Source organism: Lewinellaceae bacterium (assembly GCA_020636105.1).
Lineage (GTDB): Bacteria > Bacteroidota > Bacteroidia > Chitinophagales > Saprospiraceae > BCD1.
In genome coordinates, this window is record JACJYL010000001.1 from 1 (window position 1) to 57,671 (window position 57,671).

General features: G+C 42.6%; 40 protein-coding genes, 1 tRNA gene and 1 CRISPR repeat array (1 of these 42 running past the window's edge). Of the genes, 21 read left to right on the plus strand and 20 right to left on the minus strand.

Annotated elements, in window-relative coordinates; genetic code table 11:
• Positions 1 to 35 precede the first annotated feature (35 nt).
• Positions 36 to 1,258: direct repeats of the CRISPR family, unit length 30 nt; unit sequence GTTTCAATTCCAAAATGGTACGATTAAAGC.
• 211 nt (positions 1,259 to 1,469) lie between these two features.
• The 3 genes from cas2 to cas4 are packed head-to-tail and all read right to left on the minus strand — an operon-like array spanning position 1,470 to position 3,263.
• The gene (gene cas2 / locus H6571_00005; protein ID MCB9322098.1) at positions 1,470 to 1,733 is read right to left on the minus strand and encodes a CRISPR-associated endonuclease Cas2; all 264 of its coding nucleotides are present in this window, start codon (positions 1,731 to 1,733) and stop codon (positions 1,470 to 1,472) included.
• Between the two features lie 10 nt (positions 1,734 to 1,743).
• Positions 1,744 to 2,751, minus strand: a complete 1,008-nt coding sequence (cas1b, locus tag H6571_00010) for a type I-B CRISPR-associated endonuclease Cas1 (protein MCB9322099.1) — start codon at positions 2,749 to 2,751, stop codon at positions 1,744 to 1,746.
• A 5-nt stretch (positions 2,752 to 2,756) separates the two neighbouring features.
• Positions 2,757 to 3,263 (minus strand): CRISPR-associated protein Cas4, encoded by a 507-nt coding sequence (gene cas4, locus H6571_00015; GenBank protein MCB9322100.1) that lies wholly within the window; start codon positions 3,261 to 3,263, stop codon positions 2,757 to 2,759.
• A 39-nt stretch (positions 3,264 to 3,302) separates the two neighbouring features.
• On the opposite strand from cas4, the gene H6571_00020 reads away from it, so the two are divergent.
• The gene (locus H6571_00020; protein MCB9322101.1) at positions 3,303 to 3,902 is read left to right on the plus strand and encodes a Uma2 family endonuclease; all 600 of its coding nucleotides are present in this window, start codon (positions 3,303 to 3,305) and stop codon (positions 3,900 to 3,902) included.
• A gap of 11 nt (positions 3,903 to 3,913) precedes the next feature.
• Here H6571_00020 and H6571_00025 read toward each other — a convergent pair whose 3' ends face one another.
• The 7 genes from H6571_00025 to H6571_00055 all read right to left on the minus strand — a co-directional run bounded on the left by H6571_00025 (position 3,914) and on the right by H6571_00055 (position 12,547).
• Positions 3,914 to 5,311, minus strand: coding sequence for a hypothetical protein (locus tag H6571_00025; GenBank protein MCB9322102.1), 1,398 nt, complete (start codon positions 5,309 to 5,311; stop codon positions 3,914 to 3,916).
• Positions 5,312 to 5,394: 83 nt separating this feature from the next.
• Positions 5,395 to 6,480 (minus strand): CRISPR-associated protein Cas7, encoded by a 1,086-nt coding sequence (locus H6571_00030; GenBank protein ID MCB9322103.1) that lies wholly within the window; start codon positions 6,478 to 6,480, stop codon positions 5,395 to 5,397.
• A 21-nt stretch (positions 6,481 to 6,501) separates the two neighbouring features.
• Positions 6,502 to 7,917, minus strand: coding sequence for a hypothetical protein (locus H6571_00035; protein ID MCB9322104.1), 1,416 nt, complete (start codon positions 7,915 to 7,917; stop codon positions 6,502 to 6,504).
• A 1-nt stretch (position 7,918) separates the two neighbouring features.
• Complete coding sequence (cas3, locus tag H6571_00040; GenBank protein MCB9322105.1) at positions 7,919 to 10,102, minus strand: CRISPR-associated helicase Cas3'; 2,184 nt, start codon at positions 10,100 to 10,102, stop codon at positions 7,919 to 7,921.
• Between the two features lie 5 nt (positions 10,103 to 10,107).
• On the minus strand, positions 10,108 to 10,686 hold the full coding sequence (locus H6571_00045; protein ID MCB9322106.1) for a hypothetical protein: 579 nt from the start codon (positions 10,684 to 10,686) through the stop codon (positions 10,108 to 10,110).
• Between the two features lie 76 nt (positions 10,687 to 10,762).
• Entirely contained in the window at positions 10,763 to 11,545 is a 783-nt protein-coding gene (gene cas6 / locus H6571_00050; protein MCB9322107.1) for a CRISPR-associated endoribonuclease Cas6, read from the minus strand.
• Between the two features lie 81 nt (positions 11,546 to 11,626).
• Positions 11,627 to 12,547 carry a WYL domain-containing protein gene (locus H6571_00055; GenBank protein MCB9322108.1) on the minus strand — a complete coding sequence of 307 codons (921 nt, stop codon included), beginning with the start codon at positions 12,545 to 12,547 and terminating at the stop codon, positions 11,627 to 11,629.
• A 437-nt stretch (positions 12,548 to 12,984) separates the two neighbouring features.
• Here H6571_00055 and H6571_00060 point away from each other — a divergent pair, with 437 nt between their 5' ends.
• From H6571_00060 to H6571_00085, 6 genes are all read left to right on the plus strand, one after another.
• A complete protein-coding gene (locus H6571_00060; GenBank protein ID MCB9322109.1) occupies positions 12,985 to 13,557 on the plus strand; it encodes a VTT domain-containing protein in 573 nt (190 codons plus the stop codon).
• 96 nt (positions 13,558 to 13,653) lie between these two features.
• Positions 13,654 to 15,249 (plus strand): amidase, encoded by a 1,596-nt coding sequence (locus tag H6571_00065; protein ID MCB9322110.1) that lies wholly within the window; start codon positions 13,654 to 13,656, stop codon positions 15,247 to 15,249.
• A 256-nt stretch (positions 15,250 to 15,505) separates the two neighbouring features.
• Positions 15,506 to 16,801: a choice-of-anchor L domain-containing protein gene (locus tag H6571_00070; protein ID MCB9322111.1), complete on the plus strand. Its 1,296-nt coding sequence runs from the start codon at positions 15,506 to 15,508 to the stop codon at positions 16,799 to 16,801.
• Positions 16,802 to 17,095: 294 nt separating this feature from the next.
• Positions 17,096 to 17,656 (plus strand): sigma-70 family RNA polymerase sigma factor, encoded by a 561-nt coding sequence (locus H6571_00075; protein ID MCB9322112.1) that lies wholly within the window; start codon positions 17,096 to 17,098, stop codon positions 17,654 to 17,656.
• 243 nt (positions 17,657 to 17,899) lie between these two features.
• Complete coding sequence (locus H6571_00080) at positions 17,900 to 19,528, plus strand: hypothetical protein (protein MCB9322113.1); 1,629 nt, start codon at positions 17,900 to 17,902, stop codon at positions 19,526 to 19,528.
• 153 nt (positions 19,529 to 19,681) lie between these two features.
• A complete protein-coding gene (locus H6571_00085) occupies positions 19,682 to 25,672 on the plus strand; it encodes a T9SS type A sorting domain-containing protein (GenBank protein ID MCB9322114.1) in 5,991 nt (1,996 codons plus the stop codon).
• 211 nt (positions 25,673 to 25,883) lie between these two features.
• On the opposite strand, the gene H6571_00090 is transcribed toward H6571_00085, so the two are convergent.
• Positions 25,884 to 26,711, minus strand: a complete 828-nt coding sequence (locus H6571_00090; protein MCB9322115.1) for a hypothetical protein — start codon at positions 26,709 to 26,711, stop codon at positions 25,884 to 25,886.
• 317 nt (positions 26,712 to 27,028) lie between these two features.
• Between H6571_00090 and H6571_00095 the strand changes: the two genes are divergently transcribed.
• The 3 genes from H6571_00095 (at position 27,029) to H6571_00105 (ending at position 31,996) form a co-directional block, all read left to right on the plus strand.
• A complete protein-coding gene (locus H6571_00095) occupies positions 27,029 to 28,834 on the plus strand; it encodes an ATP-binding cassette domain-containing protein (GenBank protein ID MCB9322116.1) in 1,806 nt (601 codons plus the stop codon).
• 239 nt (positions 28,835 to 29,073) lie between these two features.
• Complete coding sequence (gene topA, locus H6571_00100) at positions 29,074 to 31,671, plus strand: type I DNA topoisomerase (protein ID MCB9322117.1); 2,598 nt, start codon at positions 29,074 to 29,076, stop codon at positions 31,669 to 31,671.
• Between the two features lie 10 nt (positions 31,672 to 31,681).
• A complete protein-coding gene (locus tag H6571_00105; GenBank protein MCB9322118.1) occupies positions 31,682 to 31,996 on the plus strand; it encodes a DUF3467 domain-containing protein in 315 nt (104 codons plus the stop codon).
• Positions 31,997 to 32,121: 125 nt separating this feature from the next.
• Here the strand turns inward: H6571_00105 and H6571_00110 are convergent, their stop codons facing one another.
• Together H6571_00110 and H6571_00115 are read right to left on the minus strand one after the other, a co-directional pair.
• Complete coding sequence (locus H6571_00110) at positions 32,122 to 32,568, minus strand: FKBP-type peptidyl-prolyl cis-trans isomerase (GenBank protein MCB9322119.1); 447 nt, start codon at positions 32,566 to 32,568, stop codon at positions 32,122 to 32,124.
• 207 nt (positions 32,569 to 32,775) lie between these two features.
• Positions 32,776 to 33,822 carry an NAD(P)-dependent glycerol-3-phosphate dehydrogenase gene (locus H6571_00115; GenBank protein MCB9322120.1) on the minus strand — a complete coding sequence of 349 codons (1,047 nt, stop codon included), beginning with the start codon at positions 33,820 to 33,822 and terminating at the stop codon, positions 32,776 to 32,778.
• Between the two features lie 240 nt (positions 33,823 to 34,062).
• Here H6571_00115 and H6571_00120 point away from each other — a divergent pair.
• Positions 34,063 to 34,134 (plus strand) — tRNA-Arg (locus H6571_00120).
• A gap of 118 nt (positions 34,135 to 34,252) precedes the next feature.
• Here the strand turns inward: H6571_00120 and H6571_00125 are convergent.
• The 6 genes from H6571_00125 to H6571_00150 all read right to left on the minus strand — a co-directional run bounded on the left by H6571_00125 (position 34,253) and on the right by H6571_00150 (position 43,515).
• Positions 34,253 to 36,028, minus strand: coding sequence for an efflux RND transporter periplasmic adaptor subunit (locus H6571_00125; protein ID MCB9322121.1), 1,776 nt, complete (start codon positions 36,026 to 36,028; stop codon positions 34,253 to 34,255).
• Between the two features lie 121 nt (positions 36,029 to 36,149).
• The gene (locus H6571_00130; GenBank protein MCB9322122.1) at positions 36,150 to 37,424 is read right to left on the minus strand and encodes a TolC family protein; all 1,275 of its coding nucleotides are present in this window, start codon (positions 37,422 to 37,424) and stop codon (positions 36,150 to 36,152) included.
• Positions 37,421 to 37,798 (minus strand): four helix bundle protein, encoded by a 378-nt coding sequence (locus tag H6571_00135; GenBank protein MCB9322123.1) that lies wholly within the window; start codon positions 37,796 to 37,798, stop codon positions 37,421 to 37,423. The genes H6571_00130 and H6571_00135 overlap by 4 nt, the downstream gene beginning before the upstream one ends.
• Positions 37,799 to 38,099: 301 nt before the next feature.
• Positions 38,100 to 41,765 (minus strand): efflux RND transporter permease subunit, encoded by a 3,666-nt coding sequence (locus tag H6571_00140; protein MCB9322124.1) that lies wholly within the window; start codon positions 41,763 to 41,765, stop codon positions 38,100 to 38,102.
• A gap of 194 nt (positions 41,766 to 41,959) precedes the next feature.
• Positions 41,960 to 42,424, minus strand: a complete 465-nt coding sequence (locus H6571_00145) for a hypothetical protein (protein ID MCB9322125.1) — start codon at positions 42,422 to 42,424, stop codon at positions 41,960 to 41,962.
• Between the two features lie 299 nt (positions 42,425 to 42,723).
• Complete coding sequence (locus H6571_00150; protein MCB9322126.1) at positions 42,724 to 43,515, minus strand: SDR family oxidoreductase; 792 nt, start codon at positions 43,513 to 43,515, stop codon at positions 42,724 to 42,726.
• Positions 43,516 to 43,659: 144 nt separating this feature from the next.
• On the opposite strand from H6571_00150, the gene H6571_00155 reads away from it, so the two are divergent.
• The 10 genes from H6571_00155 (at position 43,660) to H6571_00200 (ending at position 57,359) form a co-directional block, all read left to right on the plus strand.
• Positions 43,660 to 44,157, plus strand: a complete 498-nt coding sequence (locus tag H6571_00155) for a histidine phosphatase family protein (GenBank protein MCB9322127.1) — start codon at positions 43,660 to 43,662, stop codon at positions 44,155 to 44,157.
• A gap of 15 nt (positions 44,158 to 44,172) precedes the next feature.
• Positions 44,173 to 44,589 (plus strand): DUF4296 domain-containing protein, encoded by a 417-nt coding sequence (locus H6571_00160; GenBank protein MCB9322128.1) that lies wholly within the window; start codon positions 44,173 to 44,175, stop codon positions 44,587 to 44,589.
• Between the two features lie 245 nt (positions 44,590 to 44,834).
• The gene (locus tag H6571_00165) at positions 44,835 to 48,017 is read left to right on the plus strand and encodes a SusC/RagA family TonB-linked outer membrane protein (protein ID MCB9322129.1); all 3,183 of its coding nucleotides are present in this window, start codon (positions 44,835 to 44,837) and stop codon (positions 48,015 to 48,017) included.
• 22 nt (positions 48,018 to 48,039) lie between these two features.
• The gene (locus tag H6571_00170) at positions 48,040 to 49,419 is read left to right on the plus strand and encodes a SusD/RagB family nutrient-binding outer membrane lipoprotein (protein ID MCB9322130.1); all 1,380 of its coding nucleotides are present in this window, start codon (positions 48,040 to 48,042) and stop codon (positions 49,417 to 49,419) included.
• Positions 49,420 to 49,478: 59 nt separating this feature from the next.
• On the plus strand, positions 49,479 to 50,186 hold the full coding sequence (locus H6571_00175) for a hypothetical protein (protein ID MCB9322131.1): 708 nt from the start codon (positions 49,479 to 49,481) through the stop codon (positions 50,184 to 50,186).
• A 6-nt stretch (positions 50,187 to 50,192) separates the two neighbouring features.
• Complete coding sequence (locus H6571_00180) at positions 50,193 to 51,005, plus strand: hypothetical protein (protein ID MCB9322132.1); 813 nt, start codon at positions 50,193 to 50,195, stop codon at positions 51,003 to 51,005.
• 178 nt (positions 51,006 to 51,183) lie between these two features.
• Positions 51,184 to 52,851 (plus strand): aryl-sulfate sulfotransferase, encoded by a 1,668-nt coding sequence (locus tag H6571_00185; protein ID MCB9322133.1) that lies wholly within the window; start codon positions 51,184 to 51,186, stop codon positions 52,849 to 52,851.
• A 30-nt stretch (positions 52,852 to 52,881) separates the two neighbouring features.
• Complete coding sequence (gene mutS / locus H6571_00190; protein ID MCB9322134.1) at positions 52,882 to 55,551, plus strand: DNA mismatch repair protein MutS; 2,670 nt, start codon at positions 52,882 to 52,884, stop codon at positions 55,549 to 55,551.
• Between the two features lie 110 nt (positions 55,552 to 55,661).
• Positions 55,662 to 56,759 (plus strand): endonuclease/exonuclease/phosphatase family protein, encoded by a 1,098-nt coding sequence (locus H6571_00195; protein ID MCB9322135.1) that lies wholly within the window; start codon positions 55,662 to 55,664, stop codon positions 56,757 to 56,759.
• A gap of 93 nt (positions 56,760 to 56,852) precedes the next feature.
• The gene (locus tag H6571_00200) at positions 56,853 to 57,359 is read left to right on the plus strand and encodes a DUF3575 domain-containing protein (protein ID MCB9322136.1); all 507 of its coding nucleotides are present in this window, start codon (positions 56,853 to 56,855) and stop codon (positions 57,357 to 57,359) included.
• Positions 57,360 to 57,405: 46 nt separating this feature from the next.
• Here H6571_00200 and H6571_00205 read toward each other — a convergent pair whose 3' ends face one another.
• Positions 57,406 to 57,671 carry the 3' portion of a DUF423 domain-containing protein gene (locus H6571_00205; protein ID MCB9322137.1) on the minus strand. 136 nt of this gene lie beyond the right edge of the window, so only the last 266 of its 402 coding nucleotides appear in the window; its start codon lies off the right edge, out of view; it ends in the stop codon at positions 57,406 to 57,408.

A 57,671-nucleotide genomic window follows, 5' to 3' on the forward strand; every position in this document is an offset into this window, starting at 1 on the left:
ACTCCCTGGAGGTGGTAACCTCTACTTTACCACCAGTTTCAATTCCAAAATGGTACGATTAAAGCCGTATTTAGCCCTCCCCTCCTCGTAGGCTATTTTTAGTTTCAATTCCAAAATGGTACGATTAAAGCCGTCGTCGGTCCCGTCAGAAAAAGCCGCGGGTATCCCGTTTCAATTCCAAAATGGTACGATTAAAGCTTGTTTAGGGTCTGCCATTATTGTAGGTTAAATTGGTTTCAATTCCAAAATGGTACGATTAAAGCGGTGCTGGCTAACTTGTTAAAGGACAAAGTAAGACGTTTCAATTCCAAAATGGTACGATTAAAGCTATGTCGGGCTCCAGCCTCCGCACCCGCAAGTTAATGGTTTCAATTCCAAAATGGTACGATTAAAGCGAGCAAGTCACGACATGGCAAAGGGAGGTACTTACCAGTTTCAATTCCAAAATGGTACGATTAAAGCGCGGGTAAAGTGTTTACTATAGCCGAGACAAAAACAGTTTCAATTCCAAAATGGTACGATTAAAGCTTGAGTTCAAGACTTTTATTCCTCATAACGTCGGAAGTTTCAATTCCAAAATGGTACGATTAAAGCCTCATCATCTGCGGAGTAGGTGGTGAGTTCAAAAATGTTTCAATTCCAAAATGGTACGATTAAAGCTGGCACCGGAAAGTATTTATTTAGGCTCCGTAAAGTGTTTCAATTCCAAAATGGTACGATTAAAGCTTAGACGCAAACGGCAAACGGGTAGAGGACGACCAGTTTCAATTCCAAAATGGTACGATTAAAGCTTTATCGACCAGGCCTACGCGCTCATCCTCCTCCCGGGTTTCAATTCCAAAATGGTACGATTAAAGCCAACAAATTACAACGAAAGCACCAGCGGGTTATTTCGTTTCAATTCCAAAATGGTACGATTAAAGCCAAAAGGCCGATATTTATTTAATCGGTCGGGATAACGGTTTCAATTCCAAAATGGTACGATTAAAGCTAGTAGGCGGGCAGCTACAGGCTAACCCCGTATCCGGGTTTCAATTCCAAAATGGTACGATTAAAGCGAATTTTTGTTTTATATTGAATTTGTTCAGCTCATTCGTTTCAATTCCAAAATGGTACGATTAAAGCTTAATGGACCTTTGGAGCCAGATTTACCTCCTGGACCGGTTTCAATTCCAAAATGGTACGATTAAAGCGATACGAGAACGAATACTCCCATTTTTATTTTTTTGTTTCAATTCCAAAATGGTACGATTAAAGCCCGTTGAGAAGCCTGACAAATATAACTGATTTTCAAAGTTTTACAAAATTAGGGGGCGTTATTTTTTGACAAAAAAGGCGTCGATGGCCATTAGTATAAATTGGGGCAGAGACCGACGATGTGATAATTTCCTCATTTACAGGATTTTGAAATTATACCTGGGGGGAGTCAATCCTTTTCCGTTCCTTTTTCTTTGTTACCGACGACCTCCCTAAAGGAAAATGTCTGCATTATTTCGCTCCATGCCAATGACCTGTTTGTCTAACCAGCGGCTGTTTCTGCTGCTGAAAATAATAAGGCTGTCGTGGGTTTCGTCCATGATTTGCCTGGCTTCGAAAATTAGTGCCTTGAGTTTGATCTCAGATATTTCCCCCTCAAAGACTGAATTCTGTATCCAGTTGAGGTATTGCCGGCAGAGTTTTAGCATTTTGACTACCCGCTTTTCTCCTATATCGTAAACGAGGATTACATACATGTTTTGTATTTTACCAGTAAATTTTAAAAGCTTGATATTGATCCTCCATCCTCAAAATGTATTTAGCCAGTTTGTAACATTCCAGCCTGACGAGCCTTTTATAACTGACCTTCCGGTTCAGACTGCGATGTTTGATCGTTTCTTTGAGTCGTTCCTCAAATGCCTGAATGAAAATTTTTTTACCATTTTCTTTTAAAAAGCAGGCGTTGAATTTTTGTTCAAAATGAGAGGCATTCAATTCCCTTTTGTTGAGTAACCTAAAAATGGTCCTGTCTACCAAAAGCGGTTTGAAAACCTCAGCAAGATCGAGGGCCAGAGAAAACCGCCGGGCACCGGGTTCATGTAAGAAACTGATGGTAGGATTTAACTGGGTATGATAAATTTGGTCCAGGCACAAGGTGTAACACATCATATTGCCAAACGAAATCAGGGCATTGATTTCATTTTCCGGGGGCTGTTTACTCCGTCCGTTCATCTCAAACAGCGTGATGATCTCATTAAAGGCATCATAATAAACCTGGCGGCAATTGCCTTCCAGGCCCATCAATTCATTGACCGATCCTATCTGGATCATTTCCCTGCGGTACCCTTCAATGGTTTGAATATGACTTTGAACTTCCTTGCCCCGGTTGAGGTAGTATTTCAGGTTTTTTAGCATATTAAAAGTGGCTCCCGCAAGGATCTGTTGAGCGATATAAAGGCGATTGTTAGCCTTCAGGTAAGCCCTGGTTTGTTCTACCTGCATTTTTCCGGCAAGCAGGTATTCTTTGGGTTGAAAAGAGCCGGTGTAGTGCTCGTAATAATCAAAAAAATGAACGGAAATTTGCCTTCTGCCCAGGAAATTGTACAGGGCACTGTTGGTGTCAACGCTTCCAAAAATGAAAAGGGATTCGATATTTTCAACAGGCAGATATTTTGCCTGGGCTTCTTTTCCCCATTCATCTACCCCTACGAACTTAAGGGTATTGTCTTTGCGGCTCATCCGGCCGGGATTAAACAGGTAGTATGTTTTTTTCATTTAACTTAGGTTTCTTCCACAAAACAAAATTCATAATAGGCACATTTTGAACAGATACCTTTTTTTACCAGAGGCGGGCAGTCGGGTTGATGGACAATTCGGCTTACTTCAGATTCCCATTGTGGAATAATTTTCCGATCGGCATCGGTTAGCATAACTTCTTCCGTCGACCTCATTTTAGGATACTCCAACAGCCCACGTTCCACTTCAATCCCATTGCGTTCCAATACAAAAAGGTAATATTTGAGCTGAGCAATATGAACCTCCTCCTTTTTGGGTGATTTTTTAACTTCCCGCACCACCCGTCGTTGTGCATCATAATGGTCGATTTTGATGCCTTCTATGGCAATCTCCTGCCACTTCGCCGCCCGCTGCGGATAGCTGTGTTCATGGATCATTCTGCCTTCCGCCACCAGGTCAGAATGATGTTCCATATTCAGACCATTGGCAAAAAGCCACAATTTGCGGGGACAAAGGTGGAGGTAGGATATTTGTGTACCGGTGGTGTGCATGGATGCTTAAAATTTTATATTTTTGTAAAAACAAATTGAATGATTACGGATATTAATCAACTTGACCTTTCGAAACGATATACCTATTCAGATTACCTGACCTGGCAGTTTAGCGAAATGGTTGAATTGATCCGTGGCAAGGTATTTAAGAGGTCTCCAGCCCCCAGCCGATTGCATCAGGAAATATCAAGTCGATTGCTTAAATTTATTTTCCCCCTTTTGGGTGAAAACAAATGCCGCATTTTTCATGCTCCTTTTGATGTTCGGTTACCCTTGCCTCCGACCAAACAAAATCAGCATCAGATAGATACGGTGGTACAACCGGATATATGTGTTATTTGCGATGATTCAAAACTGGATGACCAGGGCTGTAATGGCGCTCCGGATTGGATCATCGAAATTTTGTCCCCCGCTACTTCAAAAAAAGACCTCACCGAGAAATATGACATCTATGAGCATTCCGGCGTCAAAGAATACTGGGTGGTGCATCCTTACGAAGAAACTATCACCCCTTTTCGCCTCGATGCCGAAGGCAAATATCAGCTCCTCCGAAAAACGCCCTTCACCAAAGGAGAAACCATACCGTTGGGCGTCTTTCCGGGTTTGGTGGTGGATTTGGGGGTGATTTTTGGCGGGTGAACCCAAGTGTTTTAAATTTTCTGGATTTCCTGTAATAAAGCTGGTCGTCTGTTGTACAATTGTCTTAACTCATTTACGAGTTGATCCACCTTTTGTGATGCGCCCATTTTTTTGACCTTTTTCAGGTATCGGGCAGCAACTTTGTAATATTGCCTTCCGGTATTGTCTTCGAGGAATTTTTTTATCCGGTCGAGGTAGAGTTCAATGAGTTTTTCTTTGTCGTGAGCTATTAATACAGCTGCATATTCATCGAGGATGTAAAAATTACTGCCATAACCTGCTATGATTTCAAAAAGTTTATCATACATTTTTTCTTCCTTTAAAATCTTCACTAAAGCGTCATGATAAAAACCACTCCTTTTGATTTCAAAGGTTTCAATAATTTCATCCCTTCTGTTTTTCCATTTTTCTTTGGGGGAATATTTTTTGTATAAAAGAAAATTATTGAGGTTGAAAGGGTGATTCAACAGATTGAGTTTTGCCTGACGGCAAATTCCGTCTATGTCATTTTCTTTCAGGGCAATTTCCAATAATATCGCTTCCCAGGCGCTTACCGTTCCCGGATGTTTTTCTTTAGTTGCAATTTTTATGCCTTCCTCAATCAAATCTTTTGCCCTCGAAAAATCTTTTTCCGCAATACATTGATAAACCAGTATTTTTCGAATTTTACTAAACTTCAGATTGTCCAGTATTAATTCCTCTGCGGCCTTTTCCATGCCAAGGGTTTGTAGTGCAGCCAAACCATTCACGATCATTAATTCCTTTTGATAGTTATACGTCGAGTCCGGTTCTAAATCCTTAATAGAATCTGCCATTTTTCTAGAAAATATTTCATACTCTTCCGCAGATGAAATGGTCTTAGCCAACAGGTTCCAGATTTCACCCCCCGCATCAAAATCGTAAATGTGTTTATCATCCAGCGCTGTCAGCAAGTGTTCAAACAATTTCAATTTTCTATTATCGTCCACGGCACCGGCTTCCAACAGCCCGTGAATGGTATTTAATGCCATAGCGATGGTATTCGACAAATAACCATAAGAATCATCTGAGTTATGCAAAAAACCATTGACCTGCACCACAATTTCCACACAGAGATTCAATAACTCATCTGTTTTTCCTGCAGCCGACAGCGTTTGAATCATCCGCTCAAAATGCTGGGAGGTTTCGGACAGGGCATGCCATTTCAGCATACCGTATCTTTTGTCTGTTTGGCTTCTCAAATATATGGCCACTATTTTCCGGTAGTTATTAGGTTTATCCTGCTTTGTCCCGGAAAGAAATAACCTGATTTTCATTTCGAGGTCGGAATCCTGATCTACCAAAGTCTGAACCAGCTTTACGAGTTCTTCCTTTTTTGCTTGGCGGATGAGGTTGTTGACAAGCTCCGATTTGGATGATTTTTTTGGCATGGACATCGGTTTAAATCTCAGCAATGAATCATACCTACTTTTGAAGGTAATGTTCAATGATTGATCAGGATTTTTTATTAAAGCTATTTTATTTGATCTTCAAAATCAAATGCCATCATCAACTCAACTAAATGTTGCTCAGCTTTTGTTATAGCATCAGCCGAACCAACTGTTCCTTGCACATGACCTGAGCACGAAGGTGTGACAAATATTTTGGCTTTGGCTGTTTCATCTATTCTTGGAATGGCGGCTGGTCTATCGACGTCTTCACGTAATTCTCCCCGAATGGCATAGGCAATTTGATTGGCGTTATCGCTGATGGCAATCGCTAGGGTTTCCATTAAACTGAAAGTACGAGCTTGATTACTCGTAATTCGCCAGTTGACCAATGCATGAGCTAAGGCAGGAATAATTTCTATACGTTTTTCTTTGGGTAAAATCAAACAATTGCCAAAAACATTTTTTCCTTCGACCCAGCCAGATTCTTTAAGTTTTGTTTCAATTTCTGGAAATAATTCAGGTTCCAAACGATTGGTTGATACACTGAATAAAGTCCTTAAATCAATGGCAACATCATATACGAATAAGCCTGTAGCACGAGTCTGACCACTTGGATTGTAGTATTTTGGACCTAAACTTCTGTTATTAGAGACTAACCACTCATTAAGTTCATCCTGGGGGATTTCAACGCGATTATTTTTGTCATCCAATTGGTAAACTTTTACCGTATGATTTTCAGGTTTTGAAGATCGATCAAAAACAACAGCTTCTGCATCCTTTTCATTTTCCAGCCCTCCAAGTAATGGGTGTAGAGGTCGCATTGCTGAAATAGACATTGGACTTCTTCTTTTCACAGTCATGCTGTCTTTTTCTGCTTTCATGTAACCGCCTAACAATTGATCAGGAAAAGTAGGGTCACAAGGAGAATGTGGCTCTAGCATTTTGGCTTTTTTATCTTTATCAATTTCCCAATTGAAGGTAATTGCTGCGAAAGGTACATTTAGCTCGTCTGATAAGGCTTCAATTATTGAACGTTTAACTTGTTGCCCACTTGAATAAGCCATTTGACGACCGAATTGGGGATCTCGATATGATTTTTGTCCATTTTGTACACCAAAAACAGTATGTTCAGCATGGCGTAAAGCTCTTAAATAAATATATGGTTTCATGTTTTAAATTTATAAAGATGATTAAATTGATTTTTTGAATTGGTACTCAAAGCGGATAAGGGTAACGAAAAGCGGAAAAAGGTCTGGCGGTAATTCGATAACAGTATCTTTTACCTTTTTGAAGATTTCCGCGCCTTCTTTATACTTTTCCATCAAATCCGTTAATTTTTCAATAAACTCTTTGAGCGATTTTGAAGATTTTACATCTTCACTTAATCGGTTTTGAGTGGATTTTCCACGTCCTGCCTCGGAATGTTGAGATTGTCCCTCAAAGTCAATTAAGGCTTGTGCTACTTGTTCCGCCAAGGCATTTAGTTCTTTTTTGTTATTTAACATGGCTGTTATCCAAATTTTATAGATTTTAAAATTGATTACTTCATTTTCATATTTACTTTTTGCCTTTTGCATTCGGGCTTCAAATACTTCAGGAGCTTCATTTTTCTTTTGGCCGAGATGGATATCTGAGAATTTATAATCATTTCCTTTAGCATACTTTGTTGTACCTATCGGCATAAATTCTCGTAAGCCACTTGGTTCTAGGGCTTTTAATCCAATCGTTCCTAATTTGCATGCATTTTTAAAAGTGAAAAAAGTAGAATACATCTGTTCAAAATCTTTATCATGGTTCCCATCAGAAGAAAGTGTATATAATTGTTCTTTTAAGTGGATTAAATTGCTCACCTTGGGTAATAGAACATTGATGAATCCCAGTGTTGTATTCGTTTGAGAAAGATTGTAAGCGTAAATAGTAATAATTCGGTTTGGAAATTGTCTTGAAAAAGCAAAGATTACTTTTATCCAATCAATGGTAGGAATAGCCAGCCTTCCTATGACTTTTTCAGGTTGAGGGTCGAATCCCGCCAAAGGATTATTTGCGTCGAAGTTTTTTCCAAATGCGTGATGTACCCAATGACCGTTCCATGTCTCAATTTGTTTATCTTTTAAATTTGGGGTTTGGCTTAGATATTTCCTATAAAAGATCCAACCTCCAAAAAGCGACCAAAGTATTTCTTCTTCGCCAATTTGAATTGCCAATCCACCATTAACTCCAATAGCTAAAGCCTGTCCAATCCAAGAAGCATACATTTCTTCTCCATCAATTTCAAAAGACATAGAGGTAACCTGTCCTGATGAAGTGGCCTCAACTGTTTCTGCGCCATAGCCTACGAAAATAGCACCACTTGGTATGCCTTCTGCTATTTTGGATCGCAGATTAAAGAGTTGCGCTTTTGCCTTTGATCCATGTTCTTCGATGACACTTTTAGTAGGCTTTTGAAAAAAAGGTGAATTGCCTACGTGCATCAAATGTTCCTCATCATCAAAAAATAAGGGAAATAAAACCTCGTCAAAAAATTGCCGGGCTGTGTAATCATCGGGCAAATTATTTCGTTGTCGATAAATCGTTAAAAACTTGTTGCCAATATAACTTGTGTACATATCATAGAAAATTTGAAGGTTCAACTAATTCTAGGCCATATTTTAGATGTTCAATTTTCGATTGAGGAATAACAAAAGGATATGCTCCATGCTCTAATTGTTCGTATTGGTTTTTATATCTTGAAATCGTTTTGAAATTTATGGGAATTTCCATAGGAACCCGTTCATTCCAGCGAGCCATCAGGTATTTTTCTCTGTCGCATGCTAAAATACATGTTGCACTTTCGATCTCAAGCGCATCTACAATGACTGAGTTTGGCTTGTTACAGAGTTCTTTTATTCGATATTTTCCATCATGGTAAATCAAATGCACATCAATTTCTTTGGTATCTAAAGAAGGATAAACCATATCAATTTTGGCTTGTAAACTCCGTTCTTTTAACACTTCACCATTTGGCAATTGGTCAAAACTTGCCTTTAAAGTCTCGATTTTATAAGGTAAGGCTGAACCATTCAATTGGATAACGTGAACAGGTTTATATTTGCCAATACTGTCATTGGTTCGTTTTCTATTTACACGACCAAATCTCTGTATTAAAGCATCCAAAGGGGCCACCTGAGTAATCATTCTATCAAAACTAATATCAAGGCTCACCTCAACAACCTGTGTCGAAACCACTAAACAAGGCATTAAACCATTGCTATATTTTTCAGAACCATCACCATTAAATTCAGCTTTTAGGCGATTTTCTAAAGCCACTCTGTCTCCACGTCTAAATCGACTATGAATCAGCATGGCAGGAACATTTGGGAATAATTCCGTTAACCGTTTAAATTCTGATTGTGCTTTTTTGACCGTATTGAAAATGACTAAAACCTTTTCTTTTTGCTGAAAAGCAGTTTTCAAAATGGCTTCAATTTCTGACTCATCTTCCATCTTGTGTACCACGTGGCGATCAAATTCATCTAAAGTTTCATTTCCTAATTTGACTTCATAGACTTCGCCATGTTCTTTTAATAATTTGAAAACTTCATTATACAAAAGAGAAGGCATGGTAGCCGTACCAATATGAATCCGACAATCCAAGCGTAAAAGTGTCCGCACAATTTCCAGAACCATTGACCGACCAACATCAGAATAGGTATGAATTTCATCTAAAATAACATCTGTGCCTTTTAAGTCGAGCATCACACTTTCGTAACCTGCCGTTCCGAAAATTATAGCGGCCAATTGATGTGGAGTTAGAACTTTGATCGCTGCTCCTCCAAAATGTTGTAAACTTTCCGCCTCCTTATTGCCTTTTACCAAAAGTGCAGAGGTAGAATGTAAGACTCTTACTTTGGCTTCAATATTAGAATTTTCATTTTTAATATCTTCTTTAATACGTTCATACATCGCATTAATAGATGCTTGAAAAGGTAATGTGTAGAAAACACGCCCTTTGCATCGCTTCAATAAAAAGTCTGTTTTTCCTGCTCCTGTTGGTGCTACGACAATCGTATGCTGTCTATTATCTTCTGTATTAATTTGAGAAAGTGGATACAATTTGCTTCCTCGATTAGGGTTGTTATAAAAACTTAAATCAGGGATGGCGAAAAGATCTTTTAAATTGGCTTGGGTATCATTGATAAAAGCAGAAGCAAAATGGTCTGCTGACATTAACAAACCCCGTAAAGGCGACCATCCCCACTTTTTGTTTTCGCAATACTCCAAAACATATTCCAAGGTTTCCTCTGCTTCTTTTTGGGGAATGGGTCTTATTTCAAATCCAAATGTTTTTAATATTTCTAAGCCGTACACACTCCAATCATCCCAATCCTTTAAATGATTTCTTTTCCAAAACCTTTCATTTTCTTCTAAATCCAAAATGCCTTTTAACCGCTTATCATTTTCGATTGATTTGTGGTGGCCTACCACCATATCTATAATAACATTCCATTCACTTTTTGGAAATAGAGGCAAAAAACCCATTGATGACAATTCATGACGATGGGTATAATTCCATTCGTCTTTTTCCATTAAAGATTGAAAGGATAAATTTTCGCTGATTTTATGTTGAAAATGCACATGAGCTTTTCCTAAATCGTGTAATGCTGCCGCTTTAATAGCCAAGTTTATATCAAAATCAAATTGATATTTTTCGGCGAAGATTTCAACGGCCCAGGCGACATGCTGCGTATGTTCTAATAGTGTGGTGCCGCCCCTGTCTACGCTTTTTGCCAATATTTCGTTTAATGATTTCATGGATATCAGGTTAAGCTTTGACGAATTGGATTTCCAAATATTTTTAATTGTCCATACATTTCTTTCACATCATCAAAGCGATTGTGCCCTACTTTAAACATGGCGTTCTTATCACCCTCAAAAAGCAATTCAAAACCATCAATTTCATCAAATTCAATATCGGATAATTTTAATATTTCAATTGGGTGCATCACATCTTCATTCCTGCAAAGGCAAATATGTTGCTCCATTGCCTCTTTTGCATCTTGTTCATTTTCAAATGCTAAATACAAGTTAGGCTCCAACATAACCCCTCGATCAATAATCGCAAGATTTGTTTTCCATTTGCCTTTGTCCCGTTTAGCTGAAAATCCTCCTTTCGACCAGGTCCTTTCCTGTTGTACATCAATTTCTAAATAATTCAATCGATGTCGTTTTATTTTTTGAATGCCATTGACCTTCAATAATTCAGGGAAAATCTTTTTTTCCATACCTTCCACAATCGACGGGGTTAAAAACTGCTGCGAAAAAGTTTCGCTATCTCTTACTGCAGTCCAGGGTTTGATAAAACCAAAATGACCAATATATTTTACCACATAATACATGACTACTATTTTTTAATTATCAAAGCTGGGGTTGATTCATTTTATTCAAATTACTCTATCTCAATCTCAATCAATCTCAGTCAATCTCAGTCAATCTCAATCTCCTCACCATCCCCATCCCCGCAGCGCTATTCTGCCCTCCGAATCCGGCGAAATACCCCATTTCGATCATCTCAACGGGGGCTGTAATTTCAAAATCATAAAGATAGCCGCGTTTGTTGCTGCCTTTGATATGGAGCATTTTCGATCGGGGGCGTGATAGCAGCCGGAATGAGTGGGAAAAAACAAGATTTTCCAAGGGGCCTGTGCTGTAATTCAGGGCACTTATTTTGCGTTGCAGGTTCTGAAAAAAAATGGCTTCATAGCCTTCATCTTCAGGAGAAAGGAACTGCCCGTTTTTATCGCCTTCCACATTTTGACTGATGAAAACGGGAGTCATCGTTTTGAACCGCATAGTGTTGGTGAATGCAGGATTTTGTAGGATTTCAATGGCTGACACCTCAAAATCAACCTGGTGGTTTAGATCGCCGAGGGAAAATTTCTGGTTTTGAAATAGTCCGGTGATCAGGTGTTTTAGGGTTTCATCCACAAAAAAGGATAATTCGAGCACAGTGGGTGGTTTTGAAAGAATAAATAACTGTCTTTTGGGGTCAATATCAAACCATTGGGGTTGGAGCGAGCTAAATGTAAAAAGTTTGTATTTCTTGCCGCCGAAACCGAATCCATTCTCATGGAGCCAGTTGGCAAATTCCTGATCTGCATTACCCAGCGTTTTATAAATCCAGGCAGAGATCAGGTAATTATAGTTGATCGGCAATGCCTGATTGGGTTTATGTTGAAGGATTAATTTTAGTCTCATTTTAATTATTTTTTTGATGATACAAAGATATTCACAGGGGGTCGAACCTATTTCATTACCCCTATGAATGGATGAAAAAAATTAAAATTTCATATTATTGACTTCATTTTTGAGGTGGATAATCAGCTGTTCCGGATAGACGACTTCCACCAATTGGTGGTAAAATCCCAGGATAAAATTGGTCAGGCCTAAAAAATTGTGATTCACATTGCATTGAAAATCGTAGATGTCCTCCTCATTGGCCTCTGTGATATAGGATTTGGTTAAAGGGAATCGCTCTTCCAATTCATTTTTGGCACCGATTTTTAATTTTAGGTGAACCAAAACCTGTTCATTATCCACAATGCGAAAAGGATCCGTCCGCATGATGTTGTGATGCCCTTCAAATTGCCAGTCTGTATCGGTAAGCTGCACTCTTTTTATTCGGGAAAAGCGAAAGTGACGTAAAATCTTTTTATCCACATCAAATGCCTGTAGGGTATCTTCCGGAGGGCTAACATGAAAAGGCTCCACGAACCTATCTGAAATGATATTGCTGTTGGATGAACTGTAATCCCTCAGGATGACTACTTTTTTTTCCTTTTGCCCCTGGAGCAGTAAATCGAGTTTGGTGAGGTGTGGTTTTCTCAGATAGGCATATCCAAGCCTTTGATAGTCATAGAGGGAGGCGAGTTTCTTTTTTAAATTTGCTGCTCTTTCTGTATGCTGAGCAATTTGGTCGATCGCCAGATGTAATAAAGCCTGGTCTTCTTTAGAAAAATGCAATAGGTCTTTGAGTTGTTTTAAAGGTTTGTCAATGACAAAGCCATACCGGTGCCGTTCATCTGTTCTAAGACTGAATCCCGCATTTTTAAGATCTCTAAAACCGTTGCGGATGGTATCCGGATTTACACCAAACTGATCGGCCAGTTGTTTTATGGTATAGCGGTATGGCTGTTCCAAAATGGCTCTTTGAATAAGTAATATTCTGGTTTTTGAACCATGTTCGTGTTCTTTTTTCATTACATACAAGGTATTAAGCATGATCGGAAGACCATGCTGCCAATTGAGGATAATAGTGACATTGAATTTTGGAAAGTATAGTATTTGAAGATCCTTTGAAGAGTTCGGGGTAGTCCAAGGATTCCGGACATTGGATTGAATGTTCCAAAGCAAGGTTTCGATATTTTAAGGGGGATTTGCATCTTTTATTTTTTGGTTGGTCACAATATAAACATTTTTATTTTTTGGGAGGAAAATTGTTAGGAAAATTGAAAATCTTGTTTCTCTTTGCATTTTGTTATTTACTAACTAAGGAACGATGAAAAAACAAATTGACATTCTTAATCTTGTAAATCGCTGGAAATCAGTACTTTTAAACCAGCCTTCCTGCGGAGCTGGCAGGTTTATAATTTATTATTTTACATTTTACATTTTACATTTTCCTAAGGATTACCTCCATGATCAAGAAAGCAAAAATCGTCATTTACAGCCTTTGGATTCTGTTAATAATTGGTGCTTTGCTGACTTTTGCCCTGAGGCCTGAAGTCGCCAGCCCGGAATACATCGTCCGCTTGATCAGCCGGTTCAGCAATGAAATGTTGCTGGCATATATTGTGGTCACCATCGGGCGAGGGTTCTTCCTCATTCCAAGTACTCCTTTTGTCATCGGCGGGGCCATCCTGTTTCCTGACAATCTGTTCCTCGTGTTGGTGATTTCCATGATCGGCGTTTTGTTTTCCGCTACCGCCCTGTATTATTTTTCCGATCTGCTGGGATTCAGTAAATACCTGGAGAAAAAATATCCCAAAGGAGTGGAGCGATGGAAGGAGCGTTTGCAACACCCCAGAGCCGCTTTGTTTGTTCTTGGCTGGGCATTTTTTCCCTTTGTGCCTACCGATCTGATCTGTTATGTGGCGGGGATCGTAAAGATGCCTTACCGGTTTATGTTTATCGGGGTATTTTTGGGAGAATTAACGCTTAATGTTTTTTATGTTTATTTCGGAGGGGGCATTTTTGAAGCAATTTTTTGATCATTTTACCGCTTTACTTCGCGGTCTCCCCGCAATTTGTTATTTTGACATTCCATTTTGACATCCAACTCATTTATGCCCTATAAATTATATGTCATGAATAATAAAATAAATTGCCTGCATGTTGTTTTAGCGACAGTTTTTATTCTTATTTCTTCTTGTGAGCCGGCTCATATAGAAGAAGAAACTGGAACAAAGAATCCATTTAGATTTGAAGAAAAAGACATCGCTTATCTGCAAGAGGGCTATAATACCGGGACTTTTACCATACAGGAAGTTGTCAGGGCCTACCTGGACCGGATTGAAGCCGTTGACGATAACGGCCCAAGCCTGAATGCCATCATTGAAGTGAATCCCGATGCTATGGAAATTGCCAAAGCACTGGATGAAGAAAGAGCGGCCGGTAATATGCGGGGACCTTTACACGGAATACCGATTGTACTCAAGGATAATATCGATACTCACGACAGAATGGCTACCACGGCGGGATCCAGGGCCTTGATGGATTCACATCCGTTGCAGGACAGTTACCTGGCCATGAAATTGAGGGCCGCCGGGGCCATTATTATTGGCAAGGCCAATTTGAGCGAATGGGCTAATTTTCGGGGAGAATTGTCTTCCAGCGGCTGGAGCGGAGTGGGTGGACAGACCAAAAATCCATATATTCTAGACAGGAATCCCTGCGGGTCCAGCTCAGGTTCCGCGGTGGCAGTTTCTGCCAACCTGACCTTGCTGGCCATCGGAACAGAAACCAATGGTTCCATCGTTTGTCCATCCAATAACAACGGCATTGTAGGCATCAAACCTACTGTAGGCCTGGTGAGCCGGTCCGGCGTAATTCCGATTTCCTTCACCCAGGATACGCCTGGTCCGATGGCACGAACCGTGAAAGATGCGGCTATTTGCCTCGGTGCTCTCGTCGGTATTGATTCAATGGATGAAAAAACATGGGCCAGTGAAGGGAAATTTTATGGCGATTATACCCAATTCCTCAAAGAAGACGGCTTGAAAGGAAAACGCCTGGGGTTGTATAAAGCTCCATTAGGCAGTAACTATAAGGTAGATACTCTTTTTTATCAGGCGGTGGCTTATTTAAAAAGCCAGGGGGCCGAAATCATTGAGGTAGAAAATATAGGCACGCCTGGTGTCGGGGGATCCTCTTTTGAAATAATGTTGTTTGAATACAAGGACGGATTGAATAAATATTTTCAATCATTAGGACCCGAGGCTCCTGTAAAAAATTTGGAAGATCTCATCGCATTTAACAAGAAGGATGAAATTGAAATGCGGTATTACAATCAGCAATACCTTGAAATGGCACAGGCAAAAGGGGATCTGAACGCTCCTGAATACAAGGAGGCATTGGCTAATTTGACGAAAGGCAGCCAGGAAGAGGGCATTGATAAGGTGATGGATGAGTTTAAGCTGGATGCCATTATTGCTCCGACGGGTAGCCCGGCCTGGAAAACGGACCTGATCAATGGGGATAGTTTCCAGTTGGGAAGTTCTTCCCCTGCCGCCCGCGCCGGGTATCCCAATATTACCGTACCGATGGGTTTTATCGATGATTTGCCGGTGGGCATTTCCTTTTTCGGGAGGGCCTGGAGCGAACCGGCTTTGATTGAGATCGCTTATGCTTATGAATCGGGAACTAAATTCCGTAAGGCGCCTCAATTTTTGAAAGGAGAATAGATTGGCAGGGAACGGGCAACAATTTGGATGGCAATGGAGTCATTCATCTGGATGGAATTGCCGGATTTACCCAACTATCTTTCCAAATAATAATATTGTATTTTACTCTTAGGGAAATGTAAAATTTAGAATGATAAATTAAAAATGTAAAAGTGTTGATTTTCAGTGATTTACATGATTAAAATTGTCAATTTATTTTTGAACTGTTCCTTAACCTGGTTTGATCTTTTTATTCTATAGATTTAAAAACAATAACATGAAAAAATTCTACCTGATCTCCTTTATATTGTTCATTACTTTTTCCTTTGGACTCAAGGCACAATCCAATCTCTTCATCGATTACAGTTATACGCCAGAAGAAATGGTCCAGGACTTTTTTGACAATCCTAATGTCATAACTTCCAATGTGGTTTATTCCGGTGTCCCGGGGGCCATAGCCTTTTTTGATGCAGAAGGCACAAACCTCGGGTTGGGTGCAGGGATTTTGTTCACAACGGGGCTCGCTTCCTCAGTTGCCGACAGTGCGATGGCTTTTGCCACAACTTATAATAATACTTCAGGCGATTATGACCTCAACCTGCTCATGGCTGATATTCCGAATTTTGATGCAGCCATTATCGAATTTGATTTTACGGTGACCAATTCGGATACCCTTCGGTTTAACTATGTATTCGGATCCGAAGAATATCCAGAATTTACCTGCACCAATTTTAATGACGGTTTTGGTTTTTTGGTTTCCGGGCCTGGGATCAACGGTACTTTTTCCAATAATTCCTATAATATCTGTACCGTTCCGAATTCAATGGAAACGGTGGCAATAAATACCCTTAATGATAATCCGGCCTGCGGAGATCCGGATTTTGAACAGTACTACATCAATAATGAATCAGGAACGGATATCGTTTTTGACGGAATGACTATTCCTTTGCCGGCTTCTTTTTATGCGGTAGGAGGGGAGACTTACCACGCCAAACTTTTGATCGGCGATGGAGCAGACGCCACTTTCGATTCAGGGGTGTTTTTGTCTTTCAATTCACTGGGAGCCGATAGTTTGCTCATTCCTCCGACTCAATTTAACGTTTCCCTGGAGGGCGGCGCTGTGGAATTTACCAACTACTCCAAATACGCAAGGGAATGGTTCTGGGATTTCGGCAACGGCATGACTTCAACGGAAAGAAATCCTGAGCCAATGACCTATGATGAACCGGGGACTTACACCGTTTCGCTGACCACAAGGAACTTTTGTTGTTCGGAGACTTACAGTACCACCGTCGATTTTACCACCGGTGTTTTTCAGCCGGAGGCATCCGACGCATTGCAGGTATTTCCTAATCCGGTAAAAGACAAGGTATCGTTAATAAACAAGGCCTCCGAAACGGTAAAGGGCATTTGGTTACTCAATTCCATGGGACAGAAGTGGTCAGTGGATTTTACCAATTCGGATGGGAACATGGATGTCAACCTACCATCAGATCTTCCTGCAGGGGTTTATTTTATTCAAATTCATTCCGATACAGGAAAGATTTTTGCCTCCCGTTTTGTCAAGGAATAAGAAAAAAAATCGCAAAAAAGGATCGGATAAAAAACGCAAAAAAACATTCCGACGGCCTGTTACTTTTTCTGACGAGTGCATTATATAATTGAAACAGTCTTGAACTGGCGAGTTTTACTTTCGAATTACAATAGACGTAATGAGCGATCGTTGAACGTTTGATTATGAAGCATTGTAATGGGTAAAACGGCTGGTTTTATACAACACCCGGGTGTTTATTTTGCGCAAAAAACCGTACTTTTGATGCTTTCCAACTTAGAGTGGAGTCAAACCAATTTTAGTAAAAAGGAATCAATGGAGGTTTCGAAAAAGACTGTTTCTGCTGACGCTATGCGGGCAGAGTGGCTTGAAATTCAGGCGGCTCAGCAAAACCCTGCGCAGTTCAGGCCCTTGTATGAGCGGTATTATGATCCTATTTTCAGGTTCGTCTTCCGTCGTACAGCAGATGAGTCGTTAAGTGCTGACCTCTGTTCTCAGGTTTTTTTGAAAGCCATCCAGCGATTGGATCGCTACACTTTTAAGGGGGTTCCGTTTTCCGCCTGGTTGTACCGAATCGCCAGTAATGAAGTAGCTCAGCATTTTAGAGGAAATCAGCAACAAAGGGTAGTCAGCATAAACGATAGCCATGTAGAGGAACTGGCTAATGAGTTGGGGGCCATTGATGATGGGCGACAGCTTGAAAATATGGTCAGGTTATTGGATGATCTAAATCCCGATGACCTGGAAATTATCGAAATGCGTTTTTTTGAAGATAAACCCTTCAGGGAAATTGCCGATATTCTCCAGATCACCGAGGCCAATGCCAAGATGAAAACATACAGGATATTGGGTAGGCTGAAGAAAAAGCTGGAGTAGTCAGAAAATGGGGAATGGTTTTGGTGGTTGGGATGTTTTTTTGATGCTCCGGATATTACATAGTGATCAGATGAATTTTATTTAAAAAGTTTTACGGCAGAGGGTTGATGTTTTACGGATTTCTTTCTATTACATTCGTAATCAAAGGTTAATCATTCGTAATTACTTTAAAAGCTTATGAGGAACAATTACCATTTTAAAATTAATCAAAAACCTTTGACCGAAGCCGAAATCTCCCGGCACATGGATTTTGATGCACTTTTGGAGCAACTGGAGCAGCCTCCTGTCGTTTCCAAAAAAACGGGCCTCAAAGTACTTCGTTTGATCTATTGGAGTAGCGCAGCCGCAGCAGCCATTGCCTTACTTTTCGTATTTAAAGGAATTTTTACAACACCCCATGTGATCAACGAAAGCGTTTTTTTTGCTCAACATCCTTTTGTTGATGAACCTTTAGCCTCAGCGATTCCTTCTTTTTCCCATTTTACGGTTAATCCCAACCAGGGGGGCGTTTTTGAGTACGAAAGCGGTTCACGCCTGATCGTTCCTTCCGCTGCCTTTATGAATGACAGGGGGACCTTGGTAGAAGGAAACGTAAATTTGTATTATCGTGAATATACGGATTACGTAGATTTTTTCATTTCCGGGATTCCGATGACTTATGATTCAGCGGGAGCCGTTTATAACCTGGAGACCAGTGGGGTTGTGGAAATTTTTGCTGAAAAAGACGGTAAAAGGGTGGATCTGGCTGCCGGAAAATCCATCAAAGTGGAAATGGCCGGACAGATATTTATGCATGCAGGTGATAAGGCCCCTGGTTATAATGTGTATCAATTGGATACCGCACAAAAAAGCTGGGTGTTTCGGGATATTGATATGATGCAATTCGTGGAAGAAACGCTGGAGTATAATGATCCCTTGTATGCCAGGAAAAAAGTGCTCAAAGATGAATTAAACGAAATTGCCTATAAAGAAAGTGATGCCCTGATCGCTATAGAGAACAACCAGTCTCTTCCAACACCGCCCTTAAAACCACAGGAAAAAGACAAAAACAGGATCACCCTGGAACTGGATTTCCTTAAAGATAAATTACCAGAAGGAAATGATTTCCTTTATGAAGGAACCATCTGGCAATTGTCGGTCAATAACCCGGAGATAGACCAGCGGGCTTTTCAGGTAGTATGGGAAGATGCCAAAGTTAAAAAACTTCAGGGAAATGACTTTGAGTTAGAACTCATTGCTGAGGGCAATCGCCTGAAATTGATCGTGAATCCCGTTTTGACCACCAAAGATTACGAACTAGCCATGGAGCGGTATCAAGAGGAGCTCCTCGTTTATCAAAACCTGATGTCTGAACGCGAAAAAGCTTTGCAGAGAGATAAGGTGGCTCTTCATGATAGTTTTGAGGAACAACGGCGGCTGGCCCGCCAACGGTTTAATGAAACCTTGAAAGAGGCAGGGATCGATCCCGAAGAAAAAAAGGGAGTGGTAGCTCAAAAGGTGATTAATCATTTCCAGGCTGATGGTCTGGGGATATGGATATGCGCACGGCCAGTCATCCCGGAAAAAATTAAAGTTAAGGCCCGGTTCGTAGATCAGAACGGTAAAGAGCTCGAACCTTGTGTGGCTTTCATAGCGGATAAAAGTCGAAATTCATTGACGAAGTTTCTGGCACAGCCTGGCGCCAATGTCTCTTTTGATGCCAATACTGAAAATATTTTGTGGATGGTTTTACCGGACGGCAGGATTGCCGTTTTCAGACCGGAGCAATTTAAAAATATAGATAAATCCAGGAGCAAGTATACTTTCGTGATGGAAGTGGTGGATCGTGAGGTGCTCATGGAATTTGATGTAAGAGAAGTGCTGAGGTTTTAGCCCCGCCCGCCCACCCTAAATTGTACCTCCGCAAACAATCTTGTGAATTTATTTTCCATGATATATTAATTTTAGTCGGCATTGATTAGTTTTGTTGCGTTCATTCGACATTTGCTGAATACCCACAAATCTTACGTCCCAAAACAAACTTCTATGCCGCTTTGGATTAGACCATTTCTTTTTTTTCTATGTGGTGTTCTGGTACACCTCAATATTATTGGGGCTCAAAGCACCGTAGTGAGCAATCCTTCCAGTTGTGGACTCGGAGTAGCCATTCCCGATAACAATTGTACGCCTAACGGAACCATTTACCAACCCAAAGTAGTAGAAATTGTTGAAAGCAATACACCCGGCTTGTTGGGGCAGGACGTTTTCCTGAGTGAGGTACGGATAATCATCGACCACACCTGGGTCAATGATGTTAATCTTACCCTGGTTTCTCCTTCCGGCATCCAGGTGATCCTGACCTCTAATAACGGTGGAGGCGATAATAATTTTGGGAACCCGGAAGATCTTTCCTGTACCCAGTTTACCACTTTTTCTGTAAGCGGTTGTACGCCCATAAGTGAGGGAGTAGCCCCATTCCTGGACGGCCCCTATATTCCGCAAGACCATTTTTATCTGTTCAATGACGGGATTACGCCTGCTAATGGCCACTGGCTCCTTCTTTTATGCGATGATGCAGTAGGAGATACGGGAAGCCTGGAGTATGTAGAGCTCGTTTTTGAGCCGATGATCTGTCTTCCCATTTCCCAGGTTTTGGTAACGAACATCGATACGACTTCCGTTGAACTGGCCTGGGAACCTTCTGATTTCTGCGGCACTACAATCATTGAATTCGGCCCTTCCGGGTTTACTCCCGGAACGGATTCCATGGCAAATGAAGGACTCCTTCAGTTTTTTGATTGCACCCCCATTACCCTTTCCGGACTTCTTCCCGATACCGGGTACGAATTATATGTCAGAAGATATTGTGAATTGACCGGCCATTTTTCACCGAATAGCTGTCCGGTCAATTTTGTGACGGGATGCCAGCCGCCCCCTGTTTCGATGTGGGAAAATTTTGATGCCGAGGCCTCTTGTGTTGGCAACTGCCTGGTGGATTGTGATCTGGATGGCATCTGGAAGAATGCCCGGAATGACGATATGGACTGGATCGTAATGTCAGGAAGCACCAGCACGCCTGGAACCGGGCCTTCCGATGATGTTTCGGGTGGCGGAAATTATATTTACATTGAAACATCGGGATGTACCTCTGATATGGAGGCAGTGCTGTATTCTTCCTGTATTCAGCTGGATAAACAAGGAACGGACACCTGCCACCTGTCTTTTAATTATCACATGTTCGGGTTTACCATTGGCAGCCTTAGCCTTGAAGTTTCGGATGACGGCGGGTTTACCTGGCATCAATTATGGAAAAAATCAGGAAACCAGGGAGACGGGTGGCACAAAACCTTTGTCGGCCTCGGTAATTATGAAGACGGGGCGATCCTGCAATTTAGGTTCGTTGGACGAAAAACAAGTGGTTTAAAGGGGGATATTGCCCTGGATGATATTGTGATATACGGTTCTCAGGTAGTTGGAGATCCGGTGGTGGTTTATTATTTTGATGGGGATAATGATGGTTATGGGGATGATGGAAATTATGTATTGAGCTGCGCTGCGAATCCCCCTTCGAATTATGTCGTTACACCCGGAGATTGTAACGATTCCAATAATGAGATACACCCGGGAGCCCTGGAAATTCCATGTGATGGAATTGATAATAATTGTAATTTGGCAGAAGTGGATGATGATATCATTTTGCCTGCTCCACCCGCCACAGGCGATACCATTTGTTCGGGAGAAATCCCGGTGTTATGTGCCACGCCGGTTGAAGGGAATTTCATTTTGTGGTACGACGCTATTCGAACCGACAGCGTTGTGGCGTTTGGAAATTGTTTTATGCCAACGGATTTGCCTTTAAATAATAGTCCGGTTCCTGTTGAATTTACCTACCTCGTCGGGCAAACCCTGGACTTTAATTGTTTTACTTTTGATCTTGCAGAAGTGGTGGTGGTCATAAATCCTAACCCTGATGTCAGTACTCCCGATACGCCGGAGATATGCCCGTCTGAGTCCTTCAACCTGGCTTCTCTGGACATTTTGGATGCCAATTTTACAGGCGGTCAGGTCAGTTTTTATACAGCTTTACCGGCTATCCCGGAGAACTTAATCGATCCGCCGGTCGTGAGCCCTTCGGTTACTACGGACTATTATTTTTTGATGACCAGTCCTGACGGTTGTACCGATGAAGGCGCCGTGACAGTTGTGGTCAAACCAGGGCCTCAACTTTCCTTTTTTCCATCAGATTCTTTCTCACTTTGCAAAGAAGCCACCGGGATCATCAATGTTGAAGCAGCGGGGGGGACCGGAGCGTATAGTTATTTTTGGAGTACGGGGAGCAGTCTGTCCCAATTGGAGGTAGAGGCGGATTTTCTGGCCGGAACGGAAGATATTTACTTTGTGACGGTAACCGACGAAGAAGGATGTTTTAGTACTGATAGTGTAACGGTTACCACCACCAACAGCATTGATTCTGTTAGAGTATTTGTCGCCGATGTTTCTGAATGTATGGGCACGGATGGAAGCATAACGATAATACCCTTAAACGGGACCAGTCCTTTTAATTTTCAATGGACAGGAAGCGACGGGCTTTCCGGGACTTTGACCGGAGTGTCCGATACGGCCTTTATCACCGGTTTGCCTCAGGGGGGATATCATATAGAAATAACTGACAGCTCCGAGGCAATGTGTTCCTTTAATTTGCGCAATGTGATTGTTCAAGGCCCGGGAGTCATCATTATGCCGCCGGTGATTGATAATGTTTCTTGCTTTGGAGCACAGGACGGGCAAATTTGTCTGAACATTCAAGGCAACGGCGCTATTGATTATTTGTGGAATACAGGAGAAACCACCTTGTGCGTGGATGGCCTGAGCGGAGGATCCTATTCCGTGACCATCACCAGTGGCGAATGCGAAACAGTGCTCAATCAAATACTAGTGGATGAACCCGATTCTCTTTTTGTTGGGTATAATATAGTATCACCTACCTGTGCCGGATTGTCAAATGGAAGTATTTCAGTGACCCCTTTTGGCGGTACGGCTCCTTATCAATACCATTGGTCGACCAATGCGATCTCGCCTTATATTTTAAACAAGCCTATTGGAACTTATTCGCTTACCGTCACTGACTTTCACGGTTGTGCTTTCATGGATGAAATAGAATTGCCCGGACCGGACCCCTTAAACATTCAACTGGATTCATTAAAAAATATGAGTTGTAACGGCGTTAAAGATGGATTTATCCACATCTCCGGGCAAGGAGGAACTCCTCCCTATAAATATAAATGGAGTACGGGCAGTACCGCACCTGTTTTGTTGAATTTATCCGCAGGCGTTTACCAGGTTACCGTTACTGACCTCAACCAATGTCAGGCAGCCACCTCTTACACGATTGTCGATCCTGGAATACTCGAACTTGGGATAGTGGGGATCACACAACCCGATTGCCTGGGTGACACCACAGGTCAGGTTGAATTGTATGGAATAGGTGGGACTCCTCCTTATCATTTTTTTGGACCAGAAGGAGCACTGGATGGAAATTCCCTTGGGAATCTCGGGGTAGGCGTATATGAGTTTTATGTCGCAGACGGATATGGTTGTCAAAGCGATAGGGTTTATTTATCCCTTACTTCATTGGCGACACTGGACTTTGGCATTTCATTGGTAACGCCTTTGTGTGTTGGACCTTCCACCGGAAGTATACAACTTGAGCCTACCGGGATCGGTCCTTTTTCATACCAGTGGCTTGAAACAGGGGACACCACTTCAATGATTGGTCAGTTGACCACGGGAATATATTCTGTGCAGGTAATGGATGCCCAAGGATGCCTGTATGACACTTCCATCGTTATTGCCGCTCCCCAGGTATTTGATCTTGACTTTTCGATATCAGATCCCAGTTGTTTTGAAGTGGATGATGCGATAATTAGTGTATTGGTTTTAAACTCTGGCACTCCTCCGTTCCAATCGCTATGGAACGATGGGGCAGAAGAAACCAACCGTACTGATCTGGCACCAGGAGATTATCAACTGACTATTTCCGATGTGAACGGTTGTACTTTTGTGTCAGACACCCTCAATATAGAATATCCGGAACTACTCAGACTTGAAGTAGAGGAGGTGGGACTTCCACTTTGTAATGGTGAATCGACCGCATATATAGAGACCAATATTTTGGGTGGCACCGAACCTTTTAACATCAATTGGCTGGGAACAGGACTAGTGACAGAGGATATTTCCGATCTTCCAGCCGACGATTACAGAATAATAGTCATGGATGCGAATGGTTGTGCGATAGATACTACTTTTATCCTAAACGAACCAAGCGTGTTGGTGTCTGGGATTGAAATATTACAAGGGGAAGAATGTACCCCGGCTACCGGAGACACTTTGATGGCTTTTGCGACGGGAGGTACAATGCCTTACACCTTTACATGGAGCGAAGGCAGCCAGGGCGCTATTTTGACGGGGGTTGAACCCGGAAACTACAGTTTTACCGTCGAAGACGCAAATGGCTGTTCAGCGGTAATCGAAGATGTTAAATTAAAAGAAAAAACAGGGGCCATCATTCTGGATACCTTTATTGTGAATGGCATTAGCTGTTCCGGAGAAACTGATGCCAATATGACGGCGGTTATTTCCAATGGGTCGGGAGATTATCTTTATCATTTTACGCCAACTTACATCCTCCATACTTCAGCGGATTCCGTTACCAAGTTAAACCTTACCCATAGTGCTGTTTACAGTGTAACCGTTACTGACCTTGGCTCGGGTTGTACGGTTGAATCGGATGAGGTGTCCATTCAGGCTCCGTTGCCATTGACGGTGAGCCAGGATAGTTTTGATTTGGCTATTTGTTTTGGTGGTAATGAAGGAGGGGTGTATATTACTGTTTCCGGCGGTACACCTGAATACTCATTTGCCTGGAACAACCAGGATGGAGTCTTGGTTGGGGAAGAAGAGGATCTGGAAAATATTTCCGCCGGAATTTACACGGTACTGGTCACTGATGCTCACGGGTGTACCGTATTGGTGACAGATTCCAGCATAGTGTATCAAAATCCGCTGATCGTTAATGATTCTACCATCATAACGAATGTAAAATGTCGCGGAGACAGTACAGGCATGATCGATATTAATGTTTCGGGAGGAGTACCTCCTTTTACGTATAAATGGTCTTACGGAGGGGTAACGGATGAGGATTTGTCAGGGGTACCTTTCGGTTCTTATACTGTTACGGTTACAGATGCGGATACCTGTCGGGCTATTTTCCCATTTTTCTCTGTTGGACAACCGCCTACTGGCATTGAGTTGGTCAACCAGGTACTTAGCCCTCCATCTTGTTTTGGTTATCAGGATGGTTCCATTGCTGTTGATATAACAGGGGGAGGTTTTCCCTATAATTTTTATTGGAATTTTAATGGAGAAATTATCCCGGGACAAGTGTCAGATGTTATTGGAAACCTGGGAGACGGGATCTTTGAGCTCGTAGTGACCGATACCATGGATTGCCAGGAGCATTTTGAGTTTGATCTCGCTGAACCTGAAATGCTTGGAATTAGTCTAATCGGCATGCCACCTGATCCTCCGGCGAATGAAGGGAGTGTGATGGCTTCCGTTTCCGGGGGAACACCGGGTTATGCCTATTTTTGGAACACTGGGGATACGACGATGACTATTGAGGTGTCAGAAGTCAATACCTATGCCGTTACCGTAGTTGACGCAAATGGTTGTTCCCTTTCAGACTCTATTTTTTTGGTGCCGACAGGTGAAGCTTTTACCCCATTACAACGGTTTAACCTGTATCCAAACCCTGCAGACAATGGAATATTTGTTGATTTAACATTAAATGCAACAGGAGAAGTCCGGTTGACTTTATTTGATCTGCTGGGAACTATGGTGGAGATGGAATCTGTGGACAATTTTCGGGAAGGAAAACTTGAATTGAATACCACCCAACTTCCTGAAGGAATTTATTTTTTAAAATGCTTTGTAGATGGGGTGTTGGTTAAGGTAAGAGAAATAGGGATTATAAGATAAACGTCAATTCGCCACATTTATCCTGCCGCGACGGGTTCTCAGCAACCTGCCCCCAGGATTTGTAAAAATTTGAATAAGGAAGATCTGTAATATAATAATAGTAGCGGGTTGCGGATTGAAAAATCCGCAACCCGCTACTATTTACCATTCATTATTTTTGATCCCGGCCCATTTTAAAAAAATAGAATGCCCGGATTTTCTTCTTTAAATATTAAAAGTTATTCGGACAGCCAATGCCCCGTCCACCGCTTACACCCTGTAAACGACCAATATTAAAAGAGAGGGTAATATTTCCAAAGAAATACCAGTCATTGTACTGGCCTCCTCTACGGTAGGTAATATCCCCTTCTTCCGGACTTTTTACATTAGGGTTGCTGAATTGTGCGGCGATTTGTCCGTTGCCTTCCAGTACGTCGAGGTAATTGACAGGTGCCCCACTGATATCATCCAGGTGATCCGTGAAAAGTTTGCGACCTGAAAATTCAAAACCAAGGGTCCAACGTTCATCAAAGATCAATTTTATTCCACCCCCTAACGGAATATTGAGTTGTGTTAGCTGATAGGGCGCTGTGTAGGTGGGCAGTCCCTGACCTTCGGTGCCTAACGGCTGCAGGTCAACCCAGGTATCTTCAAGTCTTCCCTGTGGGTTAAACTTAAAAACCCCCACTCCTCCCATAAGGTAAGGTACGACTTCGACCCGTTTGGGGTCACCCATACGAAGAATGTTTAATTCTCCCATCAGTTCCGCTTCGAGCAAATTGGTACGGAAATTCAGTCCGCGTGACGGAATGCCCACGTCAAGGTCATCAGCCGAAAGTTTGGTATAGGAAACGCTAAGCCTTGCTGAAAATAATCGGGAAGTATTAAGTCTTCCGAATACTCCGATTGCCGGTTGGAATTCATTAAGGAAAAGGCCGAATTCTTTTGGGGATATATCGCCGCTATACAAAGATCCACCCAAAATGAGTCCGACTTCTGTCTTTTGGGCCTGGGTAAAAAAGCTTGAAATTAAAAAAAGGAGGATGAATATTTTTTTCATGATTTGACTATTGATAAATTTTTAGGATTAAGATTTTTCAACTTATTTTGTTCAATTATTGTTGCTGTCTAATGAGTAAATGCCTAAAAAGTGATTTACGATTTCCGGCGAATTTATTTATTATAATCCGGGATAAAGCCAAGACGGGGACATTTTACTTCCCCTTTAACGAAAAAACAGGTAAAGTATAGTATTGCAAATTAATAAATTAAAGGCAAAGTAGGTAACCGGTGACAAAAGTAATACTTTATTTTGATTTGATTAATTTGCCTACTTTTGAATTTCTATAATTTAACAGCTTGAATTAAAAGGAACTTATGGAGCGTGAAAAAACCGGCAATCAACCGGAAAAAAAGCCGAAACTGACTAAGGATGGTTTGAAAAAGGCTATGCACCTTTATTCATATGTAATGCCCTATAAATGGCAGTTTATTATAGGAATGGTTCTTTTATCAATAGGGAGTCTTATTTTCCTGGGGATTATGAAGATTCCCGGAGAAATATTGAATATAATTTCCGGGGAACCCCGGTTTGGACTGACCCTCGGCAAATTGTTCTTGCTCCTCTCCGGTTTATTGGTCATCCAAAGTTTGTTTTCCTATTTCAGGGTTAATTTGTTTGCCATAGTTAGTGAAAAGAGTATTGCCAACCTCAGACGGGATCTGTACAAAAAACTCCTGACCCTGGAAATTCCTTTTTTCGAAGAAAGAAGAGTAGGGGAGCTGACGAGCCGGATTTCCAATGATGTAACCCAGGTACAGGGCGTCATGTCGATCACCCTGGCAGAGTTTGTACGACAGATCATTACGCTGATCGGAGGGATTGCCATAATTATTTTCACTATGCCTCGTTTGGCACTTACCATGTTACTGACTTTCCCTTTTGTGGTGGTGGCGGCCATGTTTTTTGGCAAGTTCATCAGAAAACTTATGCGCGAACGGCAGGATAAAATTGCCAAAACGAACGTGGTCGTCGAGGAGACTATGCAAAGTGTCCAGACGGTAAAAGCTTTTACCAACGAGTGGTTTGAATTAAACCGGTTCAATAAGGAACTCAAAGATGCTGTGGACATTTCCCTGCGGGCAGCGAAATTCAGGGGCGTATTTTCGTCTTTTATCATATTGGTAATGTTTGGAGCCTTGTTTTTTATCATGTACGAGGCAGCTTTGCTCGTACAGTCAGGAGAAATGAATAAAAACGGGCTGATTGATTTCGTTATTTACACCGGCGTCATCGGAGGTTCAATAGTCAGCCTGGGCAATTTTTACACCACGATCGTATCTGCAGTCGGGGCGGCCGAGCGCATTTTTGAAATCATGGAAGAGGCGGCGGAGGTCGAGCTGAGCCCGCTGGAACCCCTGAAGCCGGAAGAGCGTTTTTCCGGGGCCATTCGTTTTGAAAATATCAGTTTCGTTTATCCAACGAGGACGGATATCCAGGTACTGAAGGATATTTCGCTGGAAATCAAACCCGGGGAAAGAGTTGCCCTTGTCGGAACCAGCGGTGCCGGAAAGTCTACCATTGTTCAGTTGTTATTGCAGTTTTACAAGCACCAGACCGGAATCATTGAAGTGGATGGAAAAAATATCCGGGAATATCCTCTTTCCAAATATCGACAAAATTTTGCAGTGGTTCCCCAGGAAGTAATACTTTTCGGGGGAACCATCAAAGAAAACATCCTTTACGGTAAACCCAATGCTACAGACGAGGAAGTAATTGAGGCTTCCAAAAAAGCTTATGCCTGGGAGTTTATTCAAAAATTTCCGGAAGGACTGGAAACCATCGTCGGGGAACGTGGCGTAAAATTATCGGGTGGGCAGCGGCAGCGAATTGCTATTGCGCGCGCCATTTTAAAAAATCCGCCCATTTTATTACTGGATGAGGCTACCTCTGCCTTGGATGCTGAATCTGAAAAAGTGGTTCAGGAGGCACTGGAAGCATTAATGGAAAACCGGACTTCCATTATCATTGCCCACCGGTTGGCTACCATCAAGGATGTGGACAGGATCTATGTGCTTGAGCATGGTAAAATCGTAGAACAGGGAACGCATCTTGAACTGTCAACAAAAGAAGGGGGGGCTTACAACAGCCTGGCAAAACTTCAATTTGATTTGGTTTCCTAAATAATCGGGCTGGCAGAAAATGCCATCAAGTAATCATGGCTTTCACTTGTTTTAAGGGCTTCTTTTGGCAGCATGAAGGAAGGGTTGAAAAATTTTGCTTGTTGAAATAATTGGAAGCAAAATGGGAAAATAACAGGCATTATTGGGGGGTACTTTTTAAATCAAAATTTTATACAACAGGATTTTTAAAGATAATTTATACATTTGCACTTTAAAATTGAAAAGAAATAATCAAAACTATGCCAAAGAACCTACTGATTGTGGAGTCGCCGGCGAAGGCAAAAACCATTGAAAAATACCTCGGCAAAGATTTCACTGTTAAATCCAGCTTTGGACATATCCGTGATCTGGAGAAAGGAAACAATGCGGTTGAAGTCGACAATGGCTTCAAACCCAAATACATTGTTTCCCCCGAAAAAAGAAAGGTAGTCAGCGATCTGAAAAGCTGGGTAAGTAAGGTCGATGAAGTATGGCTGGCTACGGATGAGGATAGAGAAGGAGAAGCCATATCCTGGCATTTATGTAAAGTTTTAGGGCTCGATGAACATACAACTAAACGCATCGTTTTCCGTGAAATCACCAAACCTGCCATTCTTCATGCTGTTTCCAATCCCAGAACGGTAGATACCAACCTGGTCAATGCACAGCAGGCAAGAAGAATTCTCGACCGTCTTGTAGGATTTGAACTCTCAGGAATTTTATGGAAAAAAATCCGGGGAAAATTGTCTGCCGGTCGTGTGCAGTCGGTAGCCGTAAAACTTGTTGTGGAACGGGAACGGGAGATCATTGATTTTAATCCTGCGCTATATTTTAAATTGTCGGCCGTTTTTAACGTAAAAACCGGTAATGGAAAAACAGTAGAACTTAAGGCTGAAAGTCCTGACCGTTACGATTCCGCTGAGGCTGCCGAGGCATTCCTGAAAAAATGCATCGGCGCTACCTTTAGCATAAAGGATATAAATGTAAAACCGCTCAAACGAAAACCGGCAGCCCCTTTTACGACTTCCACCTTGCAACAGGAAGCGAGTCGTAAATTTGGATTTGCCGTAAAACGGACGATGATGGTCGCCCAGCGCTTGTACGAAGCAGGGCACATCACCTATATGAGAACTGATTCCATCAGTCTGGGGGAGCTGGCCATACAAAGTATTGCCCAGGAGGTCGAAAAATCTTTTGGGAAAGAATACGTTAAAATCCGCCGGTTTAAGACGAAAAAGGTTGATGCACAAGAAGCCCACGAAGCCATTCGGCCCACTTATATTGTGAAACAAAATGTATCGGGGGACCGCGACGAACAGCGTTTGTATGAATTGATATGGAAACGGACCATTGCTTCCCAAATGGCAGAAGCAGAACTTGAAAAAACCACCGTTGAGATAGGAGTATCTACCGTTCCGGATGCCAGGCTTCAGGCCATTGGAGAAGTATTGAAATTTGAAGGATTTCTTAAAGTTTACCTGGAATCCAAAGATGATGATGACGAAGAAGAAGCCAAGGGAATGTTGCCCCCCCTCAAAGTGGGACAGGCTCTGGATCTTGAGGAACTGACTGCCCTGGAACGTTATACCCGCCCCCCTGCCAGGTATTCAGAAGCAGGACTGGTGAGCAAGTTGGAAGAACTGGGGATTGGCCGCCCGTCTACTTATGCGCCTACCATTACCAAGATCATGGAAAAGGAGCGTGGATATGTGGTTAAGGAAAACAGGGACGGCGAAGAAAAGCAGTATCTGGTTTTCACTTTGCATAACAACCAAATAAATAAAGCCACAAAGACAGAAATGTTCGGTGCTATAAAAAACAGGCTTTATCCCACGGATATGGGAATGGTGGTGAGTGACTTTCTCGAAGATTATTTTGCGAATATCATGAATTATAGTTTTACGGCCAAGATCGAAAAACGATTCGATGATATTGCTAATGGAAAGGAGGTATGGACGAAAATGCTCCAAGACTTCTATGTGCCTTTTCATTCTATGGTTGAAAAAACGATTGAAACGGCAGATCGCCCGAATAAAGAACGTGTTTTGGGACAGGATCCTGATTCTGGCTATACCTTACTCACCCGCTTATCCCGCAATGGTCCTGTGGTGCAGATAGGAACCCCGGAAGAATTGGGTGAAGAAGAAAAGCCTCGGTATGCCAACCTGGCACCTGGACAGTCGATGGAAACCATTGAGTTTGACGAAGCCATGAAACTGTTTGCGCTTCCTAAAATGATTGGTAAGTACGAAGGCCAGGAGGTAGTCATTGGTGCCGGAAGATTTGGCCCATACGTGAAATTCGATGAAAAATTCATTTCCCTGTCCAAAGGGGAAGATCCTCATGGGGTTTCCCTTGAGCGGGCTATTGAACTCATAGAGGAAAAAAGAAAACAGGATGCCCCGGTTTACGAGTATCAGGGAAAGGAAGTGACAAAGGGTGTTGGCCGTTTTGGACCTTTCCTGAAGTGGGACGGAATATTTATCAATGTTCCTAAAAGATTCAACTTTGATGAACTTTCCGATGCTGAAATTGTTGAGTTGATTGAAGAAAAAATAGAAAAGGAGGCCAACCGCTTTATTAAAAAATGGGAGGAAGGAAAAACCCTGATCGCACTTGAAAACGGACGGTGGGGTCCTTTTGTCCGCTACAATAAAAAAGCGATAAAACTGCCTAAAATAGATGGAGCCAAAGCCACTCCGGAAAGTGCTGCAACCCTTTCGTTGGAACAGGTAAAAGAGATTATCGAAGCCGAGATTCCGGGAGCTTTTAAGAAAAAGGCTGCAGCGCCTAAAAAGACAACCGCTAAAAAACCGGCGGCCACCAAAAAAAAGACAACTACTTCTAAAAAGAAATAAAAAGTTTGCCATGGACGAAAAGAACAAAAAAAATCAACAACTAAACCTGGAGCTTCCCGAAGAAATTGCTGAAGGGGTTTATTCCAACCTAGCGATCATCTCTCATTCCTCATCGGAATTTGTATTGGACTTTGTGCGATTGATGCCCAATGTGCCCAAAGCAAAAGTCAAATCCAGGATTATTCTCACGCCTCAGCACGCGAAGCGTTTGCTCAAGGCCCTCAATGATAATATCCAGCGTTTTGAAGCTCAGTTCGGAACCATCGATGAACCGGACCAGCCACCGTTCCCTCCGATGAGTTTTACGCCGACAGCACAGGCGTAAACGTTTTATATACAGAAAAAAAAACCGCAAAAAGTATACATTACTTTTGCGGTTTTTTTTTGCCGTCAATTCATTGAATTTAACTCTAAGTCCTTTTTTGAACAGTAAACTTCGTTGGGCGGCGCCTAAAAATTGACCAGTTCAATATCAAAAACCAATACGGAATTGGCAGGAATATTGCCTGTTGCCTGGCTGCCATACCCTAGTTCTGAAGGAATAAAAAATGTTCCTTTTCCGCCTTTTTCCAGCAGAGGAATGCCAATTTGCCAGCCGGGAATAAGATTGTATAAGGGAAAGGTAGCGGTAGCTCCATCCTGGGTGCCATCAAAAAAAGTGCCGTCAAGCAAAGTACCCGTGTATTTTACCGTTACCGTCGCATCAAAAGGTGGATGATTTCCATTCCCCGTTTGGGTAATAATATAAAAGAGCCCGGATTCGTGTTCTATAGCATCCAGATTGTTGGCATCGAGAAAATCAAGGATTTCTTCCCGGTTGATCTTATTATAATCTTTTGAACAAGAAGCGAAAAATAAACCGACAAGGGTAATGATTGCAAGTAATTTCAAATTCATTTATAACTAATTTATTAACAATATTAAAGCCAATTAACTTTCTTAGGGACGATGAAAAAACAAATTGATAGTCTTAATTTTAAATTTTATTTTTTCCTTTTGTCCATACCATAACAGATCATTTTCAGAAGTGTTGAGGGGCTGACAAGGAAAATTCGATTTTCAAACCTAATTATTACTCAAATTATTTTGGAGTAAACTACGATGCTAAATAAAATCTACATCTACGTCGTAAGGATATATCATTAAAAACTCTATGGCACGGTCTACGGAAAAACCTTCGTAAACCACTTTGTATAGCATCCTCGTTATGGGAACGTGCAGCCGATAGTGATTGGCCAGATAGTTGGTAATGACAAGCGTTCTTACCCCTTCTGCCAACTCATCGGTAGTTTTATTGATTTCTTCAAGGGATTCTCCTTTTCCGAGCCGATAACCAAAGGTGAAATTGCGGCTGCTTTTACTGGTAGCTGTGGCAATGAGGTCACCGATGCCGGCGGTGCCGAGGAAAGCACTGCTTTCGGCCCCGATTTTTTTACCAAAATGGATCATTTCGCCAAGACCACGGGAAATCAGCATCGCCTGAATGTTTTTTCCGAGCCCATGTCCGCGGAGGATCCCCGAACCCAGAGCGATGACGTTTTTAAGTGCACCTGCCAGCTCAGCTCCCAAAAGGTCGTAATTGCCGAAAACATGAAAATGTTTGCTGTTGAGATTTTTTTTACCAAGGTTGATCACCTCGTCAAAGTGGCTGGCAATAACCGTTGCAGTAGGCTGCCCTTCCATGATTTCGCTGGCCAGGTTGGGGCCGGCCAGGCAACCCACTCTTTCTACGGAACTTTCCTGCTTGATCACCTCCGTCATCGTGCATATATCTGACAGGGTTACATTTTTGTTTTCAATATCATTTAAATCGATATTCCGCAGGTCAAACCCTTTGGTACCATGAATGAGGATGTGGTAAGGACGAAGGGATGGTCCCAGGTTTTGCATCATCACCCTGAATTTATTCGAAGGCACGATGGGGAAGATCAGGGTGCATTCCCTGGAAACTTCCTCCAGGGAATTGGTGGCAACAATACGCTCACTCAGATTTAATCCAAAATGGCGATGCTCCAGGTTGATTTTATCCACCACTTCCTGTTTCCTGCTAAAGACCAGTACATCGGTGTTGTGCGCCAACAAATTGGCTATCGCTGTTCCAAAACTACCTACTCCTATAACACCTGTCCGTTTTCCTTTTTTGTCTGGCATTTCAACTTTTAATTAATTCATAAAAGTACGCATTTTGTGAACAGATTTCCTATTTCCTAAATTAGGAATTACTAAAGTTTGAATAAAATAAAGATTACTCGTAGATTTGCGCCCGCACTGAAACTTTTTCCGGATATTTCAGGTTGCAATAATGTAAAATGTTGACTTTTAACTCCCCAAACTCAAAACTCAAACCCAAACTCACTTTAGTCTTTTACATTTTACATTTTACATTTTACTGGCCCCGTAGTACAACGGATAGTATGTAGGTTTCCGGAACCTAAGATCCAGGTTCGATTCCTGGCGGGGCTACTCTTTTAAACCGCAAAATGCAAAATGTAAAATTTTAAATTAAAAAGTGAGCGGGTTGGCGTTTGGGCCTGTCATTTTGGAATACTTCCTTTTACTTTCTACATTCGGTATTTTACATTTAATTCTCGTCCTGGCGGGGCGACATCTCCATTGGAAGTATTCCGGTAACGGTGCCACATTTCATCATTTTATCCCCGAAATAGGGATTTTCGATATCTTCTTCCCGGCTGATCCAATCGGCCCCGTCATTGTCAAAGGCCATAGGGCAATGTTGAATATATAGGGTATCACCATCGTATCCAAAGGCTTCAAAGGTCTGGATCAACAGCTGGGAAAGGAAGGAGAATTGGGTGCGCTGGGCTTCGACATCTGTTAGGGTTTTAATTTGTTCAGCATGCCCTTTCATCCCGTTCAATTGATCCATCCAATACATATGGGCACTTCCTTTCAGCAGGCTCCTATCAGGTTTTGTAAGATTTTCCAGGAAAGCGGGCACCGCAGCAATTGCGGCATCCTGATCGGTAGAAACGAGGGCGTTTTTTAATGCCAGGTATGGTTTGACCAGATCACTTAACTGGGCTTTAAAAGCTACCGGAGTGTCCGCCCCAAAATCGGGAAGGGTTGCAGGGGGTTCCTTTCCTCCTTTTTGTTTAACCATTTTATTCATCATGCTTTGCTGATTGTTCAGCTGGGCAGAGGCATCAATGGCAAAATTTCCACGAGTCACTACTTCCTCACCTGCTTCCAAACCGCCTTCAATAAGGAAACTATTTCCAAGAGAAGGCCCCAGGTCTATTTCACGATAAGAATAGGAGGGGATTTCCATGTCGGGCAATTTCACATAAACCACCGAACGCTTGCCCGTCCACAAAACTGCCGATTTGGGAACCATCAATTTTTCGTTTGCGGCCATGCTGGCTTTTACTTCTCCCCGGACGAACATTTCCGGTTTGAGCAGACCTGCACTGTTGTTTATTTCAGCACGCAAGGAAGCAACCCGGGTTTTGGGGTTGATCACTGGATCGATATAATTGATTCGGGTGGTAAAGGTTTTAGTGGACAGGGCTGGGGTAGTAAATTCAACTTTATCCCCAACGTGAATATTGGCCAGGTCTTCTTCATAACCATCAAATAAAACCCAAAGGTTGCTAAGGTTGATAAGGTCGAAAAGTACTTGTCCTTTGTTTACGTAGTCGCCCATGGCAATTCTGCGGTTGGAAACCACTCCGTCCGTTTCGGCATAAAGGGTAAAGGTTTCCTGGATGGTTCCGCTTTGTTCAATGGCTTCAATGGTTTTTGCCGGAATTTTCCAAAACAGCAGTTTTTTTCTCGCCGCTTCGGCAAGTTTTGGATTCACGTCGGAAAACTTCAGAGCTTCTATCAATTCCTGTTGGGCGGTGACCAGTTCCGGGGAATAAATGGTGGCGATTTTTTGTCCTTTTTTGACTTGCTCGGCGGTAAAGGTGATAAACAACTGCTCGATACGCCCGGGAATATGAGCAGACTGACTGGAGGAGCGCCTTTCATCGGCCTGAATTTTTCCATTGAGTAATATAGATTTTTCGTGCTTTCCTGAAGCTCCGATAACCGTAGTTTGAATATTGGCCAACTTAATGGCTTCCTGTGTCATTTCCAGCACAAGCGGATCATTATTGGAACTGATGTTGAGAAGGGGGATCAGGTCCATTCCGCAAATAGGGCATTGCCCCGGCTCAGGTTGCTGAATTTGCGGGTGCATGGAGCAGGTCCAGATTGTTGGATTTGCGGATTGGTGGTTATGCTCAATATTTGAATCGGGATTACTTTGAGTTTTTGCAGGTTTAATAAACCACGCTGCTGAAAAACCTAAGGCTAAAGCCATTATTCCAACGATATATATTGATTTATTCTTCATAATGCTGATTATTTAAAATCTCTGATAAATTTTGTCAAATAATTTAGTCCTGTTTAAATCAGGCAACGTGGACTAACTTTGCGTCCTCCGCGCCTTCTTCGCGTGCTTTGTAGTTAAATAATTAATAATCAATCAAGTACCTCTCGATTTCGATCTTGGCTTTATGACTTTTAACGGTAGCTTTCAAAATATCCATTTCGTAATTGACGAGGTCATTCTCCAGGCGAAGCAATTCATCAAAACTGTTTCCGGAATTGGTGTAGCTCTCCTGTAAAATGTCAATGACGGATTGGGTGATCTTTATTTGTTGCTGATACAGTTCCAGTTTCAAAATGGCGTCTTCATAATCTGCATAGGCTTTTTCAATGCCAGCCATAAATTTCAACTGAAGATCTTCCTTTCGATTTTCCAGGGCAGTAATTCTCAGTTGTTCTTCCTGGGCCCTGGCGGTGTACTTTTTACGATTCAACGGAACAGTCATTTTGATCTTTGGAACCAAAATGTCACGTCCGTTACTTTCCGGATTGGCGTCGCTGCGTTTCCCCACCAGGATGTAATCCAGGCCAACCCCAAAGGAGGGTTTACCGTTGAGCGTGTTCAGATCCATTTCCTTTCTGGCGCTTTCCTGCTGGAGGGAATACATAGTTAACATGGGGTGATGCTCCCTGATATTTTCCGCTAAACTATCCTTGTCGAATATCAGTTCAGCCGGTTCAAATTCATCCGTAACCTGCACCTGAACATCTGCGGGGCGGCCCAGGGCCTGGTTGAGGGTGGCCTGGGCTATAGATTTTTGGTTGGCAATTATTTTTAGTTTTTGATCCAGTTCCTTTAGCTTTAATTGCGTCCTAAGCACATCCGCAATGCTGCCTTTACCACTTTCTGTTTTGGCCAGGGCGGTGGATTCCAGTGCCTTAAAAAGCATGATATTACCCTGGATAATCTCCATACTTTGATTGAGTTCATACAACTCCAGGTAAGCCATTTTTACCTGGTAGAACAGATCGAGTTTGGTTGCCGTTATGCGTTCGAAGGATACGCTTGCATTGCTCAGGGCGATAGCTTTCCGGGCATTTAACGTCCCTTTCCATGGGAACATTTGGGAGGCTCCAAAGGCAATCCTTTGCGGCCCTAACCGTGTTTCGGCAGGCAAGGCGAATAAGCCCAGGCTGACTTCAGGGTCAGGTAACTGGCTAACCTGTGGCGCCTTCTCCAAAGCGGCAAGGTACTCCTGTTCCAAAGCTTTAAGTTCATAATTGTTGGTCTCCGCTATGCTCAGTAAATCATCTAACGGTTGTCCAATCATCTCATTAGAATAAAATAGAGATAGGGAGATAAATAGAGATAGATGGATAAATAGAGATAAATTGATATTTGGAGATTTTTTATGTTTCATAAATTGTCACTTTTTCGAATCCGGGTAATGAAATTGTTTAATTTTATTTCAAGCTTTTTTGAGCAACTTTTCAGGTCGTTAAATACATCTATATTCAAGATTTTTCTTTCGTGTAATAATTCCACCCAGTGAATACTAAATTCGTTAAGAGAAGCTCGGGCAATCAGGTAGAATCGTATTTTATCTAATTTGTGATAACGGCCATATCCTTCGGCAATATTTGCTCCAACAGAATCTGCTGACCGCACTGCCTGATCTCCCATGATTTTTTGGTCTTGCCATTTCATTTCACAATAAATTTGCCATATTCCACTTGAAAGCTCTCTGGATAATTTATATATTTCCAGATCCTTTAATTCAATGTATTTTCCCATTTTCATTTGTTTTAAGGGTTAAAAAATATTATTACAGTCATATTAACCAAAAATCAAACAAAAAAATCCCCTCACGCCTCCTTTCCAATACTTAATACCGAAATAAGGTCCTCCATCTGTCTCCATCTATCCCCATCTGTCTCCATCTATCCCCATCTATCTCCATCTATCCCCATCTATCTCCATCTATCTCCATCTATCCCCATCTATCTCCATCTATCTCCATCTATCCCATCTATCCCATCTATCTCCATCTATCTCCATCTATCCCATCTATCCCATCTATCTAATCCGCATTCCATTAATTTTCAAACTTAAACTTTATCTCCTGCCACAACGAATACAGGACCGGTACCACAAACATTGTAATCACTGCCAGTACCATGCCTCCAAAAGACGGAATCGCCATTGGGATCATAATATCCGACCCGCGGCCGGAGGACGTCAGAACCGGTAGCAAGGCAAGTATCGTGGTCGCTGAAGTCATCATGGCCGGGCGCACCCTTCTTTTCCCGCCTTCGATTACAGCTTCCCTGATGCCTTCTACAGAATCAGGTTTATTTCTTTTGAAACTATCCCGGAGGAAAGTGGCCACCAGCACCCCGTCATCGGTGGCGATGCCGAAAAGAGCCAGGAAACCTACCCAGACGGCAACGCTCAGGTTTAATTTATGGACTCCAAACAGATCCCTCATATTGGTTCCCATCACACTGAAGTCGAGGAACCAGGGTTGTCCGTAAAGCCATATCATAATAAAACCACCGGCAAAGGCGACAAAAACACCCGAAAACACCATCGAGGTGACCAGCACTGATTTGAATTCAAAATACAGGATCAAAAAGATGAGCATTAAAGCTATTGGCACCACAATGCTCAGGCGTTTACTCGCCCTTTCCTGCTGCTCAAAGTTTCCGGCGAATTTGTAGCTGATTCCGGGAGGTACCACCAATGTACGGGATTGGATTTTTTCCTTGAAATAATCCTGGGCTTTATTGACAACCTCCCCTTCAGAATACCCGGACTCTTTGTCAAAGAGAACATAACCTACCAAAAAACCGTCCTCACTTTTAATGGATTGTGGCCCTTGCACAAAATTGGTTTTGACCAGGGCTCCGAGTGGTATTTGTCCACCGGATTTTGAAGGCAAAAGAATTTTATTGATGGCATCGGGATCGTTTCTAAGTTCCCTCGGATACCGAATCCTGACCGGATAGCGTTCTCTGCCTTCCACTGTTTCCGTCATTTTCATGCCTCCTACAGCGGCCTGGATGTATTGTTGTACCTGGTTGACTGTCAGGCCGTGTCTGCTGATTGCATTCCGGTCTATTTCCAGTTCGATATAAGGTTTACCAACGATCCTGTCAGCGAAAACGGCTACATCCTTAACGCCTTCTACGTCCTTCAGGTATTTTTCAAGCTGAACGCCAAAATCTTCAATGGTTTTCAAATCCGAACCATAAACCTTGATGCCCATCGGGGCCCGCATTCCGGTTTGCAGCATCACCAGTCGGGTTTCAATAGGCTGTAATTTTGGGGCAGAAGTTACTCCCGGCAGTCGGGTTACTTTTACAATTTCATTCCAAATATCATCCGGACTTTTGATGTGGTCTCTCCATTGCCTGAAATACTGCCCCCGGTCGTCAGGAATTAATTCATTATTTGAATCCCTAACGAAAGCATCGTTTTCGTCCACTTTAAATCGCAGCCGGTGACCATCCGCATCGGTTTTGTACTCAGATTTATAGGAAATAATGTTTTCATACATGGAAATGGGAGCAGGATCCAGGGGGCTTTCGACTCTTCCCAGCTTTCCAACCACCGATTCTACTTCCGGAATAGCCGTGACAGCCATATCCAGCAGACGTACATTTTTGAGATTCTCCTGCATGCCGGAATGTGGCATGGCAGTGGGCATTAGCAGGAAGGAGCCCTCATCTAATGATGGCATAAATTCCTGCCCCGTTTTTTGCATAATATTAAAACCGATGTAAACGAGGAGAACCGGTATGCACAAAAAGAGCCATTTGATCCGGAGCAGAAACCTTAAAATGTTTTCGTAATAAAAAATAATGATATAGAAAAACCCAAGCAGTAAACCTGTGGTTCCGGCCACAAAAATAAAGTTGGTCAAAATACTCTGGTTTACGCCTAATGGCATCCATTCCCGGGCCAGTAAAAAAGCGATCATACCTCCGTACAGAATATTTTTAATGATATTAAATGACCCGGTGACCTTGTCAGAAGTAATCTTTTTCAAAGCAACGGTAAATCCTTCCATAACGCCAACAAAAATGGCCAGTAAACCAAGGCTGAAATTAAAGGATACCGCCAGCCATACCCCCCCGGCGATCAGTAAAATGTTGGCAACATACCGGGGCCATTCTTTTTTTGATTTGATTGAAAACAGCCCATGAGCCAGCGTAGGGAGAATGGTTATGGCTACAATAATAGAGGCCGTAAGCGCAAAAGTTTTGGTAAAGGCGAGTGGCCGGAACATTTTCCCTTCTGCCGCTTCCATGGCGAAAACAGGAATGAAGCTTACGATGGTGGTCGCAACGGCCGTAATAACCGCCGAGGCTACTTCTGTAGTTGCTTCGTAAATGGAAGTCATCAGACTTTCGTCAGGCGGAGCTTCCTTTATACGAATAATCATGCTCTCTGTCAGGACAATGCCCATATCCACCATAGTACCGATAGCGATGGCAATACCGGAAAGCGCAACAATATTGGCATCCACTCCAAAGTAACGCATCGCAATGAAAACCATTAAAACGGCAAGCGGCAAAGTTCCTGAAACCAGGAGGGAAGACTTCAAATTCAATAACATTAAAACAACCACAATAATGGTAATCAGAATTTCAAGGGTAAGTGCTTCCCGCAGGGTGCCCAGGGTTTCCTTGATTAAAAGGGTCCGGTCGTAAAAGGGAATGATTTTAATCTGGGAAACGGTCCCGTCTGCGAGCGTTTTTTGAGGCAATCCCGGTTCGATCTCCCTGATCTTGGCTTTTACGTTTTTAATAACTTGCATTGGGTTGGAACCATACCGAGCGACCACGACACCCCCGGTGGCCTCCGCTCCTGATTTGTCCAATGCCCCCCGCCTTGTTTCAGGTCCGAGGTTTACCCGCGCAATATCTTTGATTTTTATGGGAACATTATTGTTAACTGTAACCACGCTTTCTTCAATATCCTCGACGGATTTAATGTATCCCAGCCCCCTGACAAAATATTCCACCATATTGATCTCAAGGGTTTGTGCTCCGATGTCGAGATTACTGTTTTTTACGGCAGCCATGACCTGTTCGAGGTTGATGTTATGGGCTTTCATAGCATCAGGATCCACGTCGATCTGGTATTCTTGTACATACCCGCCAATGGAGGCCACTTCAGCAACACCGTCTGCCGAGGAAAGCCCGTAACGGACATAAAAGTCCTGGATCGATCGGAGTTCTTCCGGATCCCAGCCCCCGGTGGGGTTGCCTTCTGAATCTCTTCCTTCCAGGGTGTACCAGTAAATTTGTCCAAGGGCGGTTGCATCAGGGCCAAGTGTAGGCTGAACTTCGGGGGGAAGGGTGTTTGCAGGAAGAGAGTTGAGCTTTTCAAGAATCCGGCTGCGACTCCAATAAAAGTCAATATCTTCCTTAAAAATGATGTAAATACTGGAAAAGCCAAACATGGAATTGCTGCGGATGCTTTTAACTCCGGGAATACCCAATAAGGATGTGGTTAGAGGATAGCTGATCTGGTCTTCCACATCCTGGGGGGAACGCCCCATCCATTTAGTGAAAACGATTTGCTGATTTTCGCCTATATCAGGAATGGCATCTACAGAAACGGGGTCACGGGGCAGCCAGTTTACGCCAAAATCAAAGGGTGCCGTAACGATTCCCCAACAGAGAAAAACGCCCAGTAGTAACCAGGTTACCAGTGTGTTTTCGAGGAAAAACCGGATAATTTTATTTAGCATGAAATCCTGTTTTAAAGATTTTTAACTGCCTGGAAATTCTGGAAAAAACGCCCTGATTTCGGCAATAAAAAAACTTTGAATAAACAACAAATTCTTCGGGATATTTCAAATGAAAGGACATTTGGAATAAGCACAACTGTTGAAGCCCCTGCGATGAGGTATTCATCGAGAGGAATTCAAAAAAACAGAAAATCCTATAGGAGAAAGGTCTGCAACGAAACGGGAAGATCACAGACAATTAAGGGAGGTTTGTAGTTTTGGTATGGAACAGGAGTGGATTCGGGTTCAATGTAAATGATTTGATAACCAAAAACCAGGAGGGTGACAAAAACAGGCATTTGAATTTTCTGGAATTCAAAAGAAGTTATTTCCTGGTCCGTGTTGAGTTTTACAAATTCAGATTCATTGCTGCAACAACCTTTTTTTTCCTCGCAGGAGGTGGAAGCATTTTTAGATTGATGCATGGGGCAATTGGCAGGCATTCCGGCATGAGTCTCCCGGGTTTCATTTTCTTTAGCGCTTTCATGACATGATTTTGCTTTAAAAACCAGGGATGTTGCCTTAAGTTCTCCCTGGCAATAATGCTTATTGATCACAAACCCGGTGGAGCTGATGAAAATCAGTACAGCAAGAAAAATATTTGTAATCCTGAATGCCAATTTATTCGCTATTAATGAATTAAAAATTCAACGTTAATAGTTTCGTTGTTTCGTTGTTTCAAATATAAGACATAAACGGTGAATTGCCTTATATTCAGGAATATTAACAAACCTTTAGTATATTAGTTTTAATTTGCACTTTCCTTAATCCCCCTGAGATGACATTTGCTCTGTTTTAAAGCCAACACACGAAGATGTCACCTCATTCGCACTGCTGAGATGACACCTTTTGCTCTGCTAAAGAGCCAACACACGAAGATGTCACCTCACCTCAATCGCAATATCAAAATATCGCAGCATCAAGTAATTTTGGATCGACTCAGAATTTTGTCCAGCAGGGAAGGGAAAAAACGTTTAAGGTACACACCGATGATTTCCTTTTTGGCAATAACGGCTTCCCGTTTTTCGGCCTCAATGGCTTTCAGCGCTTTTTCCGCGAATTCCTGTCTGGTAAATCCTGCGGCCTGGCCATCATCCATCTTATTGGTTTTGTTCCCGTCGCCGGTGAGGGCGTTGACACTCACATTGGTATGAACAAAACCCGGGATAAGTAAGGTGATTTTGATGTTGTCGTCCCTTACTTCCATCCTTAAGGCGTCGAAAAAACCATGAAGCGCATGTTTTGAGGCGGCATATGCTGACCTGAGCGCTGTGGAGAATTTGCCCATCAGGCTGCTGAGTACCACGATTTGCCCGGATTGCTGCTTTAGCATATATGGCAATACGGCTTTGGTGATTGCTACCGTTCCGAGGAAGTTCACGTCCATTATTCTTTTGTCTACTTCAAGTACGGTATCCTTAACCAGGGCACGTTGGGATATCCCGGCATTGTTGACCAAAATATCAATACGACCAAAATGATCCACAATTTTTTTAGCGGCATCGGGTGCTGCATCAAAATTGGTGACATCCATATTAAAGATGAGTACATCTGAATCCTTCCCGATTTTGTTTTTTACCTTTTCCAAAGCCTCCAGATTCCTGGCCGTCAGGGCGAGCTTTGAGCCTCTTTGAGCAAATGCATAAGCCAGGTGTTCCCCTATCCCGGAGGAGGCTCCCGTGATCCAGACGACCTTGTTTTTGAATTTCATAATATTTTATTGATTGAACAGGTGGCCAAATTTCGACAATAAAAAACAAAGTCGATAGTTTTGGAAGGGAAAAATTTAACTTGTGAAATTGTGTGCATATATTTACGAACTCCTTTATACCTTGAATGTGATAAAATTCAACAAATGAAAAAACTATTTATCATCCGTCATGCCAAATCAAGCTGGGCCAATTCATCTTTACCCGATCATCAGCGGCCATTGAATAGCCGGGGATTACGGGATGCACCTTTTATGGGAAAATTGCTTCAAAAGACAGGAGCCCAGCCGGATCTTCTGCTTTCCAGTCCGGCAAACCGGGCCTTTTCCACTGCTTGTTTTTTTGCAGAAGCTTTTGGTATTCCTGAAACAGAAATACGGAAGGAGGAACGTATTTATGATGCTTTTCCTTCCGACATGGTGGATATCATCCAAAGTTTGCCGGCTGATCTGGAAACCGTTTTTATTTTTGGGCATAATCCGACCTTTACCAGTCTGGCCAATAAATATGCCGAAAGACAGATCGCAAATATGCCTACCTGCAGCATTGTCCAGGTGGAAGCTGACGTAAAAAACTGGAAGGATTTTTCTCCTGGTACAGCAAAAGTGGTTGCCTTCCATTATCCCGGGCAATATTTTAAATAAGTTAATATCAAATTGATGGAACGAACGAACAGGTGGATCCTATTAATGATGACTGCAGGAATTTTATTTTTTGGGTGTCAACAGGAAAAAGAGGACCCTTTGCCTTATGAGGATGAAAAGATCATTTCCATTCTCTTGGACGTGCATTTGGCGGAAGCCGCTCTGCAGTCCCTGGGAAAAGTGATGAAAGACAGCATGACAGATGTTTACTATGACCAGATTTATACCATTCACCAGATAAGCAAGGCTGATTTTCAAAAAATGATGGAGTTATTGAGAAACAGTCCGAAAAATTTAAACAGGATTTACGGCCAGTTGATGGAGCGTGTGGAAATTGAAGAAAAGGAGATAGAAGCCCGGATAGAGACTAAAAGAAGGGATAAGGATTCGACCGATCTAATAAAAATCCATGAAGAAAAAACAGATGAATGATAATAATGGTGATTTTAAACCATTTGCTTTCATTTGATGTTAATGTTAAATTTGTTAACAAAAAGGCAGCGGAACCCAATTGCAAATCGTTCAATACTCAGAGTTTATCCGACAAAACGCTTCTTTTTTTCGACCAAATGAACAAGGATCCCAAAATTTCCGATGAATTTTTTTAACAATTGTTAGGCTATTTTTGATTTATAGTATATTTTGGACTTTCTTATTTAAACAAAATTTGGATTAGTATGAAAAAATTGACACTGGTTTTGATGCTGGTGTTCTTTGGCGTTGGCTCCATGCTGGCGCAAAGAACGATCAGTGGTAAAATTACCGACGGGAAAGGCGAATCCTTGATAGGAGCGAGCGTTCTCGTGAAAGGTACCACCACCGGTACCATTACCGATTTTGACGGGAACTACACTCTTGATGTTCCTGCAGGCGGTAAAACCTTGATTTTCAGTTACACTGGTTTTGAAACTCAGGAATTGGCCATTGGCGCATCTGATGTTATGGATGTGACATTGGCAGAAGGAGCTCTTCTTGAGGAAATTGTCGTTACGGCGGTTGGTTTGGAAGCCAACAAGCGCCAGATCGGTTATTCTGTGCAGAATGTTAATGCTGATGATGTGGTAGGCGCTAAAGAAACAAACCTGCTCAATGCCTTGAATGGTAAAGTAGCGGGAGTTTCGGTTACCAGTTCTTCCGGTTCTCCGGGAGCATCCTCTTCCATCAGGATCAGGGGTAACGTGTCCATCGGACGCTCCAACAGCCCGCTGTTTGTTGTGGATGGTGTGCCTATTGATAACTCTGAAATCGGAAATGATGTAGGCGGTATCGACCAGTCCAACCGGGCGATCGACATCAACCCCAATGACATTGCTTCCATTACCGTATTGAAAGGCCCATCTGCTACGGCATTGTATGGGGTACGTGCGGCAAATGGTGCCATCGTTATTACCACCAAAGCCGGAAAAAAAGGAAAACCAGTGGTGAACATTACCGCCCGTTACAGTATGGACCAGGTAAATAAATTACCTGAGCGCCAGACTGCCTATGCCCAGGGACAACCTGTAGGCGGAGTACCCACCTGGAGAGGTCCTCACACAGGGGAAGGATTCAGCTGGGGTCCTGCCATTGCAGACCTCGAGTTCGACGGATCAGATTATGAATATGACAAGAATGGTCGTTTGGTTGCTAAAGGAACCGGAAACGGAGTACCTGCCAAGGCTTACGATCCTTATACTTTCTTTGTGAATGGTAATACTTATGACCTCAATGCTTCTGTGGCAGGAGGAACGGATGCCGTACGTTATTTCATTTCTGGCGGAAAACTGGAAAGCAAAGGTATTGCTCCTAATGCGACTTTTGCCAGAACTTCTTTCCGGGTTAAAGCGGATGCTAACCTAACGGATAAGCTGAGAGTTTCCATGTCTGCCAATTACATCAACTCCGGAGGATTCAGGGTTCAAAGAGGATCAAACGTACAGGGAGTAACCCTTGGATTGATGAGAAATACGCCAACCTTTGATATTGGTAACGGTAAAACCGGACAGGAAGCAGCCGACGATCCGGCCACTTACGAGTTGGCCGATGGCCGTCAGCGTTCATACCGTGCAGGGATCTATGACAGCCCTTACTGGGTGGTCAACAAAAACCCATCCACCGATAATGTCAACCGTATCATCGGTTACACAGGGCTTGGATATGACTTTACCGATTGGTTGAGCCTTAATTACAAACTGGGTATTGACCATTATTCAGACAGAAGGAACGGTGCCCTGGATATCAACCCAGGCCGTAGCGTGGGAAGTGTTTCCCAGGACTTCATCTCCAATACAGATTTGAATCAGGATTTATTGTTGTCCATGAGAAAAGACATTTCCGAAACCTTTGGCTTTGCGGCTACGGTTGGAGGTAATGCTTATAGAAATGACTATTATGCTCAGGGAGCTGCAGGATCTACGCTATCCGCTCCTAATTTCTACCATATCAGTAATGCTACAGATGTTACGGCTTATGAAAGCGTATCACGCAAAAAGCTTTTTGGTGTTTATGGTACTTTTGACTTCAACTATGCAGATTATCTTTTCCTTAACCTTACTGCGAGAAATGACTGGTCTTCTACCTTGCCGGTGGATAATAATACCTTCCAGTCTTATTCTGCCAGTTTAGGTTTTGCGCTTTCTGAAGCATTGAAATTACCGGTAAATCCAGTGATTTCTTATGCTAAGCTGAGAGCTTCTTACGGTGTGGTAGGTAACGACGCACCAAGATATGCAACGACCAGCTATTTTTACCAGGCGAGCAGCGCTGGTGATGGATTTATTACAGGCGTAAGTTTCCCTGCTTTTGGAACGAACGCTTTTGAAAGAGATCAGGTATTAGGTAACGATAAAATCGTTCCTGAAAAAACAACCACCTGGGAAGTAGGTGGTGAGTTCAAGTTCCTCAAAGGTAAACTTGGATTGGATGTTACCTACTTTAACTCAGAATCTGTTGATCAGATCATCTCTGTTCAGCTGCCTGCTTCTACCGGATTTACCGATGTAGTGCAAAATGCGGGAAGAATCAGCAACAAAGGATGGGAGATCGTTTTGGATCTGACACCCGTCAAAACCAATAATTTTAGCTGGGATATTCAGGCTAACTTTACCAAGATCGAAAACTTTGTGGAAGAATTGGCCGAAGGTGTTGACAACATTGGCTTAGCAGGATTTACTTCTACACAGTCAGTGGTTATTCCTGGTCAGCCATACGGTGCGATCTGGGGAGATGGTTTCCAAAGAACAGACGACGGTACTTTGATTATCGGTTCCAATGGATGGCCAGTGGCAAGCCCGGATAAAGTGATCCTCGGTGATCCTAACCCGGACTGGACGATGGGCGTTCGTAACAGCTTTAACTTTAAAGGAGTTACCCTTTCTGCCTTGTTTGACTTCCGCCAGGGCGGAGACATGTGGTGCGGTACTTGTGGTATTATGAATTATTTCGGAACCACCAAGCAGTCTGCTGACGAAAGAGATGATGTAGTGGTGTTTGACGGTGTGGTGAATACAGGTACTTCAGAAAATCCTGTTTACGAACAAAACAATACAGCGGTGCCTTTGGCAAACCCGGCAACAGGTCTTGGCAGCTACTACAGAGTAAGATACGGATTTGGTTACTCTGAAATGGAAATTTATGATACCTCATGGATCCGTCTAAGAGAGCTGACTTTGGGTTATTCTCTTCCTAAATCATTGCTCTCCGGTACTTTCCTCGGAGGCGTGGACATTACCCTTACCGGAAGAAACCTTTGGTTAAATACTGATTATCCGGGCATTGATCCTGAAACGAACCTCACCGGTTCTTCCAATGGATTTGGTTTGGATTATTTCAATATGCCAAATACGAAGAGTTATTCAGCCACGGTTAAGTTAACCTTTTAATTAAAACAAAACAGTAGCTAAAATGAAATTATTAAAATATTTTTCACTCATAATAATCGCTGCTTTCCTGATGCCGTCCTGCTCACAGGAAACATTCGAAGAGGTCAATATCGACCCGACCCAGCTCAGCGATGTTGGGATGAACCTCATATTGCCTGAAATCCTTTCCCAGGCGGCTTACAATAAAGGAGCCACACCGGGAAGGGCTGCGGGAATCGTCATGCAGCAATTCGAAGGATTTGATGCACAGCAGGTTCAATACACACAATATACTTTTGGATCTGATGCCTTTAACAACTACTGGGTTTCAGGATTGTATTCAGGCGTTTTGAGAAGTTGCCAGGTATTGATCGATAAGGCGGAAACTGAAGGAGCAACCTTTTACTCCGGAGTAGCCAAGGTAGTCATGGCCAGTGAATATGGTCTTGCGACATCTTTCTTTGGAGACATTCCGTTTTCCGAAGCCTTGAAAGGTACCGACAACCTGAAGCCTTCTTATGATGCTCAGCAAGATGTGTACAAAGGCGTTCAGGCTATGTTGGACGACGCCATCAGTGATCTTAATTCAGGCACCGGGTACGGTGGAGGGGATTTGATCTTTGGCGGTGATGCCGATGCATGGATCAAGACTGCGTATGCGTTTAAGGCCCGTTATCAAATGCACCTCTTAAAAAGAGAAGGCAATGCTCCCGCCGGAGTGTTGAACTCTTTGGGTGTCGCCTTCAAATCTTTGGATGAGCAGCCGAATTTCGAATTTGGAACTGCTCAAACGAATAATTACTCACTGGCTAAATTTGGTGCAGAAAGACCAAGTACATTGATCATTGGTCAGTTTTTTGCTGACCTGATGGACGGCGATCCAAGACAAGACGCTTATATGTTCACTGATGGTACGACCTGGTTCTATTTCAATACTGGAAATCCAGCGTTGGTTTACGCCAGGGACAATGCCGTAATTCCATTGATCTCTTACGTGGAAGTCAAATTCCTTGAAGCAGAAGCTTTAGCTCGTACGGGAGCAGATGCCAGCACTGCCTTGGCGCAGGCCATTACAGCAAGTATGGTTCAATCAGAAGTTACTGATTATGATGCTTATGTGGCTGAAAAGAGTGACCTGTCAGGATTGTCCGATGAGCAAGTCATTCAACGTATCATGGAAGAAGCTTATAAAGGATATTATGGATACAACTTTAGTGAAACCTGGTCTAACTTCAGGAGAACGGGGTATCCTGCCATCACACCACACCCACTGGGAGCCAATGGTTTTAATCCATCAGGAGGAGTGCCAAAACGTTTCCCTTATGTAGTGAATGAGCAGCAAACCAACCTGGTAAACCTCCAGGCAGCACAGGCCGCTCAAAATGGCGCCTTACTGGATGTTCCTGTTTGGGCTTTTCAATAATTAAACAATCATCGGAAAGAAGGTTGATTCAACCTTCTTTCCGGTATTTTTCACTTTTCATGATAAGAAAATATTTTTTGTCTTTCTGTGTTTTTATTCCAATGGCATTATTTGCTCAGCCTACCGATAGTAAAATGGTGGCATTGGATGATTTATATCCCGGCCAAAATGTAACGACTTTTGATCTTAGGCAGCGGTCCGAAAGTGGGCAGACTTTTTTTAACGAGGAATGGATGACCGGGCAGTTTGTATTTGATGACGGAAGTTTTTCCCAAAGGGCATACTTCCTTAAGTACAATATTCAAAGCCAGGAGCTACTCGTAAACCTCGAAGGAAGTGTTTACCTGGTGCCTACGGAAAATCTCAGCGGGTTTCTGCTGAAGGGAGTACTCCCTGAAAACGCAGGGTTTTTGAACCACGAATTTGAGTTTAGAACCATTGCAGGGAAATCCGGCCGCACTATCCTGGAGAAAAAAGTGGACGGTGCTTTTAAATTATATCTTTATTACGATGTAAAAGCGCTTAAACCCAATTACGTACCTGCGTTGGATGCCGGAGATATAAATACTAAATACGTTAAAAAAAACGTGTACTATTTGGAGTCTGAAGGGAATTTTAGGGAAATTCCGCAAAAAAGAAAAAAAGCTGAAAAGTTTTTTGACAAATATGCGGCGGCCAAAGTCTACATGGAAGGACAAAAAATGAAAATAAAAAGTGAAACCTACCTGATTGATTTAGTTAATTTTATGAACCAAAATTTAAATTAATTTAAGATGAAAAAAATATTATATATCGCAGGCTTCGCCTTATTCACAGGAATGTTGATTTCTTCCTGTACTAAGGATGAAGATGTAAACCATTTTGCGTCCAACGACCCCAAAGGGGCGGTGGCTATTGTATCCAATATTGTGAATGGATTCTTTGATCTGGCCAACCCTTCAGCATCAAGTATTGCATTTGATTTGGCTACAAAAGGGGAAGCGGTTTCTTCCCTTAAAATCACCAAAAGTGTTAATGGTGGGGCGGAAAAAGATCATGCTACACTGTCATCATTTCCTGCAACTGTGGCGGTTACCTTTAATGACGCACTTGCTGGAACCGGTGTTGTCCCTGCGGATCTTCAGGCCGGGGATAAAATAGTTTTGACCTTTTATGCCACAACAGCTTCCGGTACATATAAATCTGGATCACTTTCAATCGATATGAGTTGTGTATCCGATTTGGCAGGAATGTACTCTGTTACTGCTACCTATTCTCAGCATGACTTTTTACCTGATTACCAGACCAATACAATGAATGTGGAAATCGTAGAAGTTGCTGCCGGAGTTTATACCGTTAATGATTTCTCAGGAGGGCTTTACAGCGCAGGACCGTATGTTGATGCTTATGGTACGACTGATTTTGTCGTTGAATTCAAAGATGTGTGTAATGAAATTTCCTGGGAAGGTCAGACTGATCCATGGGGACCTGTAGTTGCTACCGAAGGCGGTGTCAACAGCGTTGATCCTGCTACCGGGGTTATTACCATTAGCTGGTTGTGTGAAGGTTATGGGGAAAGTGGTGTTTGCGTTTATACACCGCTTTAATTCTATTGCGAATAAGGGGGTTTCCCCTAGATAATAAATGGAAATGGCTCTTCTCATACGAGAAGGGCTATTTTTTTGCCTTAGGTAATAAGGTGACATTATTTATCTTTGAATACCAATGAATTGTTAAGTCTATTCCCTATTATTGATTTTTCAATGCACAAATAAACGCTCCAATATGTTAAGAATCATTTTTATCTCAACCATATTTTATTTTGTCCTTTCTATAAATTTACCGGCTCAAAATACAGTGGGATTGCTTTCCTATAATCCATCAAAAGCATTTGAAGGATATAATCTAATTTTTCCCCATAATCAACCTAATGTTTATTTATTGAATAATTGTGGTGAGATCGTTCATGTATGGGAGGATGATCCACAATTTCGCCCGGGAAATTCAGTGTACCTGTTAGAAAATGGGAATCTGGTTAAATGCAAACACCCATTGGTCTCAGAAAATGAATCTATCGGAGCTGGGGGAAAAGGAGGGATTGTGGAAATAGTGGATTGGGATAATACTGTATTATGGAGCTTTGAGCAAAACGATTCAACCGCCAGGTTGCACCACGATATCCAACCCATGCCAAATGGCCATATTTTAATGATTTCCTGGGAGTACAAATCAAAAGCAGAAGCCATTCAGGCAGGCAGGGATACAGCTTTGCTTATCAACAATAAATTGTGGCCGGATTATATACTGGAGGTAGATCCAAACACGGATGAGATCGTATGGGAATGGCATGTCTGGGATCACCTGATCCAGGATTACGACGCAGGAAAAGATAATTTTGGCAGCGTCGGGGATCATCCTGAATTGATAGACCTTAACTGGACCTCAAATCCTGACGGAATCGCAGACTGGCTGCATACTAACGCAATTGACTACAACCCCGAACTGGACCAGATCGTAGTTTCTGTGCCGTTCTTTGATGAAATTTGGATCATTGACCACAGCACGTCCGTTTCGGAAGCTGCTGGCCATACCGGTGGGCTTAGCGGTAAAGGAGGAGACCTGATTTTCAGGTGGGGCAATCCTGCTGCCTATAGAATGGGAAATGCTGCGGATCAAAAGCTATTTTTTCAACATGACATTCATTGGATTGATGAATTTGTAGATTTTGATCATCCACATTATGGTAAACTTGCCGTTTTTAACAACAGGGTAAACCCAAGTTATTCGACAGCCAACATTATTAACCCTGGGTTTGGTTGGGATAGTTGGGCTTATTTGTGGAACGGAAGCCAGTGGGGTCCTGAGGATTTTGAGCTTACCGTCATGCACCCTCAACCTACGAAAATTCACTCGGGAGGGTTGTCAAGTGTTCAGTTATTGCCTAATGACAACCTGCTAATATGTTCCGGGGCCAATGGTTATAGTGTAGAACTGACCCCACAAAATGACATCGTTTGGGAATATAAAACGCCACTTATGGGAGGGCAACCTGTTACACAGGGGGATACGACCATTTCTGGCAATATTACATTTCGTATCAAACGTTACCCGACATCCTATGCTGCTTTCGAAGGCCGGGATCTTACCCCCATTGGATATATTGAACTGGATCCGGATACCACTTTTTGTGATATGATCCTTCCTGTTGATGAAGTTGCAGGTAATACTAATACTTTTAAGGTATTTCCGAACCCCGCCTCCGGCATAGTGACTTTGGAAATAGACAATCCCGGCAGCAGGTTAATAGAAATAATTGATTTATTGGGGAGAAGACAACTCTATTTTGAAATGAATGATCACCGGATTGATTTAGATGTTTCTAATTGGGAACCCGGTATTTTTTTTATCAGGATGGATGGATTTACTTTTCAAAAATTGCTGGTCATTAATTAAAAATCCGTTATTTTACCGTTCATAAATCTGATGGCTTTGGCAAAAAAGATAGAAACAAAAATAAAGGAAGGCGGGAAAGTTACCCCGTTGATGAAGCAGTATTTTAAGGTGAAAGCCAAATACCCGGACGCTATACTATTGTTTCGGGTAGGAGATTTCTATGAGACTTTTGCCGATGACGCGGTAACGGCCTCCCAGGTATTGGGGATCGTTCTGACGAGCAGAAACAATGGCGGGAGCGACATTGCCCTGGCAGGATTTCCTTACCATTCGCTGGATCTCTATTTGCCCCGTCTCGTGCGATCGGGATTCCGGGTGGCCATTTGTGAACAACTGGAAAAACCTTCAAAAGAAAAAAAGATCGTAAAACGCGGGGTGACGGAAATTGTCACTCCCGGATTGGCCATTGATGATAAGCTGCTGGACCACAAAAGCAATAACTACCTGGCCGCCGTTTGTTTTGGAAAAAGAGAGGAAGCTGGGCTGTCGTTCTTAGATATTTCCACAGGAGAGTTCCTCGTTTGTGAAGGGAGCCTGGCTTATATGGATAAACTGCTGCAGAGTTTTAATCCCTCTGAGGTGATTTTTTCCAAAGACAAAAAGGCCGTTTTTGAAAAAAGATTCGGGGATAAATTTTACACCTTCACTCTGGATGAATGGGTATTCACCCCTGATTATACCCGGGAAAAATTGCTGGAACAATTTGAGGTTCAAAATCTCAAAGGGTTTGGCGTGGAAGAAATGGAACTGGCCCAGATGGCCGCCGGGGCTACCTTGCATTACCTGGCCACCACCGAAAATAAAAACCTGCGCCATATTTCATCCATCAGCAGGATACAGCCGGATAACTACGTCTGGCTCGACCGCTTTACCATTAGAAATCTTGAACTGATCCATTCTCCCCATGAAACGGGAGTACCCCTGCTAAAGGTCATGGACAAAACCGTGTCTCCCATGGGAGCCCGCTTGTTAAAAAAGTGGATCGTTCTGCCCCTGAAGTCGCCCCAGCAAATTGAAATGAGGCTGGATATGGTAGACTGTTTTTTGAGCCAGCCCCAGCTCAGCCGTGACCTCGATCGCGAGATTTGCCAGGTGGGAGATATTGAAAGATTGATTTCAAAAGTATCCCTGGCAAAAATTAATCCGCGTGAAGTGGTTCAGCTCAAAAGGGCCATGCTGACCATTCCGGACATCAAAGCCATTTTGCAGGAAACCGGAAATGATAACCTCAATAAAATCGGTGATTTACTCAATCCATGCTCCACGCTTTGTGAAATGATTGAAAAGCAAATCGTGGAGGAACCGCCGGTCAATATCAATAAAGGAGGAGTCATTGCCGACGGCGTACATCCGGATTTGGACGATCTCCGGAATACGATCAACAACAGCAAAACCTTACTCAAAGGTATCCTGGAAAAAGAGATGGAAAGGTCGGGGATCACCAATTTGAAAATCGGATTCAACAATGTGTTTGGGTACTACCTGGAAGTGACCAACAAATTTAAAAACGATGCTCCCGCGGACTGGATCCGTAAACAGACGTTGACCAATGCCGAAAGGTACATTACTGAAGAACTCAAAGTATTGGAAAGCAAAATTTTGGGCGCTGAAGAAAAAATCCTGGCGCTGGAGGATCAGATTTACGAGCAGCTCGTTCTTGCCTTATCCGACTATACTCAGGCCGTTCAGCATAATGCCAACCTGGTGGCCCGCCTCGATTGTTTGCTTGCCTTTTCGAAAATAGCGCTGAAAAATAATTATTGCCGGCCTGAAATCAATGATTCTTTAGTGATCGATATCAAGGACGGAAGACATCCGGTCATTGAACAGCAGCTTGCCCTGGGGGAAAGTTATGTCCCCAACGATGTATATCTCGATAGCGAAACCCAACAGATTCTCATGATCACCGGCCCGAATATGTCGGGAAAGTCTGCCCTGTTAAGACAAACCGCCCTAATATGCCTGATGGCCCAGATGGGATCTTTCGTCCCGGCAGCCAGTGCCCAATTGGGGGTGGTGGATAAAGTATTTACCAGGGTGGGGGCTTCGGACAACATCTCTTCCGGGGAATCCACTTTCATGGTGGAAATGAATGAGACGGCAAGCATTATGAATAATGTCTCCGACCGGAGCCTTATCCTGCTCGATGAAATCGGACGCGGAACCAGCACTTATGACGGAATTTCCATCGCCTGGTCTATTGCAGAATATTTACACGGGAACGGGAGGAGCCGGCCCAAAACCTTGTTTGCAACCCATTACCATGAGCTGAATGAACTGGCCAATAAATTTCCACGGATCAGGAACTTTAACGTAGCTGTTAAGGAAGTGGGGCAGCAAGTGATTTTCCTGAGAAAATTGAAAGAGGGGGGAAGTGCCCATAGTTTTGGGATTCATGTGGCCAAAATGGCGGGAATGCCTCGCGCAGTCGTGGAAAGGGCTGCCCATATTTTGTCCCAGTTGGAGAAAAAGTCGATTGGTGAAGAGAACGGCGATTCAGCGGCGGGAGAAGTATTTGCCGATAAACCGCAGACAAAAAACATTTCCACCGATGCCTACCAATTAAGCATATTCGAAACCGTGGATCCCGTGGCCGGTCAACTCAAAGAATCCCTGATCGACCTGGATATCAATTCCATGACGCCCATTGAGTGCATGATGAAACTGAATGAATTGAAAAAACTGCTGGAAGAAAAATAAAAAAAAAGACCTTATGCGCTTTTGCATAAGGTCTTTCTTTTAAAAGATTACTTGAGAAAAGAGATTTAACTCTTGCTTTTGAGACGATAACCTATCTAAAAGTCACCTCTATGAAAAAAATATTTTTTAAAATTTCACGCTTTGTGGGTGGGTTGGTTGGCCTGGTCCTTTTGTATATCGCAGGAGTCTTGTTGTACGGTACTGTTAATGACTTTCAGCCTGAAGGAACTATCGCTCTTCCCGTGGAAGGGAGTGCTGATCAGCAAATCATTTCCGACAGTATATTGACTTTTACCACCTGGAATGTCGGGTACGGCGGGTTGGGTGCTGAGGCCAATTTTTTCTATGACAGCGGCAGTATGTTTTTTTCCAATGGAAAAATGATCCGGTCAGGGGAGGCGGAAGTGAACAAATACGTTGCGGGCATCGAAGCTTTTGCACGCAGGGATTCTTCTGATTTTTTGCTTTTCCAGGAGGTGGATTATCGCTCAAAAAGGAGTTATTATATCAATCAGTTTGAATTGGTGGGGAATGTTTTACCAGGTTACGCTTCCGTTTTTGCCGTAAATTATAAAGCCAATTGGGTGCCTCTCCCGATTTTCGAGCCCTGGCGTGCCTATGGATCCACGAACAGCGGTCTGGGGTCCTGGTCGAAATTTCAACCGGAATCTTCCGACCGGGTTCAGCTTCCGGGATCTTTTGCCTGGCCTACCCGGATTTTTCAGTTGGATCGTTGTGCCTCCGTGCAGCGTTTTAAAGTGAGTGGAGGAAAGGAACTCGTCGTCGTCAATGTTCACAATTCAGCTTATGACAAAGGAGGGGAGCTTAAAGCGGCCCAGATGGACTTTTTGAAAAAACTTTTCCTGGAGGAATATGAAAAAGGACACTACGTGATTGTCGGCGGCGATTGGAACCAGTGCCCTCCGGGTTTTCCATTTGATAAATTTATGCCTGGAAATACATCGGGTTATACCCAAACCAATATCGATCAGGGATTTCTCCCTTCGGACTGGACCTGGTGTTTTGATGCCAATACGCCTACAAACAGGAAAGTGAGGGAAGTGTATAAAGCGGGAGAGACTTTCGTGACATTGATCGATTTCTTTCTGGTTTCGCCCAATGTGCAGCTGTTAAAAGTGCAAACGGAAAATTTAAATTTCTTATACTCTGATCATCAGCCTGTTAGCATGAATGTTAAATTGCGATAACAAATTGTAACAATATTTTAACACCATTATATTAAATTTATTTATTACCTTTCGGGCTCTAAATACCTATTTATTAACTCAAATTTTTTAGAAATGAAAATTAAAAAAGGATTATTTTTATTCGCATTTGTAGCTTTTGCCATTGGCTTAAATGCACAGGACAATGTAATTAAGGCCAACCCCATCGGACTGGCTTTTGGAAATTTCAATGCTACTTATGAAAGAGTTTTGAATGACAAAACTTCTGTATTGATTGATGCCAATTATCGTTACAGCCTCTTTGGGTTGGACGTTTCTGCCTTTGGTGTTGGAGCTGCTTATCGTTTTTATATAACCAATGCTAAAAAACCTGTTCCTGCAGGTTTTTATGCACAAGGTCAGGCAGGTTTTAACCTCGGTAGTATTGATACATTTAAGTATACCTCTATTGCTATTGGAGCCCAGGTTGGCTATCAGTGGGTATGGGATTCAGGTTTTGTCCTGGATTTAGGTCTTGGACCTGTTTATACTATTCTGTCAGGAGAAACCGATTCATTCGGAAGTGATTCAGGAGGAGGTATTCTCCCTTCCTTTACACTTGCGATCGGTTATGCATTTTAATCGAGAATGAAAATTTAGCCGTACAGCGTTTCGCTGCACGGCTTTTTTACCCTCTCTTGTATTCATTGTCCTGGAAGGTGGAAACCAATAACATCGCCCATCCGATGATCAGCAAACTCCCGCCTAAAGGCGTAACCGGTCCCAGCCAACTGCCGGAGAAGTTCAGCACAGGCCTCAGGGCCAGCAAATAAATAGATCCTGAAAAAAGGATCGTTCCTGCCGTAAAAAGCCAGCCGGCATAATCGATAAATTTATTTTTTCTTTTATACATCAATAAGGATATAATCATCAGGGCAAAGGCGTGGTAAAATT

Excerpts from the sequence above, each read along its gene's own strand:
- H6571_00130 (MCB9322122.1), bottom strand. The coding sequence starts at position 37,424 with ATGAAACATAAAAAATCTCCAAATATCAATTTATCTCTATTTATCCAT.
- H6571_00035 (MCB9322104.1), bottom strand. The coding sequence starts at position 7,917 with ATGTACACAAGTTATATTGGCAACAAGTTTTTAACGATTTATCGACAA.
- H6571_00090 (MCB9322115.1), bottom strand. The coding sequence starts at position 26,711 with ATGAAAAAAATATTCATCCTCCTTTTTTTAATTTCAAGCTTTTTTACC.
- H6571_00180 (MCB9322132.1), top strand. The coding sequence starts at position 50,193 with ATGAAAAAAATATTATATATCGCAGGCTTCGCCTTATTCACAGGAATG.
- mutS (MCB9322134.1), top strand. The coding sequence starts at position 52,882 with ATGGCTTTGGCAAAAAAGATAGAAACAAAAATAAAGGAAGGCGGGAAA.
- H6571_00150 (MCB9322126.1), bottom strand. The coding sequence starts at position 43,515 with ATGAAATTCAAAAACAAGGTCGTCTGGATCACGGGAGCCTCCTCCGGG.
- H6571_00085 (MCB9322114.1), top strand. The coding sequence starts at position 19,682 with ATGCCGCTTTGGATTAGACCATTTCTTTTTTTTCTATGTGGTGTTCTG.
- H6571_00080 (MCB9322113.1), top strand. The coding sequence starts at position 17,900 with ATGGATTTTGATGCACTTTTGGAGCAACTGGAGCAGCCTCCTGTCGTT.
- H6571_00160 (MCB9322128.1), top strand. The coding sequence starts at position 44,173 with ATGGAACGAACGAACAGGTGGATCCTATTAATGATGACTGCAGGAATT.
- H6571_00175 (MCB9322131.1), top strand. The coding sequence starts at position 49,479 with ATGATAAGAAAATATTTTTTGTCTTTCTGTGTTTTTATTCCAATGGCA.
- H6571_00155 (MCB9322127.1), top strand. The coding sequence starts at position 43,660 with ATGAAAAAACTATTTATCATCCGTCATGCCAAATCAAGCTGGGCCAAT.
- H6571_00030 (MCB9322103.1), bottom strand. The coding sequence starts at position 6,480 with ATGAAACCATATATTTATTTAAGAGCTTTACGCCATGCTGAACATACT.
- H6571_00195 (MCB9322135.1), top strand. The coding sequence starts at position 55,662 with ATGAAAAAAATATTTTTTAAAATTTCACGCTTTGTGGGTGGGTTGGTT.
- cas6 (MCB9322107.1), bottom strand. The coding sequence starts at position 11,545 with ATGAGACTAAAATTAATCCTTCAACATAAACCCAATCAGGCATTGCCG.
- cas4 (MCB9322100.1), bottom strand. The coding sequence starts at position 3,263 with ATGCACACCACCGGTACACAAATATCCTACCTCCACCTTTGTCCCCGC.
- H6571_00140 (MCB9322124.1), bottom strand. The coding sequence starts at position 41,765 with ATGCTAAATAAAATTATCCGGTTTTTCCTCGAAAACACACTGGTAACC.
- H6571_00135 (MCB9322123.1), bottom strand. The coding sequence starts at position 37,798 with ATGGGAAAATACATTGAATTAAAGGATCTGGAAATATATAAATTATCC.
- H6571_00025 (MCB9322102.1), bottom strand. The coding sequence starts at position 5,311 with ATGCCAAAAAAATCATCCAAATCGGAGCTTGTCAACAACCTCATCCGC.
- H6571_00170 (MCB9322130.1), top strand. The coding sequence starts at position 48,040 with ATGAAATTATTAAAATATTTTTCACTCATAATAATCGCTGCTTTCCTG.
- H6571_00020 (MCB9322101.1), top strand. The coding sequence starts at position 3,303 with ATGATTACGGATATTAATCAACTTGACCTTTCGAAACGATATACCTAT.
- H6571_00060 (MCB9322109.1), top strand. The coding sequence starts at position 12,985 with ATGATCAAGAAAGCAAAAATCGTCATTTACAGCCTTTGGATTCTGTTA.
- cas2 (MCB9322098.1), bottom strand. The coding sequence starts at position 1,733 with ATGTATGTAATCCTCGTTTACGATATAGGAGAAAAGCGGGTAGTCAAA.
- H6571_00045 (MCB9322106.1), bottom strand. The coding sequence starts at position 10,686 with ATGTATTATGTGGTAAAATATATTGGTCATTTTGGTTTTATCAAACCC.
- H6571_00115 (MCB9322120.1), bottom strand. The coding sequence starts at position 33,822 with ATGCCAGACAAAAAAGGAAAACGGACAGGTGTTATAGGAGTAGGTAGT.
- H6571_00065 (MCB9322110.1), top strand. The coding sequence starts at position 13,654 with ATGAATAATAAAATAAATTGCCTGCATGTTGTTTTAGCGACAGTTTTT.
- H6571_00165 (MCB9322129.1), top strand. The coding sequence starts at position 44,835 with ATGAAAAAATTGACACTGGTTTTGATGCTGGTGTTCTTTGGCGTTGGC.
- H6571_00185 (MCB9322133.1), top strand. The coding sequence starts at position 51,184 with ATGTTAAGAATCATTTTTATCTCAACCATATTTTATTTTGTCCTTTCT.
- cas1b (MCB9322099.1), bottom strand. The coding sequence starts at position 2,751 with ATGAAAAAAACATACTACCTGTTTAATCCCGGCCGGATGAGCCGCAAA.
- H6571_00055 (MCB9322108.1), bottom strand. The coding sequence starts at position 12,547 with ATGAAAAAAGAACACGAACATGGTTCAAAAACCAGAATATTACTTATT.
- H6571_00095 (MCB9322116.1), top strand. The coding sequence starts at position 27,029 with ATGGAGCGTGAAAAAACCGGCAATCAACCGGAAAAAAAGCCGAAACTG.
- topA (MCB9322117.1), top strand. The coding sequence starts at position 29,074 with ATGCCAAAGAACCTACTGATTGTGGAGTCGCCGGCGAAGGCAAAAACC.
- H6571_00125 (MCB9322121.1), bottom strand. The coding sequence starts at position 36,028 with ATGAAGAATAAATCAATATATATCGTTGGAATAATGGCTTTAGCCTTA.
- H6571_00070 (MCB9322111.1), top strand. The coding sequence starts at position 15,506 with ATGAAAAAATTCTACCTGATCTCCTTTATATTGTTCATTACTTTTTCC.
- H6571_00075 (MCB9322112.1), top strand. The coding sequence starts at position 17,096 with ATGGAGGTTTCGAAAAAGACTGTTTCTGCTGACGCTATGCGGGCAGAG.
- H6571_00105 (MCB9322118.1), top strand. The coding sequence starts at position 31,682 with ATGGACGAAAAGAACAAAAAAAATCAACAACTAAACCTGGAGCTTCCC.
- H6571_00200 (MCB9322136.1), top strand. The coding sequence starts at position 56,853 with ATGAAAATTAAAAAAGGATTATTTTTATTCGCATTTGTAGCTTTTGCC.
- H6571_00110 (MCB9322119.1), bottom strand. The coding sequence starts at position 32,568 with ATGAATTTGAAATTACTTGCAATCATTACCCTTGTCGGTTTATTTTTC.
- cas3 (MCB9322105.1), bottom strand. The coding sequence starts at position 10,102 with ATGAAATCATTAAACGAAATATTGGCAAAAAGCGTAGACAGGGGCGGC.